This window comes from Pseudomonas sp. F(2018), assembly GCF_005508865.1.
In the GTDB taxonomy this organism is placed as follows: domain Bacteria; phylum Pseudomonadota; class Gammaproteobacteria; order Pseudomonadales; family Pseudomonadaceae; genus Aquipseudomonas.
The window spans coordinates 950,639-1,008,309 of sequence record NZ_SCOM01000001.1 but is presented as its reverse complement, the minus strand read 5'-3'; the positions used below and the strand labels follow the sequence as shown (position 1 = coordinate 1,008,309).

General features: G+C 61.1%; 53 protein-coding genes (2 of these 53 running past the window's edge). 3 read left to right on the top strand and 50 right to left on the bottom strand.

The annotated features are described in order from the left end of the window. Together FFS62_RS04920 and FFS62_RS04915 are read left to right on the top strand one after the other, a co-directional pair. On the top strand, positions 1-2,607 hold the 3' portion of the coding sequence (locus FFS62_RS04920; protein ID WP_137971680.1) for a hybrid sensor histidine kinase/response regulator. 147 nt of this gene lie to the left of the window's left edge; only the last 2,607 of its 2,754 coding nucleotides appear in the window; its start codon lies off the left edge, out of view; the stop codon is at positions 2,605-2,607. A 62-nt stretch (positions 2,608-2,669) separates the two neighbouring features. Next, positions 2,670-2,900 carry a YheU family protein gene (locus FFS62_RS04915; protein ID WP_137971679.1) on the top strand — a complete coding sequence of 77 codons (231 nt, stop codon included), beginning with the start codon at positions 2,670-2,672 and terminating at the stop codon, positions 2,898-2,900. Positions 2,901-2,915: 15 nt separating this feature from the next. Here the strand turns inward: FFS62_RS04915 and FFS62_RS04910 are convergent, their stop codons facing one another. The 5 genes from FFS62_RS04910 to FFS62_RS04890 form a co-directional block, all read right to left on the bottom strand. After that, positions 2,916-3,248 carry a YnfA family protein gene (locus tag FFS62_RS04910; RefSeq protein WP_137971678.1) on the bottom strand — a complete coding sequence of 111 codons (333 nt, stop codon included), beginning with the start codon at positions 3,246-3,248 and terminating at the stop codon, positions 2,916-2,918. 11 nt (positions 3,249-3,259) lie between these two features. Beyond that, positions 3,260-3,688 (bottom strand): hypothetical protein, encoded by a 429-nt coding sequence (locus FFS62_RS04905; protein WP_137971677.1) that lies wholly within the window; start codon positions 3,686-3,688, stop codon positions 3,260-3,262. A gap of 92 nt (positions 3,689-3,780) precedes the next feature. Beyond that, complete coding sequence (locus FFS62_RS04900; protein ID WP_137971676.1) at positions 3,781-4,941, bottom strand: CynX/NimT family MFS transporter; 1,161 nt, start codon at positions 4,939-4,941, stop codon at positions 3,781-3,783. 108 nt (positions 4,942-5,049) lie between these two features. Then, positions 5,050-6,009, bottom strand: coding sequence for an HlyD family secretion protein (locus FFS62_RS04895; RefSeq protein WP_137971675.1), 960 nt, complete (start codon positions 6,007-6,009; stop codon positions 5,050-5,052). Between the two features lie 3 nt (positions 6,010-6,012). Continuing rightward, positions 6,013-6,381 carry a DUF3302 domain-containing protein gene (locus tag FFS62_RS04890; protein ID WP_137971674.1) on the bottom strand — a complete coding sequence of 123 codons (369 nt, stop codon included), beginning with the start codon at positions 6,379-6,381 and terminating at the stop codon, positions 6,013-6,015. 380 nt (positions 6,382-6,761) lie between these two features. On the opposite strand from FFS62_RS04890, the gene FFS62_RS04885 reads away from it, so the two are divergent. Further along, positions 6,762-8,816: a hypothetical protein gene (locus tag FFS62_RS04885; protein ID WP_371920106.1), complete on the top strand. Its 2,055-nt coding sequence runs from the start codon at positions 6,762-6,764 to the stop codon at positions 8,814-8,816. A gap of 51 nt (positions 8,817-8,867) precedes the next feature. Here FFS62_RS04885 and rfbD read toward each other — a convergent pair whose 3' ends face one another. The 45 genes from rfbD to mtnA form a co-directional block, all read right to left on the bottom strand. Continuing rightward, entirely contained in the window at positions 8,868-9,752 is an 885-nt protein-coding gene (gene rfbD / locus FFS62_RS04880) for a dTDP-4-dehydrorhamnose reductase (protein WP_137971672.1), read from the bottom strand. 1 nt (position 9,753) lies between these two features. After that, positions 9,754-10,296 (bottom strand): dTDP-4-dehydrorhamnose 3,5-epimerase, encoded by a 543-nt coding sequence (rfbC, locus tag FFS62_RS04875; RefSeq protein WP_137971671.1) that lies wholly within the window; start codon positions 10,294-10,296, stop codon positions 9,754-9,756. Next, the gene (gene rfbA / locus FFS62_RS04870) at positions 10,293-11,177 is read right to left on the bottom strand and encodes a glucose-1-phosphate thymidylyltransferase RfbA (protein ID WP_137971670.1); all 885 of its coding nucleotides are present in this window, start codon (positions 11,175-11,177) and stop codon (positions 10,293-10,295) included. Before rfbA ends, rfbC begins: the two co-directional genes overlap by 4 nt. A gap of 52 nt (positions 11,178-11,229) precedes the next feature. Further along, positions 11,230-12,294 carry a dTDP-glucose 4,6-dehydratase gene (gene rfbB, locus FFS62_RS04865; RefSeq protein ID WP_137971669.1) on the bottom strand — a complete coding sequence of 355 codons (1,065 nt, stop codon included), beginning with the start codon at positions 12,292-12,294 and terminating at the stop codon, positions 11,230-11,232. A 79-nt stretch (positions 12,295-12,373) separates the two neighbouring features. After that, positions 12,374-13,147: a hydroxypyruvate isomerase family protein gene (locus tag FFS62_RS04860; protein WP_137971668.1), complete on the bottom strand. Its 774-nt coding sequence runs from the start codon at positions 13,145-13,147 to the stop codon at positions 12,374-12,376. Further along, positions 13,144-14,034, bottom strand: coding sequence for an NAD(P)-dependent oxidoreductase (locus FFS62_RS04855; protein WP_137971667.1), 891 nt, complete (start codon positions 14,032-14,034; stop codon positions 13,144-13,146). The genes FFS62_RS04860 and FFS62_RS04855 overlap by 4 nt, the downstream gene beginning before the upstream one ends. 92 nt (positions 14,035-14,126) lie before the next feature. Further along, positions 14,127-14,447 carry a ComEA family DNA-binding protein gene (locus tag FFS62_RS04850; RefSeq protein WP_137971666.1) on the bottom strand — a complete coding sequence of 107 codons (321 nt, stop codon included), beginning with the start codon at positions 14,445-14,447 and terminating at the stop codon, positions 14,127-14,129. 91 nt (positions 14,448-14,538) lie between these two features. Next, positions 14,539-16,512, bottom strand: coding sequence for a nucleoside-diphosphate sugar epimerase/dehydratase (locus tag FFS62_RS04845; RefSeq protein WP_137972232.1), 1,974 nt, complete (start codon positions 16,510-16,512; stop codon positions 14,539-14,541). Positions 16,513-16,522: 10 nt separating this feature from the next. Continuing rightward, a complete protein-coding gene (locus FFS62_RS04840) occupies positions 16,523-17,566 on the bottom strand; it encodes a glycosyltransferase family 4 protein (RefSeq protein ID WP_137971665.1) in 1,044 nt (347 codons plus the stop codon). Further along, positions 17,563-18,525 carry an NAD-dependent epimerase/dehydratase family protein gene (locus tag FFS62_RS04835; protein ID WP_137971664.1) on the bottom strand — a complete coding sequence of 321 codons (963 nt, stop codon included), beginning with the start codon at positions 18,523-18,525 and terminating at the stop codon, positions 17,563-17,565. Before FFS62_RS04835 ends, FFS62_RS04840 begins: the two co-directional genes overlap by 4 nt. A gap of 2 nt (positions 18,526-18,527) precedes the next feature. After that, positions 18,528-19,655 carry a non-hydrolyzing UDP-N-acetylglucosamine 2-epimerase gene (gene wecB, locus FFS62_RS04830; RefSeq protein WP_137971663.1) on the bottom strand — a complete coding sequence of 376 codons (1,128 nt, stop codon included), beginning with the start codon at positions 19,653-19,655 and terminating at the stop codon, positions 18,528-18,530. Continuing rightward, positions 19,648-20,658 carry a nucleoside-diphosphate sugar epimerase/dehydratase gene (locus tag FFS62_RS04825; RefSeq protein ID WP_137971662.1) on the bottom strand — a complete coding sequence of 337 codons (1,011 nt, stop codon included), beginning with the start codon at positions 20,656-20,658 and terminating at the stop codon, positions 19,648-19,650. Before FFS62_RS04825 ends, wecB begins: the two co-directional genes overlap by 8 nt. A 112-nt stretch (positions 20,659-20,770) precedes the next feature. Then, positions 20,771-21,634, bottom strand: coding sequence for an SDR family oxidoreductase (locus tag FFS62_RS04820; protein WP_137971661.1), 864 nt, complete (start codon positions 21,632-21,634; stop codon positions 20,771-20,773). 23 nt (positions 21,635-21,657) lie between these two features. After that, positions 21,658-23,070, bottom strand: coding sequence for a hypothetical protein (locus tag FFS62_RS04815; protein WP_137971660.1), 1,413 nt, complete (start codon positions 23,068-23,070; stop codon positions 21,658-21,660). Next, positions 23,067-25,484, bottom strand: coding sequence for a hypothetical protein (locus FFS62_RS04810; RefSeq protein ID WP_137971659.1), 2,418 nt, complete (start codon positions 25,482-25,484; stop codon positions 23,067-23,069). The genes FFS62_RS04815 and FFS62_RS04810 overlap by 4 nt, the downstream gene beginning before the upstream one ends. A 49-nt stretch (positions 25,485-25,533) precedes the next feature. Further along, entirely contained in the window at positions 25,534-26,742 is a 1,209-nt protein-coding gene (locus FFS62_RS04805) for a glycosyltransferase family 4 protein (protein ID WP_137971658.1), read from the bottom strand. Between the two features lie 3 nt (positions 26,743-26,745). Further along, positions 26,746-27,942, bottom strand: a complete 1,197-nt coding sequence (locus FFS62_RS04800) for a glycosyltransferase family 4 protein (protein WP_137971657.1) — start codon at positions 27,940-27,942, stop codon at positions 26,746-26,748. 48 nt (positions 27,943-27,990) lie between these two features. Further along, positions 27,991-29,112, bottom strand: coding sequence for an N-acetyl sugar amidotransferase (locus FFS62_RS04795; RefSeq protein ID WP_137971656.1), 1,122 nt, complete (start codon positions 29,110-29,112; stop codon positions 27,991-27,993). Then, the gene (locus FFS62_RS04790) at positions 29,102-29,875 is read right to left on the bottom strand and encodes an AglZ/HisF2 family acetamidino modification protein (RefSeq protein ID WP_137971655.1); all 774 of its coding nucleotides are present in this window, start codon (positions 29,873-29,875) and stop codon (positions 29,102-29,104) included. Before FFS62_RS04790 ends, FFS62_RS04795 begins: the two co-directional genes overlap by 11 nt. A 1-nt stretch (position 29,876) precedes the next feature. Next, positions 29,877-30,476 (bottom strand): imidazole glycerol phosphate synthase subunit HisH, encoded by a 600-nt coding sequence (gene hisH, locus FFS62_RS04785; RefSeq protein WP_256662113.1) that lies wholly within the window; start codon positions 30,474-30,476, stop codon positions 29,877-29,879. Positions 30,477-30,608: 132 nt separating this feature from the next. Beyond that, positions 30,609-32,018, bottom strand: coding sequence for a hypothetical protein (locus FFS62_RS04780; protein ID WP_137971654.1), 1,410 nt, complete (start codon positions 32,016-32,018; stop codon positions 30,609-30,611). Between the two features lie 23 nt (positions 32,019-32,041). Beyond that, positions 32,042-33,094, bottom strand: coding sequence for a pseudaminic acid synthase (gene pseI, locus FFS62_RS04775; RefSeq protein WP_137971653.1), 1,053 nt, complete (start codon positions 33,092-33,094; stop codon positions 32,042-32,044). After that, positions 33,091-34,605, bottom strand: a complete 1,515-nt coding sequence (pseG, locus tag FFS62_RS04770) for a UDP-2,4-diacetamido-2,4,6-trideoxy-beta-L-altropyranose hydrolase (protein ID WP_137971652.1) — start codon at positions 34,603-34,605, stop codon at positions 33,091-33,093. Before pseG ends, pseI begins: the two co-directional genes overlap by 4 nt. Then, on the bottom strand, positions 34,602-35,384 hold the full coding sequence (gene hisF / locus FFS62_RS04765; protein WP_137971651.1) for an imidazole glycerol phosphate synthase subunit HisF: 783 nt from the start codon (positions 35,382-35,384) through the stop codon (positions 34,602-34,604). Before hisF ends, pseG begins: the two co-directional genes overlap by 4 nt. Then, the gene (gene hisH / locus FFS62_RS04760) at positions 35,378-36,001 is read right to left on the bottom strand and encodes an imidazole glycerol phosphate synthase subunit HisH (protein WP_137971650.1); all 624 of its coding nucleotides are present in this window, start codon (positions 35,999-36,001) and stop codon (positions 35,378-35,380) included. Before hisH (FFS62_RS04760) ends, hisF begins: the two co-directional genes overlap by 7 nt. After that, a complete protein-coding gene (locus FFS62_RS04755) occupies positions 35,998-37,146 on the bottom strand; it encodes an N-acetyl sugar amidotransferase (protein WP_137971649.1) in 1,149 nt (382 codons plus the stop codon). Before FFS62_RS04755 ends, hisH (FFS62_RS04760) begins: the two co-directional genes overlap by 4 nt. A 1-nt stretch (position 37,147) precedes the next feature. Beyond that, the gene (locus FFS62_RS04750) at positions 37,148-37,780 is read right to left on the bottom strand and encodes a pseudaminic acid biosynthesis-associated methylase (protein WP_137971648.1); all 633 of its coding nucleotides are present in this window, start codon (positions 37,778-37,780) and stop codon (positions 37,148-37,150) included. Then, on the bottom strand, positions 37,777-38,475 hold the full coding sequence (gene pseF, locus FFS62_RS04745) for a pseudaminic acid cytidylyltransferase (RefSeq protein ID WP_137971647.1): 699 nt from the start codon (positions 38,473-38,475) through the stop codon (positions 37,777-37,779). The genes FFS62_RS04750 and pseF overlap by 4 nt, the downstream gene beginning before the upstream one ends. Then, complete coding sequence (gene pseC / locus FFS62_RS04740; RefSeq protein WP_137971646.1) at positions 38,472-39,611, bottom strand: UDP-4-amino-4,6-dideoxy-N-acetyl-beta-L-altrosamine transaminase; 1,140 nt, start codon at positions 39,609-39,611, stop codon at positions 38,472-38,474. The genes pseF and pseC overlap by 4 nt, the downstream gene beginning before the upstream one ends. A gap of 40 nt (positions 39,612-39,651) precedes the next feature. Beyond that, positions 39,652-40,164 carry a DapH/DapD/GlmU-related protein gene (locus FFS62_RS23525; RefSeq protein ID WP_171016266.1) on the bottom strand — a complete coding sequence of 171 codons (513 nt, stop codon included), beginning with the start codon at positions 40,162-40,164 and terminating at the stop codon, positions 39,652-39,654. Then, positions 40,154-41,434, bottom strand: a complete 1,281-nt coding sequence (locus FFS62_RS04730; RefSeq protein WP_137971645.1) for a lipopolysaccharide biosynthesis protein — start codon at positions 41,432-41,434, stop codon at positions 40,154-40,156. Before FFS62_RS04730 ends, FFS62_RS23525 begins: the two co-directional genes overlap by 11 nt. Further along, positions 41,431-42,519, bottom strand: a complete 1,089-nt coding sequence (locus tag FFS62_RS04725) for a DegT/DnrJ/EryC1/StrS aminotransferase family protein (RefSeq protein ID WP_137971644.1) — start codon at positions 42,517-42,519, stop codon at positions 41,431-41,433. Before FFS62_RS04725 ends, FFS62_RS04730 begins: the two co-directional genes overlap by 4 nt. Next, positions 42,516-43,100 (bottom strand): UDP-2-acetamido-3-amino-2,3-dideoxy-D-glucuronate N-acetyltransferase, encoded by a 585-nt coding sequence (gene wbpD, locus FFS62_RS04720; protein WP_137971643.1) that lies wholly within the window; start codon positions 43,098-43,100, stop codon positions 42,516-42,518. Before wbpD ends, FFS62_RS04725 begins: the two co-directional genes overlap by 4 nt. 3 nt (positions 43,101-43,103) lie before the next feature. Beyond that, complete coding sequence (locus tag FFS62_RS04715; protein ID WP_137971642.1) at positions 43,104-44,054, bottom strand: Gfo/Idh/MocA family protein; 951 nt, start codon at positions 44,052-44,054, stop codon at positions 43,104-43,106. A gap of 77 nt (positions 44,055-44,131) precedes the next feature. After that, on the bottom strand, positions 44,132-45,445 hold the full coding sequence (wbpA, locus tag FFS62_RS04710) for a UDP-N-acetyl-D-glucosamine 6-dehydrogenase (RefSeq protein WP_137971641.1): 1,314 nt from the start codon (positions 45,443-45,445) through the stop codon (positions 44,132-44,134). Positions 45,446-45,627: 182 nt separating this feature from the next. Continuing rightward, positions 45,628-45,933: a LapA family protein gene (locus tag FFS62_RS23605; protein ID WP_371920105.1), complete on the bottom strand. Its 306-nt coding sequence runs from the start codon at positions 45,931-45,933 to the stop codon at positions 45,628-45,630. After that, complete coding sequence (ihfB, locus tag FFS62_RS04700; RefSeq protein WP_137971639.1) at positions 45,926-46,210, bottom strand: integration host factor subunit beta; 285 nt, start codon at positions 46,208-46,210, stop codon at positions 45,926-45,928. The genes FFS62_RS23605 and ihfB overlap by 8 nt, the downstream gene beginning before the upstream one ends. 158 nt (positions 46,211-46,368) lie before the next feature. Further along, the gene (rpsA, locus tag FFS62_RS04695; protein ID WP_137971638.1) at positions 46,369-48,048 is read right to left on the bottom strand and encodes a 30S ribosomal protein S1; all 1,680 of its coding nucleotides are present in this window, start codon (positions 48,046-48,048) and stop codon (positions 46,369-46,371) included. Positions 48,049-48,191: 143 nt separating this feature from the next. After that, positions 48,192-48,857 (bottom strand): (d)CMP kinase, encoded by a 666-nt coding sequence (gene cmk / locus FFS62_RS04690; RefSeq protein ID WP_137971637.1) that lies wholly within the window; start codon positions 48,855-48,857, stop codon positions 48,192-48,194. Beyond that, the gene (locus FFS62_RS04685; RefSeq protein ID WP_137972229.1) at positions 48,854-51,085 is read right to left on the bottom strand and encodes a bifunctional prephenate dehydrogenase/3-phosphoshikimate 1-carboxyvinyltransferase; all 2,232 of its coding nucleotides are present in this window, start codon (positions 51,083-51,085) and stop codon (positions 48,854-48,856) included. The genes cmk and FFS62_RS04685 overlap by 4 nt, the downstream gene beginning before the upstream one ends. A gap of 4 nt (positions 51,086-51,089) precedes the next feature. After that, positions 51,090-52,199 carry a histidinol-phosphate transaminase gene (gene hisC / locus FFS62_RS04680; RefSeq protein WP_137971636.1) on the bottom strand — a complete coding sequence of 370 codons (1,110 nt, stop codon included), beginning with the start codon at positions 52,197-52,199 and terminating at the stop codon, positions 51,090-51,092. Between the two features lie 26 nt (positions 52,200-52,225). Beyond that, the gene (gene pheA, locus FFS62_RS04675; protein ID WP_137971635.1) at positions 52,226-53,323 is read right to left on the bottom strand and encodes a prephenate dehydratase; all 1,098 of its coding nucleotides are present in this window, start codon (positions 53,321-53,323) and stop codon (positions 52,226-52,228) included. Then, complete coding sequence (gene serC / locus FFS62_RS04670) at positions 53,323-54,408, bottom strand: 3-phosphoserine/phosphohydroxythreonine transaminase (RefSeq protein WP_137971634.1); 1,086 nt, start codon at positions 54,406-54,408, stop codon at positions 53,323-53,325. Before serC ends, pheA begins: the two co-directional genes overlap by 1 nt. 7 nt (positions 54,409-54,415) lie before the next feature. After that, positions 54,416-57,190 carry a DNA gyrase subunit A gene (gyrA, locus tag FFS62_RS04665; protein WP_137971633.1) on the bottom strand — a complete coding sequence of 925 codons (2,775 nt, stop codon included), beginning with the start codon at positions 57,188-57,190 and terminating at the stop codon, positions 54,416-54,418. A gap of 225 nt (positions 57,191-57,415) precedes the next feature. Then, on the bottom strand, positions 57,416-57,671 hold the final stretch of the coding sequence (gene mtnA, locus FFS62_RS04660; protein ID WP_137971632.1) for an S-methyl-5-thioribose-1-phosphate isomerase. 821 nt of this gene lie beyond the right edge of the window; the window shows 256 of its 1,077 coding nt (coding positions 822-1,077); its start codon lies off the right edge, out of view; its stop codon occupies positions 57,416-57,418.

The window sequence follows — 57,671 nt, the reverse complement described above, 5'->3', positions numbered from 1 at the left end:
GCCGAAACGGTGCAACGCCTGCCGGACGATGCCTTCATCCCGGTACAGGGCGACCACGCCAACCTGGGCAAGAACGCCTCGGTCTGGTGGTTCAAGGTACGCCTGGTCAACGGCCGCCCGCAGCCGTTATCTGGCTACCTGGAAGTCAACTACGCCCTGCTCGACCACATCGACGTCTACCTGCAGGACGGCGACGGTCGCCTGCAGCGCCAGCACAGCGGCGACAGCTTCGCCTTCGCCCAGCGCCCGGTACAGGTGCGTCACTTCTGGTTTCCCCTGACCCTGCCCGAGGGCAGCAACACCCTGCTGCTGCGGGTGGAGAGCACCAGCACTATCTTCGTGCCGCTGTTCTTCAGCACCTACGGAGCTAGCGCGGCGGCCCAGGAAAACCTGATGGGCATCAACGGCGCCTTCTACGGCGTGCTGTTCGCCATGTTCATCTACAACCTGTTCCTGTTCATCTCGCTGCGCGAGCGGGCCTACTTCTGGTACCTGGTGTACAACGTCAATGTCGGCCTGTTCGCCGCCTGCTTCGACGGCATGCTGTTCAAGCTGCTGCCCAACAGCGTGGGCCTGCAGTCGGTGAGCATCTACGTGCTGATGTTCCTGCACTGCCTCACCGCCGCCCAGTTCAGCCGCCACTTCCTGCACATCCCGCAGCACTTCCCGCGTCTGGACAAGGGCCTGCGCCTGCTGATGCTGGTGATCGTCGGCTGCCTGCTGTCGGTGCCACTGATCGGCCTGGCCGCCTGGAACATCCTGGCCAGCGTGGCGGTGCTCGGGACGTCGCTGATCCTGCTGCTCACCGGCATCTACGCCTGGCGCCGCGGCGTGCGCCACGGCTCCTACTACGTGCTGGCCTGGAGCGTGCTGCTGGTGGCCTTCATGCTGGTCACCAGCGGCTCGCTGGGCCTGGAGATCTTCGGCATCTACGGCTCGGCGGTGGTCAAGGTGGGCGTGACCATCGAGCTGCTCAGCCTGTCCATCGGCCTGGCCGACCGCATCAACCTGCTCAAGGAGGAAGGCTTCCGCTCGCGCCAGGCCGCCGAGCAGGCCGAGTACGAGAACCAGGCCAAAGGCCGCTTCCTGGCCAAGATGAGCCACGAGATCCGCACGCCGCTCAACGGCGTGCTGGGCATGCTGCAGCTGCTGCGCGAGACGCCGCTGGAGCGCAACCAGCGCTTCTACGTGGACACCATCAGCAGCTCCGGCAGCTCGCTGATGGCAGTGATCAACGACATCCTCGACTACGCCCGCATCGAGTCCGGCAAGCTCAGCCTGGAGGAAATCGAGTTCGACCTGGAGCAGATGGTCTCCGAGGCCCTGGCGCTGTTCACCGCCCAGGCCCTGGAGAAGCGCCTGCGCCTCTATGTCAGCCTGGAGGGCGGTGTGCCGCGCCGGGTGCGGGGCGATCCGACTCGCCTCAAGCAGGTGCTGATGAACCTGCTGGGCAACGCCCTGAAGTTCACCCAGGAAGGCCATGTGGCGCTGACCCTCAGCCGCCGCAGCGACAGCCAGGGTCAGCAGCACCTGGTGTTCGCCGTCAGCGACAGCGGCATCGGCATTCACGACGACTCCCTCGCCCAGCTGTTCAAATCCTTCGCCCAGGGCGACTCCAGCACCACCCGCCGCTACGGCGGCAGCGGCCTGGGCCTGGCCATCAGCAAGGAACTGGTGGAGATGATGGGCGGCCGCATCGAGGTGCAGAGCACGCCGGGCCAGGGCTCGCGCTTTGCCTTCGACATCCCGCTGTGCGCCGCGACCGCCGGCGAGGACGACCTGGCCACCCTGCTGGAGAACCGCATCGCCCTGCTCTGCTCGCTGGACGGCCAGGGCCTCGACTGCCTGGGCCACCTGCTCGGACGCTGGGGCATGCGCACCCAGCGCTGCCAGGACCCGGAGCGCCTGCAGGACTACCTGGAAGACTTCGCCACGCCGCCGCTGCTGGTGCTGATGTCGCCCTGGCCGGGCAGCAGCGGGCACTGGCTGGACAGCCTGCGCCCGCACCTGCAGCAGGGCCAGCGCGTGCTGCTGCTGAGCCCGCCCGAGCAGCACCAGCAGCTGCCGGAAAGCCAGGGGCTGCGCCTGCTGCACCTGGCCCTGCCGCTGTCGGTCACCGGCCTGCGCGACACCCTGCTCGAGCTGTACAGCGAGCGCCGCCAGGAATCGCCGGCGCAGCCCCCCGCGCTGGACCAGCGCAGCGGCAACACGCCGTGCATCCTGGTGGCCGAGGACAACCGGGTGAACCAGATGGTGGTGCAGGGCTTCCTGCGTAAGCGCGGCTACTCGGTGCGCATGGTCGCCGATGGGCAGAGCGCGGTGGACGAATACCGCCGCGATCCAAACGCCATCCAGCTGATCCTGATGGACTGCGAGATGCCCGAGCTGGACGGTTTCGAGGCCACCCGGCAGATCCGCCGCCTGGAGGCCAGCCGGCACCTGTCGGCCGTGCCGATAGTCGCCCTCACCGCGCACATCCTCGACGAGCACCGCGACCGCGGCATGGCCGCCGGCATGAACGAGTTCCTCGGCAAGCCGCTGGACTGCCAGCAGCTATACGCCCTGCTCGACCGCTATCTGCTCGCCCAGGCGCGCGCGACCGATTAGCATGGCCGCCCGCCGTGGAGCCTGTTGAAGGGCCCACGCAGAAACTGGCCCCAGGAGCCGCCATGCTGATCCCCCACCAGATGCTCGAAGCCGAGACCCTGACCCGCCTGCTGGAAGACTTCGTCACCCGCGAAGGCACCGACAACGGCGACGAGACGCCGCTGCAGACCCGTGTGGAGCGGGCCCGACACGCGCTGGAAAAAGGCCAGGCGGTGATCGCCTTCGACCCGGACAGCCAACAGTGCCAGCTGATGCTGCGCGAGGAAGTGCCGAAGGAGTGGCTGGAGGACTAGCGGCCCGCGTGAGCGCTACTGACTGGTGAAGCGCGGGCCGAGCAGGATGACGCCGGCCCCGATCAGGCACAGCAGCGCGCCCAGCCAGTCCGACAGCAGCGGCCGGGTTCGCTCGATCGCCCCGAGCCAGAGCAGCGAAGCCACCACGTAGACCCCGCCATACGCCGCATAGGCGCGCCCGGCATAGGCCGCCTCGACGCGGGTCAGCAGCAGGGCGAACAGGGTCAGGCTGAGTAGCCCGGGGGCGATCCACCAGGCGCTCTTGCCCAGGCGCAGCCACATCCAGAAGGCGTAGCAACCGCCGATCTCGAACAGCGCGGCGAGGAAGAACCACAAGTAATTGAGCATGGCGTTATCCGTCAGCCGCGCAGGCTGCCCTCGCGCTCCCACACGCAGCGCATGCGCAGGTCTTCTTCCTGGGGGCTGTGGAAGCCGCTCTCGGACTCCCAGCGGAAGGTGTGCAGGCCGTTCAGTTCGGTTTCCAGGTGCACCACGGCGCTGGCCCAGTACAGGCGCTTGAGCAGCGCCTCGAACTCCTTGACCCACAGCGCCCACTCGTACTCGATGGCCTGGTAGCTGGCGCCGAAGTGGATCACCTGGGTCTGGTACAGGCCCTCGCCCTCGGTGCCGCAAAAGGAGAACATCTCGCGGCCGAGGAACGGCCAGGCGTCGCCGTCGGGCAGCTGCTGCAGCACCCGGCGATTGGTGCCGCGGCGCAACTGGCGTTGCTCGCGGTCACCGGATGGCCAGTCGCGGATGCAGCCGTAGACGATGGATTCGGACTCCACGCGGGTACTCCAGAAAGTGCAGGCTGCCTTCTAACACAGGGCATCGGCCCTGCAAAGGAACCATGCGCCGCTTTTGCAAAAAGCCGCAGGCGCTAGGCCGGGCGTTTCGGTGTGCGCAGGGCCCAGGCGATGAGAGTCATGAGCACGCCCAGGCCGATCAGCACCATGAACGGCGCCTGGTAGTTTCCGGCCAGGTCGCGACCGAGGCCGGCCAGGATCGGCGCCAGGCAGGCCATGCAGTAGCCGGCGCAGAGCATCATCGCGGTCCAGCGGCTGACCGCCAGCGGCGTGTGCACCTCGTACAGCGGCAGCACCAGCGACAGGGCGAAGGAGCCGCTGAGGGCGAAGCCCATCAGCACCGCCCAGACCTCGGGCAGCAGGGTCGGCTGGAAGGTGATCATGGTCAGGCACAGCGTCAGACTCAGGCCACAGGCCACCAGCAGCGGCTGGCGGATATCGAAGCGCTGGGCCAGCCAGGGCATCAGCCAGGAACTGGGCAGGCCGACCAGCATGAACAGGCTGAACAGGCCGTTGCTGTACAGCAGGCTCAGCCCCGCCTCGTGGTAGCGCGCCACCAGCCAGGTGGCCATGGTGTAGAAGAAGCCGGCCTGGATGGCGAAGAAACCGGTCACCAGCCAGGCCCGCGGTTCGCGCCAGGGCAGGCCCTGGCCATCGCTGGCCACGGCCTCCTCGGTACGGTTCGGCAGGCGCAGCCAGAGCAGGCCGGCGAGCAGGGCCGGCACGAACCAGGCGGCTAGGCCCAGGCTCCAGTCATCGCCCAGGCTCTGGGTCAGCGGCACGGTGAGCACCGCACCGCCGGCACCGCCGATGGCCATGCTGAAGGAATACCAGCCGACCACCTGGCCGACATGGTCACGGAAATGCCGCTTGATGAAGCCGGACAACAGCGGCCCGGCCACGGCGATACCGGCGCCGAGCAGCACGGCGCTGCCGATCAGCAGCACACTGGTGTGGCCGCCGAAACGCAGCAGCAGGGCCAGCATGATCAGCCCCAGGCAGCAGGTGATGGTGCGTTCCAGGCCGAAGCGCACCGCCAGGCGCGGCGCCAGTGGCGCCAGCAGGCCCATGCACAGGACCGGCAAGGCGGTGGTCAGGCTGATCAGGCCGCGGCTCAGCGAAAGCTCGGCGGCAATGCGTTCGATCAGTGGGGCGAAGGAGGTGATGCCGGGGCGCAGGTTGATCGCCGCCAGCATCAGCGCCAGCATCAGCAGAGCCCGGGATACAGGTTTCACGGTACATCCAACAGCATGGCGGCCGGTCCGGCCGGGGCAGCAACCCTACTCCCCGGCGGACGCCTCAGGCAAGACTTGGGGCGGAAAAATCTGACCGCCCGGACAGCCTCAGTGGAACGGGAAGATGTAGTTCATCCACGCCGCCATGCGCAGCAGGATCTTGCGCATCACCGCCACATGGTGGAAGTGCTGGCTGTAGAGCGCCGCCTGGCCATAGGCGCCGCCCGGCACCTGTGCACGGTATTTCTCGAAGTCGGGATCGTCGATCTCGATCTGCACCGGTACCCGCCCAGGGGGTGGCGAGCCAGTGAAGCCGACCAGGTTGCCGGAGGGCTGTACCTGGCCTTCGGCGATCACCCCGACCACGGTCTTGACCTTGCCGCTGAAGACTTCGCCGGGAATGCCGTCGAAGGCCACTTCCGCCTCGTCACCGACGGTCAGACGCAGCTGGCTGTTCTGCCGCATCCAGGCGACGAAGTAATGGCTCTCGGCCGGCACGAACACCATCGAGGGCCGCAGCGGCAACCTGGCCGCATACATGCCCGGACGCAGCGAGACGTGGGTAACGAAACCGTCCGACGGGGCGCGGACCGTGGTGTTGTCCAGCTCGTACTGGGCGATGTTGATCTGCCCCTGCAGGTCATCCACCCGTGCGGTGGTGATATCCAGGTCGCGGCGATTGCCGACGTTGCGCTTGACCAGCTCGCTGGCACGGAACTGGTCGGCCTTGGCCGAGACCATCTGTGCCTTCAGCGACTTCAGTTTGTTCTCGAACGGAATCGGGTCCAGGCGGAACAGCACGTCACCCTTCTTCAGCGCCTGGTTGCCTTGCACCGGCACCTCGGTCACGCGACCGCTGACAACCGGGATCACCGGCGTCGAGACGAAGTACATCCGGCTCACTTCCGAGTACGGATGGTTGTAGTTCATGAGGAAGATCAGCGCGCCGATCAACACAATCCCACCCAGGGCGGCGGTGGGTACCGACCACTTGTTCAGCGGGATGCGGAAGATCTTGAAGATGGCAACGCAGATGGCGGTGTAGGTCAGTATCAGTAAAAGATCCATGGCTTACACCTCCTGTGCCGGTACGGATTCGACCGGCGGCTCGCCAGCGCCCTGGCGCTGTTCCAGTACTTGCAGACGCTCACGCAATTCGGCGACCTGCTGCTCCAGTCCTGCCACATGGCTCTCGGTGGACTTGCCATCGCTGAAGCCCCAACCGCGATCGGGGCGATAGAGGGTGGCCCAGATCCATAGGAACGGCCACAGCGCATGCAGGGTGAACAGGCTGACCCAGCCAGTGGCGTGGATCGCATCCTGGTGCGGATGCTTGCGGTGCACCGCGATCTCGTAAGGGATGTCGTGAATCACGATGACGCCGTAGAACAGCACTAGCCCCACGAACACCAACAGGCCAAGCGCAAAATAATCGAGCATGTAGATCTCCCCCAGAAACAACCAAATCGGTTGAAAGGCTAGCCAGAATCGGCCGAGCGGCCAGCAGCATAGCGTTTCGCCAGCTTTTTCCTGCTAACACAGAGCATACGCGGCGTGAAGCGGTGAAAAAGAGCCTGAACCCGCCTCGAACAATGCCGGTTCGCTGTATATAGTGCTAGCTCATGTAACCAAGCATTTCCCTGCTCCAGTTCCATTAATAAGAAAGCTGCCGCCAACAGCCCGGAATGTCGACGATGAAAACAACTAAAGACAAAGACGCAGATTCCACCGTTTCCGAACCCCGCACCGTTGCACATACCGAGATCGAGCCCCTGCCCCTGCCAGTCAGCAACGCCCTGCAGGTCGGCGGCGAGCAGTACATGTACTTCACCGAGCGCGACATCGACCGCATCCTAGAGAATCTGGACGGCCTGCGCGAGCGGGTATTTCCCAAGCTGCACGGCGAAGATGCCCTCGATGCTCGGCACGCCCAGCACTTCCCTTCGGTATGCCTGATCGGCCTCGGCCGCTGCGGCTCCAACATCGCCCTGGACGTTGCCTCGCTGGTGTACAACGCGCGGCGCTTCTACCTCAACGAGTTCAGCAACCAGGAAAAGAACGGCGGCGAGCAGCGCCCGGCCGGCTGGCTGCGCAGCAACCTGCGCCTGTCCGGCAGCCGCGCCGCCAAGCCGGTGTTCCTGATCGAGCCGCTGGTGATGCTGGGCGACCTGGACAAGGACATCGAGGGGCGTATCCGCTTCTCGCGCAAGGCCGAGACCAGCGGCTTCCTCGACGACTACAGCAAGATGAAGATCATGGACCTGTCCGAGGTCCACGCCGGTGGCGCCGGTAACGCGCCGATCCTCGGTCAGTACCTGGCCAAGATCATCCTCAACAAGGACACCCAGCGCTTCTCCAATGCCGACTGGAAGTTCATCCACAGCTACCTGATCGATTCCTGCGGCATCAAGGCCAACCAGTCGCGCCTGTACTTCTACATCTTTAGCGCCGGCGGCGGCACCGGCTCGGGCATGGCCTCGGAATTCGGCCTGGCCCAGCAGTTCGCCTACATGAGCAAGACCTTCGAGACCAAGCAGGAGAGCAGCAGCGAGGACAACCGCGGCCACTCCTTCGTCTTCGAGCCGATCTTCACCAGCGGCATCTGCATCCTGCCGAACATCTCCGATCAGCGCATCGAGATGTCCGAGGCCCTGCACATCAACGCCGGCCGCCTGCTGTGCAAGTACCTCGCCGAGGAGTGGGACTTCTCCTACAACTTCGACAGCGAGGAAACCGGCGAAGAGAGCGTGATGCGCCGCATCCGCCCGTGGAACGCCATGATGCTGATCTCCAACGACATCATGCGCTACGCCGAAGAGAGCGACGGCGGCAACGTGCAGAACATCGACGTGAACGCCATGGAGCGCCACGCCAACCAGTACATCTCGCAGCAGATCTTCAACATCCTCACCGCCCAGGCGGTGACCACCGACTACGACCAGAACTACTTCCGTCGCGCCGGCATCGACATCGGCGAGACCATTCGCCTCGACGCCAACGACCTGTTCATGAGCCTGGCCGGCCCGGTGGCCGTGGCCTATGCCGAATCCGTGGTGGCCGAGCAGACGCCGCCAACCACCACCGAGAAGTTCAAGGTGTTCGAAAAGGAGCAGCCCAAGCTCAATATCGACGACCTGTTCTTCCGCTCCATCGACCTGCCGCACTTCAACAAGGTGACCCAGGCCATCGAGGGTATCAGCCTGCTGCCGATCGAGGCCAAGCGCTACCGCACGGCCCTGGAGCAGTACAAGAAGTCCAACTTCGACGCCAGCGCCCTGAGCGACCTGCACTTCTTTAAGAACTGCTCCTCGGTGGTGTCCATCGTCTCCCTGCCGAAGGACTACAAGCTGTCCTACATGGACCTGAACCGGCTCAAGACCCACCTCAACAGCCTGTTCCCCAACACCACCCTGAAACGCTATGCCCTGGTGATCGGCGCCTCGGCCAACCTGTCGCTGACCACCCTGATCGTCAAGAGCCCGTGCCTGTCGGACGATTTCCTGACCCTGATCGTCGCCTTCATCAAACGCTGCTTCGCCCGCGACCAGTACCGCTACGACGAGAGCCTGGACAATGCCATGCTCGACTTCATCGTCTCCGATGAGTTCGACGAAGAGCGCATCGAGGCCATGCTCAACGAGTACGAAAACCCAGCGAAGATCCTCGATACCAACTGGTACGCGATCAAGCCGATGTACGAGAAGAAGTATCGCGAGCTGATCCACGACCAGGACAAGTTCGTCTCGATCAACGACATCCGCCTATCGCGCGACAGCGTGAAGAAAGCCATCAAGTACCTGCGCGAGATCTACCGCCACCGCGTCGGCAAGACCCGGGTCATTTCGCTCAATGACTATGATGGTGGCAAGGACTGACCTCGGCATCGGAGCCAACAAAAAGGCCTGCTATTGCAGGCCTTTTTGTTTTCAAGTGCTGTGCCGCCGTTGCTGCAGCATTTGGTGTAAGCCCGCGCGCCAGTCTGGTTGCGCAATCCCGAATTGTCGCTCCAACTTGGAACAGTCGAGCACCGACCACAACGGGCGACGAGCCGGGGTTGGATACTCGGCGCTGGTAATAGCACGCACCCTGGGCACCCGCTCGATCAGCTCCAGCTCTATAGCTTGACGAAAGACCTCTTCGGCAAATTCATGCCAATTACAGGTCGGCGCGCCACTGAAGTGATAGGCGCCCCAGCGCAGCGAATCCTGCTCTCGGTAGCGCTCCACCAGCAGCCAGAGCGCACCGGCGATGCTCGCTGCCGGAGTAGGCCCGCCATGCTGATCCGCGACCACTGCCAATTCGTCGCGCTCCCCCGCGAGACGGAGCATGGTTTTCACGAAGTTGTTGCCATGCGCACCGAACACCCAGCTGGTGCGCAGAATTAACCCACGCGAACAGCGCTCGGCCAGTGCCTGCTCCCCGGCCAACTTGCTCGCGCCATAGACACCAGCCGGCGCGGTGGCGTCTTCCTCGCGGTAAGGCCTGTCGCCATCGCCGGCAAAGACGTAATCCGTCGAGATGTGCAACAGGGGAATCGCCAGGTGCTCGGCCGCCTCGGCCAGCAAGGCTACGCCATCGCGATTAACCGCGTAGGCCCGCTGCACGTCACTTTCCGCTCGATCCACCGCCGTGTAGGCGGCAGCGTTAATGATCGCCCCTGGCGCCAGCTCGGCAACCCTGCGCGCCACCTGTGCCGGCTCGGTGATATCCAACGCCTGCGAGTCAAGACCAAAGACCTCTATGCCCTGAGGGGCCAAGCGCATCAGTTCATGACCGACTTGCCCCCGCGCACCAGTGATCAGTACGCGCACCTCAGGCCTCCCGCCCCAGCAATCGGCGCAGACTGGGATTGAGTTGATCCTTGGCGGACAGTTGTGGCGCCTCGATGGGCCAGGGGATGTTCACATCCGGGTCGTTCCACATCAGACCGCCCTCGTCCTCGGGGAAATACAGGTCAGTGCACTTGTATTCGAAGTCGGCGATGTCGCTGAGCACACAGAAGCCGTGGGCATAGCCGGGCGGAACCCACATCTGCCGGTGATTTTCATCGCTGAGCTCGACGCCGACGAACCTTCCACAGGTCGGCGAGGTAGGATCGATGTCCACCGCCACGTCGTAGACTGCGCCACGGCTGACCCGCACCAGCTTGCCTTGGGGCCGGCTGCGCTGGAAATGCAGGCCGCGCAGTACCCCGCGTCGAGAGCGTGAATGGTTGTCCTGAACGAACGGCAGATCGATACCAGCCTCACGGTAGCGCTCGACCTGGAAGCTCTCCAGGAAGAAACCACGAGCATCACCGAACATCTTCGGCTCGATGATCAACACTCCCGGCAGAACCGTCTCGATGACTTTCATGGCGCCGCTCCCGCCCCTTGCTGCCACAGGCGCTGCAAATACTGCCCGTAACCGGTCTTGCCCAAGGCACATGCTTGGAGTGCCAGCTGCTCGGCTGACAGCCAGCCCTGCCGATAGGCAATCTCCTCGAGGCAGGCCACTTTCAACCCCTGGCGCGCCTCGATGGTCTGCACGAAGTGACTGGCCTCCATCAGCGAATCGTGGGTGCCGGTATCCAGCCAGGCGAACCCGCGCCCCAACAGGCTGACATGCAGGTCACCACGTTGCAGGTAGGCATTGTTCACGTCGGTAATTTCCAGCTCGCCACGTGCCGAGGGCTTGACCTGCCTAGCGATCTCGACCACAGAGTTGTCGTAGAAATACAGGCCGGTCACCGCGTAATTGGACTTGGGCGCAGCTGGCTTCTCCTCGATGGAGAGCGCCTTGCCGGCACCATCGAACTCCACCACGCCGAAGCGTCCGGGATCGTTGACGTGGTAACCAAACACGGTGGCGCCCTGCCCGCGCGCCACCGCTTCGCCCAGCATGGCGCTGAAGCCATAGCCATAAAAGATATTGTCGCCGAGGATCAGGCACACACTGTCATCGCCGATGAATTGCTCCCCGATCAGGAAAGCTTGCGCCAAGCCATCCGGCGAGGGCTGTTCGGCGTAGCTCAGGTGGATACCGAAATCGCCACCATCACCGAGCAGCTTGCGGAAGCTCGGAAGATCGTCCGGGGTGGAAATGATCAGCACCTCGCGGATGCCAGCCAGCATCAGTACCGACAGCGGGTAGTAGATCATAGGCTTGTCGTAGATGGGCAGCAGCTGCTTGGAAACGCCGCGGGTAATGGGATGCAAACGTGTGCCGGAGCCACCGGCAAGTATGATGCCTTTCATGGAATGCCCTGAATGTGCCGAAACTCTGCAAGCCGTTTGGCCTGCGATCCGATCAACCCTTTGCGCCCAGTCGCCCCAAGCGATAATCCCCACTCAACACACGCTGCCACCATTGCGGGTTAGCCAGGTACCACAGCACCGTCTTGCGTAGGCCGCTGGCAAAGGTTTCCTGCGGCGTCCAGCCCAGTTCGCGCTCAATCTTCCCTGCATCGATGGCATAGCGCCGATCATGTCCTGGACGATCCTTCACGAAGGTGATCTGCTCACGGTAGGAACGCCCCGCAGCCTGGGGCTGCAGCTCGTCCAACAGGTCGCAAAGGGTCTCGACCACCTCGAGGTTGCGCTTCTCGTTGTGCCCGCCGATGTTGTAAGTCTCCCCAACCACACCGCGTGCTACCACCTCGACCAGAGCACGAGCGTGGTCCTCAACGAACAACCAGTCGCGAATCTGCGAGCCGTCCCCATATACCGGCAAAGGCTTGCCATGCAGGGCATTGAGAATCATGTGCGGGATCAGCTTTTCCGGAAAGTGGAACGGCCCGTAGTTATTCGAGCAGTTGGTCACTAACACCGGCAGACCGTAGGTACGCTGCCAGGCGCGCACCAAGTGATCGGAGCTGGCCTTAGATGCAGAATAGGGAGAGCTGGGCGCGTAGGGCGTAGTCTCGGTGAAGAGGTCTTCGGTACCTTCCAGATCGCCGAACACCTCATCGGTGGAGATGTGATGGAAGCGAAATGCCTGCTTGTCTGCTTCCTTCAGTCCCTGCCAGTAACGCCGAGTTGCCTCCAGCAAACTGTAGGTGCCGACGATGTTGGTCTGGATAAAGTCGGCCGGCCCGTCAATCGAGCGATCCACATGGGACTCTGCCGCCAAGTGCATCACCGCCGAGGGCTGGAATCGGCGGAACACGTCGTCCAGTGCAGCGCCGTCGCAGATATCCACTTGATAGAAGCTGTAGCGGGATGAATGCGCGACCGACGCCAGCGACTCCAGATTGCCTGCGTAGGTCAGCTTGTCCAGATTGGCGACGGTATGTTCGGTATTGTCGATCAGATGGCGAACAACGGCGGAACCGATAAAGCCTGCACCACCTGTCAACAGAATACGCAAAACCATAATTTTCTCTTGTTAGCAAAATGCCACCTATAGATGGCGCCATCTTCGACGAGCACCTGTGGCCGAGTAAAGCGCTAGCTCAGCGCCACCGCGCCAACCACCCCAGCGAAGCTATCGTCGACCGCCCAGGATTGTATTCAGCTCCCAACCACTCCCGATAACCGCTGTAACGCAGCTCGCTCAAAAGCGCGTCGAAGTTCAGCTCGCCACTGCCCGGCTCGCCACGCCCCGGACAATCAGCAAACTGAAAGTGACCAATGCTTCCAGCTAACAGGCGAATACCAGCCTGGATATCCAAACCCTGCCGAGCCATATGGTAGGCATCGAGCTGAGCGAAGCAGTTGGGGTGATCCACCTCACGCAGTAATGACTCGAGCTGTTCGGGCGTGTTGATCAAGAAGCCCGGCATGTCTAGCGAGTTGATCGCTTCGCATAACACGCGGATACCCAACACCTCGAAAGCTTCGGCCGTGGCGCGTAGATTGGCGACCAGTGTTGCCATCGCCTGGTCGCGTGAAAGCCCCTCGCCCAGCCTCCCAGCCAGCACATTGACGCAAGCGGGGCGAACCGTCGCAGCATAAGCCAGCGCTTGCTCCAGCGCTGCTGTGAATTCGGCCTGACGAGACGGCACGGCAGCCAGACCGGCGCCACCGCGCATCAAGTCACCAGCCGGTAGATTGATCAGCACTAGCGGAAGTCCCGCTTGGACCAATGCATCGCTCAATTGCTGAGCCGGAAGCTCATACGGAAACTGGATTTCCACACCGTCGAAGCCGGCCGCAGCTGCAGCCTGTACCCGCTCAAGCAGAGGCAGCTCGGTAAATAACATCGACAGGTTGGCGGAGATCTTCATGCGTCGCCCTCGCGATACAGCTGGACCAAGGTCGCTGGATCGGCATCCAGATAGCCATGATCTCCATGCAGTCGCATCAACTGGGCGGCCAATCCAGTCATAGGCGCAGTAGCGCCTTGCTCGCGTGACAGCTTCACCGCGGTATCCAGATCTTTGAGTAAGGTTCGCACATGCCACTTGATAGGCTCGAAACGATTTTCGGCCATCTGCGGCGCTAGTATTTGCAATGGTTTCGAGTCGGCGAATCCTCCCATCAGGGCTGGCGCCAGCAGTTGGGCATCGACTCCCGCACGCTCAGCCAGCGCGATCACTTCGGCGATTACCAGCGCATTGCAAGCTACCAGCATCTGATTGCATACCTTGGTTACCTGACCTGCCCCCACCTCGCCCATATGGCTCAGACGCTGCCCCAGATGCATCAGCACCGGACGCACTCTGTCGATGTCCACTGCCCGCCCACCGGCCATGATCGTGAGGGTCCCGGCCTCGGCGCCTTGGGTCCCCCCCGACACCGGCGCATCCACCCAGCGCATGCCGGTCCGCGACTCCAGCTCAGCCGCCATCTCTCGAGTGGCCGCAGGATCCAAGCTGGAAAAATCCACCAGCAATTGGCCAGGACGAGCACGTTCGACAACTCCATCTGGCCCGAACACCACATGGCGCACCGCTGCCGTATCTGCCAGGCAAAGCAACAAAAGATCGGCCTGTTCACAGAGCACGGCTGGGGTTTCCTCAGCAACACCACCGTACTCCTGCAACGCAATACACTTGTCCGCTGATCGATTCCAGACATGCAATGGATATCCAGCAGTCAGCAGGCGCAAGCACATCGGCAGCCCCATTAGGCCGATACCGGCAAAGCCAAGTGTAGGTAACGATGAGGACATGCTAGCTCCGGCAAGTTTCGAAGCCGCATTGTAGCGCCGTCCAGAAAGCAAAAAAGCCGGTCAAGGACCGGCTTTCCCAACAGAGCTCATAATCAGTTGACGCTCAGACGAGCCCGATTCTTTTCAAGTGTGGCCGGTCCGATGCCCTTGACCTCCAACAGCTCATCGACTGAAGCGAAAGGGCCATTGCTATTGCGATGATCAACTATGGCCTGAGCCTTGGCCTGACCTATGCCAAGCAGCTCGGACTCCAGCGTAGCTACATCAGCAGTATTGAGATTGATCAAGGCTGAAGTAGCTTGCTGAGGCTCACCGACGGACGTTGGCTGTGCTTCGGTTTCAGCGGCCGAGATGTGGAAAGGCAGTATCGCGAGGCAGGAAAGCAGAAGGGCAGCAAGATGCATCTTAGGCATGGCGAAAGCTCCGTTTCGTGGTTTGAGCGTGAAATTCCCATCACGCACGAACAAAGCTAGCCATCAACCGACAACTGTCAAATCGACGTTATCAGTGTTCTGTGCGACGCTGCACATGAATCCAGTCAACTATTTCACCTTCAGGGGCATATCCGCTGACGGTTTCCCGTAATAGCTGCGTGACCTTGTCGTAGTCATCCCGCTGTAATGCGCCAAGCATCTCAGTCAAGACAGTCTTCAAGCTCTCCCAAGGAAGATCTTCCTCATTAGCACGCATGATCATTGGATGATCGGTAGAGCTGACGTTGTCGCCGATCAGCAATTCCTCATAGAGCTTCTCTCCGGGACGTAAACCGGTGAACTCGATCTCGATATCACCCTGTGGATTCGCTTCGCTGCGAACAGTCAGGCCGGAGAGATGAATCATCTTCTCGGCCAGATCAATGATCTTCACTGGCGGCCCCATATCCAGCACGAACACATCGCCGCCCTGCCCCATCGACCCCGCCTGAATAACCAGCTGCGCGGCTTCAGGGATGGTCATGAAGTAGCGGGTAATATTCGGATGGGTCACGGTGACCGGGCCACCGCGATTGATCTGTTCACGAAATAACGGGATAACCGAGCCAGATGAGCCAAGCACATTACCGAAGCGCACCATGGTGAAACGAGTCCGGTTAGTTACGGAGCCCTGCTCCTCTGCGCCAAATAGACTTGGCGAAGCCTCCCGACTAAGCGCCTGTAGGACCATTTCAGCTTGGCGCTTGCTGCTACCCATAACATTGGTCGGGCGCACCGCCTTGTCCGTGGATATCAGCACGAAGTTCTTTACACCCGCAGTCACTGCAGCCTGAGCAGTGTGTAGAGTGCCGAAAAGATTATTCAGCAAACCTTCGCGAATGTTGTGCTCCACGATGGGGACGTGTTTGTAGGCTGCAGCATGGTAGAGCGTGTCCACCTTCCAGTCGCGCAAAATGGCGCCCACTCGCAGACCATCGCGAACGCTACCGAGAATGCTGATAAGCCGGGTTGAGCTGCCATTGCGAGCAATCCAGGACTCCAGCTCGCCATAGATGCTGTAAAGGTTGAACTCGCTATGCTCGTATAGCAGGAGAGTGGCAGGCTGGATCGCCAGGATCTGCCGGCACAGCTCAGACCCAATAGAACCACCAGCCCCCGTCACCATAACCACTTGGCCACGAATGCAGTGATCAAGCAAAGCCTGGTCTGGCGTCACCGCATCGCGCCCCAAGAGATCGACTATGTCGACTTCCTGCAAATCGCTCACGCTGACTTTGCCATGTGCCAGATCCATGAAGCCTGGAATCGTCCGCACATGTACGGGATAAGGCTCAAGTGCCTCGAGGATTTCCCTACGGCGGCTACGGGATGCAGAGGGCAGAGCCAACAGCACCTCCTCTACAGCTAGCTCTTCAAGCATGTGGCTCAAGGAATCTGAGCGGTACACTTTGATACCGGCAATCACCCGCTCAGCAATACCTGCATCATCATCGATGAAGGCCACTGGCTGCATGCTTCTGCCCATACGCAGAGCAAACAGCAACTGATTACCTGCCGCACCTGCGCCATAAATTGCTACTCGTTTAAGCGGACGTCCGGACTCTCGCTCAAATTTGAAGGAAAACAGCGCGCCGCTAAAGTACTGCCGCATGAAGAGCCGTAGCCCCCCCACTAACAGTAACGCCAAGCACCAGTAGATAAACACGACCGAGCGCGGCATCAATTCATCCGGGCGCACCAAATAGATCACCAGCGCTAGCAGCAGTGCCGACAAGCTAATTGCATTGAATATGGTGACCAGAGCATTTGAGCCGAAGTAACGTAGTACTGCGCGATACAGACCAAAACGGATGAATAACGGAATTGCGGTAGCTGGCGCAGCGAGGAACAACCAGAGATATTCATCGAATGGGTTAATCACATTGTTCCAGCCCAGGCGGGCAAAAAATGCCAGCCAAAGAGCCAACCAGAGCAGAACGACATCGACAGCAACCTGCAATGTACGTTTGGACTGCCGTGACAGCGCCAGTAAACGCTGACGCATCATTTCTGCCTTACTCACTCGAGGTCCTTACAACATGCTCAATCGGTTCTGCCAAACCGGCTCGGTACTTGATGGCCAGCGCGATCAAGGGCGCATAAGCCAATGCCAGCGCAAGAGGCCCAGACAATTGATCCAGGGCCACACTGGCAGCAATAGGCAATAACCAGAAGAGATTGATCAGCAGCACCCCAAGCGTTACCGGAAGGTGTCGATTGAAAAGCCGCGCCGCGAACTGATAGGCATGACTACGATGCGCCTCATAGACCTTCTCGCCGCGCAACAGGCGACGCAGCAAGGTCAGGGTCGCATCGACAATGAACACTCCCAGGAGAATCAACCAGCACCACAGCAAATCCCCGTCGACCCAGGTTGCCTGCAGCGAAAGCACACCGAGGGTGATGCCAAGAAAACCGCTACCTGCATCGCCCATGAAGATCTTCGCAGGCGGGAAATTCCAGAATAGGAACCCCGAGCACGCCGCAGCAAGCACCAATACCGCAGGAACCAATTCTGTGGCCCCGCTCAACTGAGACAGTAAGGCTGCACCTAGGCAGACGCTAATCGCCTCCACTCCAGCAATTCCATCAATACCGTCCATGAAGTTGTACAGATTGAGCAGCCAGACCAGATACAGCAAAGCGCCCCCCTGCCCCACTAGCCCCATATCCCAGCTAGTACCAAACGCCAGTATTGGCGGTAGGCCGCCCAGCCAGTAGAGGGACCAGGCAGCAGCTAGAAAATGGCCGAGCAAGCGCCAGCGGGCAGCAACGTGGCCGTGATCGTCGAGAAACCCTAGTAATGCGACACCACCACCACCGCCTGCCAGAGCCAGGAAAAGTGGCAATGGCAGCCCCTGCCATCGGTACAGAGCGACGAGCCCAAGCAGGAAAGTAACGACAATGGCTACACCACCGCCGCGCGGCGTCGGCAAAGTGTGCGAACTGCGCGCGTTGGGAATGTCCAGCAAACTCTTAGCCAATGCGTAACGACGCAGTAATGCAGTAAGCGAGCACGCAAGCAGCACCGCCACAGCAATAGTTATCAAGGAAATCATGATACGTGGTGTTCCAAATAGTGCCGAGCTGTCGCCTCTAGAGCCTGATCCACCGAAACAGGAGGCGTCCAGCCCAGTCGATCGCGAGTTTTGTCGATGTTTACCTGCAATGACCCACAAAGGCGCTGGCTCAGATCCTGCCTCCCAACTAATCGTGCGGCGCTTTCTATCCACCTTTGTGGCACGGGCAGCAAACGAGCGGGACGCCCCAACGCTTGCCCCAAGCGGAGCAAAAGATCGCTAGTCGACAGATCCTCGCCATCGCTGACCAGAAAACGCTCACCCGCTGCGGAGGGGTGCTCCAGGCAGAGCACGAGCAAATCAACCAGATTGTCCAGAGCCACCAGGCTGCGGCGATTACGTATAGCCCCCAGCGGCAGAGGAATACCGTTGCTCAACCAACGCAGCATGTTCAAGAAGTTGGCTTTGACACCTGGCCCGTAAATCAGGGGAGGACGAATTATGACCACCTCTAAACCGCTGGCGGCCGCCAGAGCCAATAATCCTTCTTCGGCTTCCAGCTTCGAAATACCGTAGGGATCGCAAGCTTTAGGCACGGCATCAGCGTAAAACGGCTCACCATCATGGGTTTGCTCTCCGCAGACCTTGATCGAGCTCACGAAGACCATGCGGCGCACACCCGCTTCTACCGCCTGACGCGCCAGCCGCAGTGTGCCCTCAACATTGGCGCGGCGGAACTCAGCGAGCGGATCAGTTGCCTGCTCCTGCATCACATGCACCCGTGCAGCGCAGTGGATCAACGCATCAACACCATCCAAAGCCGCCATCCAGTCGCTATCTGGCCCCAAGGATGGGGCCAGGCAGACCTCGACGCCCGTCGCAGAAACAGGTGGCAACTGACGCTGGGCACAGCGCAGCTGATGCACTCCATCGGCCAGCAGGCGTGTCTGCACGGCTTGACCAACGAAGCCGCTGGCACCGGTGAGCAGCACGCGCATGCTCAGTCCTTGCGCCAGACGGTGCGATTCACATAGTCGGTGTAGCTGAGTACGACGCGCACAACCTGCAACGATACTGGCCCACCCTCGTAGTCAGGCACCAGCGGAATGCTGCGCAGACCCGCCTGGTACTGGCTGGTGATGACCTTGACGGCCGCCAGCACCGAGTCCTTCCTCAAGCCGCTCATGATTAACGTGCCCTGGTCCATGCCTTCGGGACGCTCATGCGCGTTGCGTAGAGTCACGGCCGGCAGGTTGAGCAGCGAGGCTTCTTCAGTAATGGTGCCGCTGTCGGAGAGCACGCAGAAGGCGTTCATCTGCAGCTTGACGTAGTCGAGCAGGCCGAACGGTTTGGAGAAACGGATCAGCGGATGCTCCAGCGACTCGCCCAGCGCCTCCAGGCGCTTGCGGGTGCGCGGATGGGTCGAGACGATCAGCGGGAAACCGTACTCATCGGCCAGCGCGCGCAGGGTGGCGAGCAGGTCGCGCAGATTGTCCGGAGTATCGACGTTCTCTTCGCGGTGTGCGCTGACAATGAAGAATTTGCCCGCCTCCAGCCCCTCGCGGGCCAGTACGTCGGAGGCCTCGATCTTTGGCCGGTAGTAGTCCAGCACCTCGTGCATGTGCGAGCCAGTCTTGATAATGGTCTCGGGGCGAATGCCCTCGGCGATCAGGTAACGACGGGCATGCTCGGTGAGTACCATGTTGATGTCCGAGAGGTGATCCAGCACCTTGCGATTAAGCTCCTCCGGCACGCGCTGGTCGAAGCAGCGGTTGCCCGCCTCCATATGGAACACCGGAATCTTGCGGCGCTTGGCCGCGATCACCGCCAGGCAGGTATTGGTATCGCCATAGAGCAGCAGCGCGTCGGGCTGCTCCAGCTCGAACACCGAGTCGGCCTTGGCGATCACCTCTGCGATGGTCTGTGCGGCGGTGTCGCCGGCGGCTCCGAGGAAATGGTCAGGCTTGCGGATCTCCAGGTCATCGAAGAAGACCTGGTTCAGCTCGTAGTCGTAGTTCTGCCCGGAGTGAACCAGCACGTGGTTGACCTGGCGATCAAGCTCAGCGATCACCCGACTCATCTTGATCAGCTCAGGCCGTGTGCCAACCAGCGTCATGACCTTAAGCATCGAGCTGCTCCTTGATGTAATCAAGCTTGAGCAGCAGCTCCTTGATGCCCGGCACGTCCAGACGCTGTGTATTGTGCGAGGTGTAGTCGTCCAGCTCGGAGATCTTCTCCTCGCCCTCGACGAAGTACTTCTTGTAGTTCAGGTCGCGGTTGTCGGCCGGGATGCGGTAGTAGCGCCCCATGTCCTCGGCCTTGGCCATCTCCTCGCGCGAAACCAGCGATTCGTAGAGCTTCTCGCCGTGGCGGGTACCGATCACCCGCACAGGATTGTCGCAACCGAACAACTCCTTGAGCGCCTGGGCCAGCTCCCCGACGGTGGAGGCCGGTGCCTTCTGCACGAACAGGTCACCCTGCTCGCCATGCTCGAAGGCGTGTAGCACCAGGTCAACGGAGTCCTCCAAGGACATCAGAAAACGCGTCATGTTAGGGTCGGTCACAGTCAGCGGCTCACCGCTGCGCAGTTGCTCGATGAATAACGGGATCACCGAGCCACGCGAGGCCATGACGTTGCCGTAGCGAGTCGCACAGACCACCGTTCCGCCTGAAGGAATCATCCGCGACTTGGCGACCATCAGCTTCTCGGCCATGGCCTTGGAAATACCCATGGCGTTGATCGGATAGACAGCCTTGTCGGTGGATAGAACCACCACCCGCTTCACGCCGCTGGCGATGGCCGCATTGAGCACGTTCTCAGTGCCGTTGACGTTGGTGCGCACCGCCTCCATCGGGTAGAACTCGCAGGACGGTACCTGCTTGAGCGCCGCCGCATGGAAGATATAGTCGACGCCGACCATGGCCTGCCTGAGGCTGTCATAGTCGCGCACGTCGCCGATGTAGAACTTGACCTTGTCATTGGCCAGGGCGATGCGCATGTCCTCCTGCTTCTTCTCGTCGCGGGAGAAGATACGGATCTCGCGCACGTCGGTATCGAGGAAACGCCTGAGCACCGTATGACCGAAGGAGCCGGTGCCTCCGGTGATCATCAATACCTTATTGTCGAACATAGAACCTTCCTGAACGTAAACGCGGCCCGAGGGCTGAATGAACCTGCCCTCTCCCTTTCGGGAAGGGACCGAAAAGAGCATGAAAGCGCCGGCAATCGGCCGGGCTACGAAACTAACCTTGCTGCTGGTGCATACGCCGCACCAGCTCGACCCAGTCCGGCGCCACATAGCCGGTGGCCGCGCGGAAGCGCGAACCATCCAGCGAGCGGTCGATCACGAGTGCATCATCCGGACGAATCTCGATCGACTTGCCGTACTGCGCAGCCACCAGGCTGAGCAGCCGGAACTTGTCGATCGGCTCGGCGGCGACATGATACAGACCATTGAGCTGCGGGTGCGCAAGCACGAAGTCCTTCATCACCCGCGCCAGCTCCACCGTCGGCAGGCCGGAGAAGATCGCCTTGGTGAAACCCCTGATGCTGCCCTGCTGCGCCAGGAACCAGTCCACCAGCGCGTGGCTCGAACCCAGCTCATGACCGATGATCGAAGTGCGCAGGGTGATGGCATGCGGCAGGTCGTGCAGCTCGCCGATGTACTTGGACTTGCCGTAGAGGTCTTCCGCGTCCGACAGATCGCTCTCCTGGTACAGGCCCTTGCGCCCGGAGAACACGCAGTCGGTGCTGACATGGATCAGCCGCGCGCCGCCCAGCTCGCACAGCCGTGCCAGCCGATGCGGCAGCATGGCGTTGATCGGCAGCGCGGTGAGCGGGTCCTTGGCATCTGCAAGATGTTTGATAAGCCCCACACAGTTGACAACCACATCCGGCCGGACTTTGGCCATCACCGTAGCCAGCGCATCCTGGTCGAGCACATCAACGTCGCACAGCAGGCGGGCATGGCTCTCAGCAGCAAAATAACGCAGTGCCGCGGCGCTGCGCAGCGTGCCCCAGGTTTCATGTGTGGCATCCGCTGAAAAGACGCGAAAGACAGCATTGCCAAGCATGCCGGTGACGCCAAGAACCAGAATTCGAGCCATGAATCAAAAACCTTCTCGCAATCTCAAGGCCTGTAGAAAAAACGCAGGAGCCTATCAGAAAAATACAGAATCAGAATATTCAGCAGAATCGACCCAAACAGTAGATAGCTCTGCATTGGCACATAGCCAAAGCTGGTGTAGCGGAACGCGACCACCTGAGCGATCAAAGCACAGAGAACGAGGTTTTTTCCGCCGAACCGATAAACGAAATACTCGATCAACGCCGCGCCAACGGAAAATACAAATACCGCGACAAATAAGAAAAGCGGGGAACCTGGGTAATACAGAAATGCGATATAGCCCGGCAAAGAAATGAAATGCGTGCCGCCATCGCGCGTATTGTCATAGGCCGACTCCACGAAATGCTGGTCATAGAAAGCATTGGCCGAGGTATCAAAACGTTCGGCCAACGCCTCGCCGAACACGCCCCAACCGGTACGCTCTGAGCCGACAACCGCCATCACCCCCTCGATGCCCACCCACCGATCCAGGAACAGCAACGTGGTCTGCTCGCTGACCGCCTCACCGGTTGCGATATCCGGATGGGCGTCATAAAACGCATTGGCACGCAGCCAGTTGACCGACAGCACGGACACCACGAAAAAGCCAACAAAAGCCAACAGCACGAAGCTCGCCAGACCCAGTCGAAGCCGCGGCTCGCTGCGCCTGAACTGGGCAACGGCGCCGTAGAGCAGAGACGAGCCATTGAGGATCATTCCACGGCTCCACAGCGAAATGTTCGACAACGCCGTTTCCAGCAAGGCGATGCTGATCGCGATCCAGTAACGCTCCCGATTGAGCTCGAACTCGAAACGCAGCACGATCGCCGACACCGAAGCCATCCCGAACATAAGCATCCAGGCATAGACGCCGTTAAGTCCAAACGGCAGGTTCACCCGCGCAACCTGACCACGCTGGTAGATGCCTAACCAGGCATTCGACACGCAGACGAGCAGCACCGCGAGAACAAAACCAGTCAACACCACGATTCGGTGCCTACGATAAAACGCAAACAAACCCGAATAGGTGAGTTCCGGCAGCGCATCGGGATACCTGAAGACCCAGCGCTGCCGTACGAAACGTGCAAGCAGGATAGCCCCCAAGGCGCAACACACCACCAGCAAGGCCTTGTCCAGCGACGCGGGAGCTCCGTCGAAATTGCCCACGGAAATATTGAATCGTCCGTCGGAAAACGCCGTTCGGACGCTGAACTTCAACCAGAAGCCGATCCACAACAGAACACCGATGAACGCATCAAAAAATATCGCGCCACGACCAAAGCCGAAGAACAGCACAGCTGTGGAAAGCACAGTGAACAACAGGTAAACCCACGTGCTTCCCGCGTATTCCGCTCCTGCCAGAACGGCCAATATCGCCGTTCCCGCAAAGAACAGCAGCCAGGCAACTCTTGTTATCAATCCCCAACCCATACTCATGTCGCCTCCGGCGAATCAACACATCCAGCAAAACGAATCTTTGCAAGCCTTGCCAGCAGCACACCCCAAATGAAGAACACAAATACACCCGAATACGGTTGGCGCAGCCCGACCTTGAGAAAGTTATCCACCAGCAGCAGAAAAGCCACCACGCCCAACAGCCCCAGCAACTCAACGTCAGACCAGACCCGTGGCAACCGGCGCAAAGCAGAGCATGCGGAATAGAGGATCAGCAGGATAAGCGGCAGCAGGCCCACAAACCCAAAGTTGTAAATGAAGTCCAGGTAGTAATTGTGTGCGCTGGGATATAGAAGTCGATCTGGGGGTTCTACATGACCCAACATGAAAACGCCCCAATTAGAAAGCACCTCACTCACATAAAAGCGCCAAAACATCACGCTTTCCGAAAGATTGGCCGGCACGCCAAGCGCTTCGCCCGTTGTAACAGCAGCGAACTTGTGATCGAAAAACTCGCCGCCATGAACATAGAGGCCCGCTGCTGCTGCACCTATTGCGGCACATGAAATCACTCCACAGGCCCAGTCGACTCGGCGCCAGCACAACATGCGAATAAAGAACCCCAGGCAGGCCAGCAGCATGAAACAGAGCGCGAGCATCGACATCGAAAGAACGGTATACCCACCCATCATCAGGCTGAGCATTAGCAAACCGCTTCGTGGCCAACTCCTGGCTGCGCCGACAAACAGCACGATGGCGAACAGCGCAACGAATACAACAGGCACGTATTGAAGGTGCTGATAGACACTGAAGATAAACAGCGAAGGCGAGAGATAGCCGAGGTCGTCAAGCAGCGTAGAGATCAGTTGCAACGGTATGACCAGGAAAAGCACGCCTGCCCCGGCCTGCGCCAGCATTGATAGCGACAGGTCGCGTTTCCCGTACTGCTGCCCCAGCACCAATGCAAACATCGGCAGGATGTACTGGACCAGCAGGACCAGTTTTTGCCGCCCCTCCCCTCCCTGATCCAGGCCTAGAAGCAGACTGGTCAGCAACATGCCGATAAAGACGAAGAACAGGCACACCAGGGACAGGCGCGCACGGGAGTACCCGCCCAGGAGCACGATGCCGAGATAACAGGCCAGCACCGACACGGGGATCGGCAGTAAGGCCAGCACACCGCCACTGGTGAAGCTACCGGAACGATCGTCGAAGAGACCACCACTGAGCTGGAAGAACAATGGCAGGAAGATCGCGAAGGCGATCAACCGCAGCAGATTTCTTTCCGTAAGGGCGCCGGTCGCCTTCAGTGGCAGCAGGCCACCCCGCTCACTGGCGTAGAACCCCCACGACAGCACTGCCCCCAGTAGGTAAAGTGCTGCCAGGGCATCGCCCCCCAATTCGTAAAAAACGAAGGGGATGCACGCCACCAGCAGAATATTCGCCAGCATGTCCGAGCCGAAGACATCGCCGCCGACCTCATCCTGCAGGATGCGCAGGCGAATGCGCTGCGCCAGTACCATCACCACGCCGCCAACAAGAGAGCATCCCACTGCCAGCCAGAACAGCTGACTCTTCTGCGTCCAGTCCAGAAGATGCGGAGCACTCCAAACCGCAGCCAGCAAGATGCAGCCAGTCAAAGCCACCAGCACAAGCATCAGGTTGAACAACTGGAGCATGCGACCGGGACCCGCCGCGCTGCGCTCCTGGCGCACCATGGTCGGCCCGAGCGCCTGGGAGAACACAGCGCCGAGGATGCCGCCAAGGGCAAAGGCAGAGAACAGATCACCCGCTGTCTCCTTGCCCGCAACCAGCAGGATGAACAGTCGGAATACATAGACGGAAACGCCGATCACCGCGGTGGAACCGAAGTGCGGCAGCATCTGGCGGATGCCGGCCATCACCGGTACGGCATGGCCGAGCGCCCGCCCCAGCGAGGCCAAACTCAGGCAACCGAGCAGCGGCGACAGCGCCCAGACAAGGGTCAGCGGCAGCGCCCACACGCCGTCATCGAGCAATACCAGCAACAATGCCAGGCTCAGCCCCCCCTGGATCAGCAGAAAGCGCAGCGCAGCCGCGCCCTTATGCTGTAGCTCCTGCTCACTGAGAAATACCTCTGCCAGCCACTCTGCCGCCCGCCGCATTACCAGCAGCAGCACGAATAGCCAACCCCCGTCCACCACTCCGATGCACAGCGCGAAAGCCAATACCGCCAGCGGCAGCAGCAGGAACAGACGCAAACGCAGGATGGCCGGGCCGTCCACCCTGCCCGACTCACCCAGAATCAGGCTGCGCGCGTTGCCGGAAAACGAATAGAACAGCGCAACCGTTGCCCCGTGGACCAAACCAAAGTCGGCCGCCAGCGCTGGCTTGCCGAACAGGCTCAGGCCGATCATCACCAGCATCATGGCGAAGGTGTTGGCCATGAAGGCCAGCGGGAAGACCAGCAAGCGCATCAGCAGATCTCCCTGAGGGCCGTCACGGCCCGAGCGGCGTGCACGCGCATCAGCACTGCAGCAGCTCGACCAGTCGGCGCACCTGGCTGGTCATCTCGAAGTGGGCATCGAAATAGGCACGCCCGGAGGTGCCCATTGCGGCGCGCTCGCTGGCACCGAGCGCCTGCATGCAGCGGATGTTGGCTACCAGCGGCAGCACCTGCTCGGCCGGCGAGGCCAGCCCGCCGCGCGCCTCGCAGACCACCCGGGCACCCTCGCCGTTTATGCAGGCCAGGATCGGCCGTCCGGCCGCCAGGTACGCCTGGATCTTGCTGGGAATGGTCTGGGCAAAGGCCGGCTCGTCGTTCAGCGACACCAGCAGGGCCGAAGCACGCTCGAAGATCTGCGGCATGGCCTCCATCGGGAAACGCCCCGGCAGCACCAGGTTGTCCAGCCCCAGCGCCTGCTGCTGGGTCTTGAGCCAGGCCAGGCGGCTGCCACTGCCCACCAGCACCAGCCGGATACGCGGCTCGTCGCGCAGGTGGACCGCCGCCTGCACCAGGGTGTCGAGCGCCTGGGCGGTGCCGAGGTTGCCGGCGAACACCACGCAGAAGTGCTGCTCGAGCAGTTCGAGCAGCTCGCCAGGCACCGGCACCACGGCCTTGCTGCTGACGTCCATGGAATTGGGGTAGTACTGGATCTTCGCCCGGTCGGCATACTGCGCCACCGGCTCGACGAACGCCCGCGACTGCACCAGCAGGGTGTCGCACGAGCGGTAGATGGCACGCACCATCCAGCCCACCGCACGCAACAGGTACGGATTGCGCACGAAACCGGTGGCCGAGAGGCTCTCCGGCCACAGGTCCTGGACCCACAGGGCCAGCCTGGCCTTCTTCAGCCACTTGAGCAGGATCGCCGGAATCGCCTGGGTGATCGGCGAGGGGGCGAACACCAGGATGGCATCGAACTCGCGCCCCCGCAGCATCCAGGGCAGGTACAGCAGACCGCTAAGTACAAAGGACAGGTAATTGAGGATCAGATTCTTCGCCCCACCCTGCCCGCGCGGCCACAGCGGCACCCGTAGTACCTCGATGCGCCCCAGATAGCGTTCGCGCTGGGTACCCGCAGCGCGGTAGCCATCAAAGACCTTGCCATCGGGATAGTTGGGCTTGCCAGCAGCGACGACCACCTCGTGGCCCTGCTCGTCGAGCGTACGCACGATGTCATTGATGATGAAGCTTTCCGGCCAAAAGTACTGGGAGAGCATCAGGATGCGCATGGCTCAGCTACTCGCATTTGATGAAAGTACGCGGTGATAGAGGTCAAGCATGCGCGCCGCATTGACGTCGATCGCGAAGGTTTCCTCGGCCCAACTCTTCGCCTGACATCCAAGCTGACGGCGAAGGTCGGGATCTTCCGCAAGCCGCTGCAACGCGTCGGCGATCAACAGCGGGTCTGGTGTCGGCACCGCCAGCCCTGTCACCCCGTGTAATAAAGCGTCTGGCAATGGATCGCTCACGGCCACGACGCTAGGCACCGAGTAGAACGCCGCCTCGAAGACCGGACGCCCCGCTGCATCCAGATGCGAGGGAAAGCAGAGAATATCCAGTTGTGGATAAAGTTCGCGGACATCGCTCACGAAGCCGAGCAGCTTGACCCGGTCTTCCAGGCCCTCGCGGCAGATCAGTCTCTCCAGCTCACTCCGGACATCTCGCGCAAAACCGAACTTGCGCAGAATCCAGGCCTTGAGTCCGGATATCTCCCGCGCGTTCTCACCCGCTACGAGGCACTGGATGGAAACGCCACGGGATTTCAGGATGCGCATCGCCTCGACCAGCTCGAAGATGCCCTTGAGCGGAATCAGCACGCCGAGGAAGCCGACCTTGACCGGTCCAACTCCGTCACCAGGGAGCCTCTCGACTGGTTGACTGGCTACCTCGAGGCCATTGTGGACGATGCTCAACGGAAGCTCCGGCTCCAGCGTGGCGGCGACAGTGTGATCTATCGCCACCACCGCATCGGCGTATCGACGCAGCAGCCCGTTAAGCCAACGGGTTCGCAAGCCGGAGCCCGGCTTACGCTGCAGCGAGCGAACATGCACCACCATCGGAACGCGTAGCAGCCGTTTGGCGACGACACCCAACGGCAACAGGGTGATTTCGTTGATATGGATCAGGTCGAAGGGTTCGCGCCGCAGCCGCCACAGCCCCGCCAGCGCAAACGGCAGCAGGAGTAACTCGCGTAACAGGATCAACCAGCGAACCTTGCGATAGTAGCCATAACGAGTGTTGTCGAACTGACTGAGTCCCTTTATCGGATGAACCCGCATGCCGGCTCTTTCGAAGGATTGGCAAACGGCTCCGGCAGGAGTGAGAACCGTCCCTCGGACCCCACCATCTTGTAGCAGCCTGTAGAGCTCGATCAGGCTTTTGGATGCGCCACCGAAAGCCGCAGCAGGATGCAGAAACAGAACATTCAAGTGAAAAACCCTTAACGGAAACGAGCTTGCACGCCTTGGCGAACGGACTCAGGAAGTACGCCGCATCTGATAGATCTTGCGAATGAAATCCCAGGCGAAGCGCTCGCTGGGATAAGCATCGTGCGGCTTGCCTGGTCGACGCAGATATTCATCCAGTTGGCCTTCAGACCAGCCCATCTTCTTGAGGAAATACTTGCGGTCCCTGTCGAGCTCCTCCGGCGAGGCGTAGGGAGAACCCTGGAGATGGGCAAGCGCCTGATCGCGAGTCATCTGGCCGCTCATAACCAGCGTCGAGAGATGCAGCTTGCGTTTATCCACATCGAATTTTTCTGGAAGGATGTAGCCCTGATAGAAGCGTGTGAAGACCGATTCGTAGTGCTTGTAGGGATAACGCTTGTAGGCGTACTTCTGCTCGAGCAGCTCCAGCGCTGCTTCCTTCTGGTAGTCGTAGAGGTCGAGAAATGACGCCCACTGAATTCCACGTACGACACGGTTATACACGTAGCCAAGCGTTCCCATGATCGGGAAGGTACGGATCCGCACTGAATTGCGCCGAGCGATCGCCTTGATGTTGCGCTTGTCCCACTTGCGCCAGTTCCAGCCCTCCGGCATGGGCATTCCTTCGGTCGCGGAGTTGCTTCCCGACAGGATGTACTTGATACCGTAGCGCCGCGCCTGCTCGTAGTTCACCGCCAGCATCGCGTTGTCGTAAAGCAGCTCCACATCGATGACATCGGCGTCGAAGAATGACTGCATCAGGCCCTTGTACTCAGGCCAGTCGATAACGTGGGTGTACAGATCAACGCCGAGACGGGTGACCAGATTCTTGATGTTGTTGACCGCCAACTCGGAATTCCAGTTGTTGTCCATGTGCACGGCCAGCGGCCGCAAGCCTTCGCTCAGGGCCAGATGCAACACATAGGAGCTGTCTACTCCACCGGAGAGACCGATGATGCAGTCATATTTCTTGCCCTTCCCAGCCTTCTTCACTTTCTCCACGAAAACCCTGCGCTGCTCCGCGCGCTCGTGCTCGGGGGCGAAGACCACACCGTTTACGCGCTGCTGGAAATAAGTGCAGTAGTTGCAAACGCCCGCGTCGTCGAAAGTGATTGCGGATGCGCTATCGTCCATCACACACCGCGAACAGATCCTGCGTTCTTTAGGAAACATCCTTACCTCTGAAAAGCGACTCGAGCTCTGAATAATTGGGGTAGCTGATCAACACCGCACGATGCGGCCCCTGCAGCACGAACAGGCTGCCAGCAGCGACCGCAGAAGCACCCGCATCGATCGCTTCCACGAAGTGTCCCAGCTCTGCAGCACCACCCAGGGCTATCAGCGGCACATTTACTGCATCAGCAGCGGCCTTGATCAGACGCAGATCATATCCCTGCTGCATTCCGTCACGATCCACGGAGTTGAGCAGGACCTCGCCAGCGCCGGCGGATACGATCGAACGGAGCGCTTGAAGCCAGTCTGCGGACAAGGCCCGACGGGAAGACGAAGACCACAGACGATAACGCCCCAGCCAGTCACGCTTGATATCAATGGAAACAACCACGCTCTGGCTGCCGAAGCGCTGGGCGATCTCTGTGACCAGCGCCGGATTCTGCAGCGCCGACGTCTGCAGCACGACTTTCTCCACGCCGGAAGAGAAGATTCGCCGCGCCTGCTCGATCGTGGATATCCCGCCACCGTAGCCAAGCGGCATGAAGCACTCGGCTGCAATGCTCTCGATCAGCGCATAGTCGGGCTCACGACCCCGAAGGCTGGCATCGATGTCGAGCAACACCAGTTCGTCCACTTCCTTCTCATTGAAGATGCGGATGGCGTTGATCGGATCGCCGATGTACTTGTGTTTGCCAAACTTCTGGGTTTTTACCAAGCCGCCGTCGCGCAACAGCAGGGCCGGTATTACACGATGCTTGAGCACCTCATACCTCCAGGAAGCGGCGGAAGAGTTCCATGCCGAATCGATGGCTCTTCTCCGGGTGAAACTGGAAGCCCCAGATGTTGGCATGGCGAAAGGCGGCCACGAAGGTTTCCCCGTACTCGCATTCCAGCAACACATCCGCAGGGTCAGCGCATTCGACCCGGTAGGCATGCACGAAGTAGAAACGCCGCGGACTGGCCGATGCCGGTAACAGCTCGTCCGCGCGCACCTGTCGCACCTCGTTCCAGCCCATGTGCGGTACCTTCAGCCGCGGGTCGCTGGGACGAAAGCGTCTTGCCTGCGCGTCAACCCAGCCGAGCCCAGGCTCTTGGCCTTCTTCGCTGCCGCGAGTCAGCAACTGCATGCCCAGACAGATACCCATGAGGGGTACCTTGCGCTGATACACGGCCTGCTCCAGCGGCGTGATCCAGCCACCCTGACGCAAGCTGCCGATGCCGTGGTCAAACGCGCCAACGCCCGGCAAAACGAGCTTGGCCGCACTGTCCAGCTCATCTGGAGTGCGGATGATGCGCGCCTCACCACCCACGTGCTGGATCATGTTGACGACCGAAGCCAGATTGCCGCAGCCATAGTCGATCACTGAAATTGTCTGTACGGCCAAGATTCGCTACCGCTCGAAGTGACTTCACGGATTGCCGGCCCACGGCAGACCCGCACAATTTAGGGGCGCAAGGATACGCTGTTTGCAGATCCTTGGCCGCCCGACGTTGGCTCAGCCCGACGCTCCCAGGGCATGGGCCAGATACTTTCGGTAATTGCCGGCCCAGCCAGGCGCCCAGATCTCCTCCGCGAGCGCCTCTGTTTGCCCAGCCCGGGGTGCCTGCAGCGCCTCCACCAGCGCCCGAGCGTCAGAGAAGCCACAGAATGGATGCTGCGGATAACTGAAGCGCGCCTTGGCGGTCTCCCAGAGCATTACGCGGCCCGCTATTCCCTGCGCCTCGAACAGGCCGGTGGAAACCTCACCGACGACCGCGTGAGCCGTGGCAAACGAGCTGTAAATATCCCGATTGTGATCAATCAGCACATCGCCTGCGCGCCCTTCGGGAAAACGCAACTGGACCTCGGCACGCTCCAGCGGATGCGGCCGCAGCACAATGCGGTAGCGGCCACGCAGCAACTGCGCCAGCTCCTGGGCCAGCGCCAGATAGAGTGAAAATTCGATACCATCGCCAAGCAGCAGGATATCGTTCTGTTCTCCCTGTAACGGCGAAATGAATCGACGCTGCTCGCTGTAATGCGGGTTGCCGATCACCCATTTGTGCACCGGCACGTTGATCTGGCTGCTCCACCAAGCGCCGTAACTCAGAAAGTCATGCGGCAGGCAGACACGGTACGCCTCACTCTCGCGCAAAACAGGTGCATAGCAATAGGCGTCGTGGCCGCCGGAGACCATGCCGTGCTGGGGCTCAGCCACGCGGATGCCCATCTCGCGCGCGACCTGATTGAGGGGCGCAAAGTCCCCGTAACAGGCCTGTTCCAGCAGTACCAGGCGCGGCTGTACCCGTTCCAGCAGACGGCGATAGGCAAATTGCATCACGGGCAGTCGCGCCAGCTTGCGCGCCAGCATACCGACCAGCATGTCCATATTCGAGTCGGCGATGGTCAGCCCCAGCAATTGCGAGGCCCGACGCTTGGCATATTCGAGCAGTTCACGCGCGGTTGCCACGTGGTGGTCGCGCGTCAGCAAGCGACCCGCCACAGTGATCGCCCCCTGCCAGGGCAGCCAGTAGGCGACTTGCTGGTTCCAGCGCGGATGCGGTACGTGCCAATCCACCACGCCTTCGACTATCACGGTGTCTGCTGGAGACTCCTGCACGAGGTAATCGGTGATGCGGTTGAACCAGCGGCCTTCGCGCTGAAAATGCCCCGCACCAGTGCCGATCACCAACACCTCACCGCGCATCCGGCCCTGCTGCAGATTGTGGCCCAGTACTTGCGCAAGCGCCCCCAGCGCCTGTCGACGCGGCACCGCAGGCACAGCAGAAACCAGAGGTGCTTGCTGATAGTAGAGATCGGAAATCAGCTGGCGCAGGAACTGATTACGCACCAGAGGCCAGAGCAACACGCCGCTGCGCGGACAACGAAACTCGAGAAACGTCGGATCGTTTTCGATCTCGATCAACTGGGCAAGACTGGGCCGCGTCACTAGATGAGATCCCAACTGATGGGGGTGCCTCGCTTGATCGCCTGCTTGGCCCGTTTGCCGATGACCTGCTCGAAGTACTTCGGCGGCAACCCGAGCCCCGGGCGAATGATGCGGACATTGCAGGGCGACAGCAGATCACCGGCTGCGATGTCTTCGCTGGCGTAGATCGAACGGCGGAACACCCGGCTCTTTTCCTCGGCAGCGGTAGCGCCATAGCTGACGCGTCCCAGCGACTGCCAGGCGCGCTCGGTTTCGACGACCAGCTGCGCCATCTCCTGCGGCTCCATGGAGAAAGCGCTGTCAACCCCCCCCTCGGCGCGGCTCAGAGTGAAGTGCTTCTCCACCACGCTTGCGCCCAGCGCCACCGCCGCTACGGACACGCCGACGCCCATAGTGTGATCGGAAAGACCGGTTTCGCAGCCGAACAGCTCGCGCAGATGCGGAATCGTCAGGATGTTGGTGTTCTCTGGCGATGCCGGATAGGTACTGGTGCACTTGAGCAGGATCAGGTCCTTGCAACCGGCCTGCCGCGCGGCACGAACGGTCTCGTCCAGTTCGGCGACCGTGGCCATGCCGGTGGAAATGATCATCGGCTTGCCGGTCGCAGCCACACGGCAGATCAACGGCAGGTCGGTGTTCTCAAAGGACGCGATCTTGTAGCACGGCACGTCCAGCGACTCGAGAAAATCCACGGCCTTGTCATCGAAGGGTGTGCTGAAGGCGATCATGCCCAGCTCGCGCGCCCGGTCGAAGATCGGCTTGTGCCATTCCCAGGGGGTGAATGCCTCGCCATAGAGCTTGTACAGGGAGGTGCCAGCCCAGAGGCTATTGGGATCACTGATATGGAACTCACCCTCATCCAGATCCAGCGTCATCGAGTCCGCCGTATAGGTCTGGATCTTCAGCGCATGAGCACCCGTGCGGGCCGCCTCTTCGACGATCTGAAGTGCACGCTCCAGCGACTGATTGTGGTTGCCGGACATCTCGGCAATGACGAAGGGCGCGTGACCACGGCCGATGCGACGGTTTGCGATCTTGATTGATTCAGTCATAGCTCATGCAGCTTCTTTGAAAACAGCGTGTTGTCGACGTCATAGCCTGCGGCCATGAACAACCCTTTGGAGACAGTGTTGCCCCCCATGACCTGCGCATGCAGCTGCCGCACTTCGCGGCAATGCTCCATGAGCCAATCCTCCGCACTTTGCAACAGATCGCCCCCGCGACAGCGCACCTGCGCTTCGGGAACGAGATAAATGGATACTTCGGCCTTTTCAGCGTCGATGTCGAAGCGTACGACACCCACGGGCACCCCGCTCTGCAGGCCAACCAGCAGCTTGCGCCGAGTATCGCCAAGCACACCGGCGAACCAACGACAGTGGTCTTCCCAGGCAATCTCGTCATGGTTGCGCGAGACAGCGCGGATCGAGGGGTGATTGCGCCAGCGGAACAGATGCTCGGAGTCTTCTGCACACGCCTCGCGCAGGCTAAGCCCACTACAGCCCATGCGTGTCGCCAGGCGCTGAGCGCCCAGGCCATCCACTGCAGCCGTGCCTGAGCGGGAGATCAAGTGCCGCAAGGCAGCGTTGTGCAGCAACGCCGGCAAGTGCAGGGCAAGGGTCGCCTGCACGTCCGCACCTACCTCGGGCGCATAGACCAGACCCTGCGCAGCCGCATCGGCCAACTGGCGCGTCTGGTTATCTGCACTGCTCAGCGCCAGGGTTGGCAATCCCAGGCTGCAACGCTCCCAGGTCGCGGTACCGCCCGCCCCGATGGCGAGATCGGCACCCGCCATCAGCTCAGCCATTCGCGCGGTCTGCACATGGCAACGATAACCCTGGGTCTGACACAACGATTCGATGGCAACAAGCTGCGGATGCTGTGCGCCAAGCACCACGTCCACCTCGAAGCTGGCCTGACCAACGCCTGCCAGCACCGCCAGTGCCTGACCGGTGAAATTGCGAGCATCGACGCCGCCAAAGAACACCAGCACGCGCCTAACCTGGGTTCGCTGACCGGCCAGGGTTTCACGCAATTGCCGGAACTCCTCGCGCAGCAGGGCGAACCTGGGGCCCAACAACAGACGGCAGGTGTGCGGGACCTTGTCGGCGTAGCGAGTCTGCATGTCCTGATACAGGTTCTGATCGAGCAGCAGGTCGCAATCATGCCGACGATCGGCCAAGTCATCGATGACCAGTATGCGTCTGGCGGCCTGGCGCAGCTGAGCTTCCCAACGGCAGTCCAATGCGTAGTGATCAACGATCAGCCAATCATGCAGCTGACCCTCCAGCGCCGTCAGGCAGTCGACGGCATCGCTGTTTTGATCGCAACCCAACCAGCTCGAGTGCGCCAGATCACCCACGCAGGTGCCAGCCTCGTGCACAGGCAGATGCCGCAAGGCGTGGCCCTGACGCTGCACCAATTGCTGCAGGTGCACAGGCAAATCACGACTGAGAAACACACATTGCGCGCCGCGCTTGAGTAGAGTGTCGGCCAGCGTCAGGCAACGCATGAAGTGCCCGGTTCCGATCTTCTCGCTGGCATCGACGCGCAGAACCACTTTCACGGATTCGCCTCACCGACGAAATTGCGCCGCACTGGAATGCCGGCAGCCTGCATCGCCGTCTTGGCCCCGGCCGGCGTCAGCTCGGTGAAATGGAAGATGCTGGCGGCAGCAACCGCCGAGGCGCCTGCCTGCTGTACCACATCGATCATGTGCTGGTAGTTCCCCGCGCCACCGGAGGCGATCACCGGAATATCCACGGCACGAGCGACGCGCTCCACCAGCGCCAGGTCATAGCCGGTCATGCTGCCGTCACGCTCGATGGAGGTCAGCAGTATCTCGCCGGCGCCACGGTCAGCCAGCTCGCACGCCCAGGCCAGCACCTCACGGCCGGTATCCTGGGTGCCGGCGTGACTAAAGCAGCGGTAGGCACCATCGTCCAGGCGGCGCACATCAATGCTTGCGACCACGCATTGCGCGCCAAAACGCGACGCGGCTGCATTGATCAATCCCGGATCGGCATAGGCCGCACTGTTGATGGCGATCTTGTCGGCCCCGCTATGCAGCAACGCCAGAACCTGCTCGAGACTGCTGATGCCACCACCCACGGTCAGCGGCACCGCACACTCCTCAGAAAAATCGTTGACCGAGTCGTGGTCCGGCCACTCGCTCTCCAGGGTGGCGTTGATATCCACCAGGATGAGCTCGTCGACGTCACGCGCGTTGTAGACCTTGACCGCCGGCAGTACCGGCCCGACCCGACGCCAGCTATCGAAGCCAACGCCTTTCACCAACCCCAGCCCCTTCCAGAGCAGGGTCGGTATGACACGAACCTTCAGCATGGCAAATAACTCAGGAAGTTGCGCAACAGGCGGCGCCCGGCCTTGGAGCTTTTTTCCGGGTGGAACTGACAGCCGAATACATGATCACGGCGCACCGCCGCTGTCAGGTCGACGCCGTAAGGCACGCTCGCGAGCAAGTGCTCGCGTTGCTCGGGAACGAAGGCGTAGCTGTGTACGAAATAAAAATCTGCGGCGGACGGAATGCCCTCGAAGAGAACGTCTTGCTCGGCGTGACGCACCTCGTTCCAACCCACATGAGGAATACGCAGCGTGCAGCCCAGAGCGTCAAGGCGACGTACCTGCCCGGGAATCAAGCCGAGACCGGGCGTGACGCCACCTTCGTGACCCTCCCCGGCGAGCATCTGCATACCCAGACAGATTCCCAGCAGAGGTTTGCCCTGCTCGCCAACCAGCTCGCGCAGCGCATCGCTCCAGCCACCCTGGTCCAGGTGCGCCATGCCCTCAGCAAAGGCACCCACGCCAGGCAGGACGATGCGATTGACGTCATAAAGCGCCGACGGGTGATTGGCGATCAACGGCTCGGCACCGAGCTCCTCGAAGGCCCGGCGCACCGAGCCCAGATTGCCCATCCCGTAGTTGACAATGGCGATCTTCATGGATTGTCGTGGTTCAGCTTCTCGAGGTTGCCATGCCGATCCTTCACCAACGCACCCGAGGCATCACGCTTGAAGATCTTCTTGTTGGTGAACCGGTCGCAGATCTTGATGAACTCATCGGTAGTCATTTCCAGCGGTTCGAGAATCTCGGCCAACGGCTTGCCCAGGTAGCTCCAGGGGAACTTGCCGTCACGCGCCTTGACGATCTCGATGGCGTCCTGCCGCGTGATACGACCACGCCGCACATGCAGGCAGGCAATGTCGGTCGCGCGGGAAAAGCCGAACTTCAGATATTTGAAGTAGTCGTGGATGCCGGTCTGGTGGTTGTCGAGGTTCTCGTAATTCACCATCGAGCCTTCGACCGGCTCGTCGTAAGTGACGAAGCCGTTGGCCTGGGCGATCAGCGCGTTGGACAGGCCGTCCCATGGCAGGTAATGGCCGAGGAATAGGCCGGTCACACCGACTCGCTGCAACTCCTCGTCGGACGGGTACTGATACGGCAACAGATGGCGCTGCTCGATGCCGTAAGTTTCGGACAGGTCCGACACCCGCAAGCCGAGCAGGCCGCCAAACTCTTCCAGCCAGCGCCGGGTCAAGGTGTTGTTCTCGGTCGCGGCTGCCGGGCCGCCATACTCGTTCTGCGAGTTCTCGCCCCAGACGATCAAGGGCACGTTGTACTGCACCGCTGCACGCACCGGAATGGTGAAAATGCCGACGTGCTCCGGCCAAGAAATATCACCGACCTCGGTCAGGCCGATGCGATTGAGCTTAGCGCGCACCAGAGGGTTGGGCGTGAACGCTACATGGTCGACACCCAGGCGCTGCAGGTTCTCGATATTGCGCCGGCCGATTTCGCTCAGGTCACAGGTGGTCGAGGTCACGCACAGCGGATTGAGGCCCAGCTGCAACATGCGGATCACCTGATAGGTGCTGTCCTTGCCGCCGCTCACCGGAACGATGCAGTCCCAGTTGCTGCCATGCTGTCGATATTTCTCCAGCAGCGTCAGCAGCTCGCTCTTGCGCTGGTCCCAATCGACTTCCTTGCGCTTCTCGTAGGAGCGACAGGCGTTGCAGACGCCCTCTTCGTCGATGTGCAGATCCGGCTTGGTATGCGGCATCACGCAACGAACACAGTACTTGAGCATCTCAGGCCCCTTTTTCCATTAGGAACCAAGTGATGTCGTCCTGCGGGAACGCAGGATCGCGGCGATAGGCGAAGCCGTAATCGACCAGCTTCAGATCCGGATACTTATCCATCATCTCGCCGGCAAAATCGCGCTTGAACAAGCGGTCGGCATGCCCGCGGTAGGAAATCGCCACGGGAGAGGGATTGTAGTACTCACATACCAGCACGAATCGGCGAGACGCCGTGTAAAGCTTCTCGTAGACCACCGGCAACATGTCCGGATTGATGTGGATGAGCACACCCTTGATCAGGGAAAGGTCCACCTGCTGCTCGACTGGGTAATTGAAGATCGAACCTTCGTAGACGTTGTCCTGACCGATGTGCAAGCGCAGCTGGGCCGCCGCGTCGGGATTGATCTCCACGCCGTGCAGGGCCACGTCCGGATAAAGCAGCTGCAGGGCACGCAGGTTCATCCCGATGTTGGCGCCAAACTCGATGGCAGAGCCGACCCGACCCGCCTGCTTGAGCGCCTTGGTGAAGAAATTCAGGTTGGAAGCCAGCAACTGCTGGCTGTCGTTGCGGCCGATGTACTCGGAGCCGAATTCGCCCGCCCAGAAGCCTTCCTGCGGCGTCACATAATCCGATGCACTCATTGTGTCTGGTCACTCATCATTTGTTTGAAGATCATTTCAGCGCGAATCCAATCGTCCATGTCATCGATGTCCTGCACCCTCCAGCGCGGAATGGTGACAGGCATCGAGTGGCGATCGAAAATCCTCAGCCCCTGCGTCCAGGCGCCTGGGCGCCCCCAGTAAAACTGCGCGGCATCATGCAGAGCCACGGGCAAATCCTGGGAGCGTGTGGAAAAGTACTCTGGAAACAGCATAGCGAGTCCACCTTCGGGCAACGCCTGGAAGGCGCGATAAACCGACGGCGAAAACTCCGCGACCGAGAAAGCATATGCCCAATCGCCCGATTGCAAAACCTCGAGGCCGCGCCTGAGGTCGTCCGTGAGGATCAACGGCGCGGTGGCATAGATGCAGCAGACCGCAGCCAAAGCCTGGCTCTGGGCCTCGAGCCATCGGGAGGCATGGGCGACCACCTCGGTGGTACCGGCATAGTCGTCAGACAGCTCTGGCGGACGTATGAATGGCGTTTCGGCACCCCACGCACGCGCCACCTCAGCGATCTCCTCATCGTCGGTAGACACGATGATCCGCTCGAAAAGACCGCTCTGCTGCGCCGCCTGGATCGACCAGGCGATCATGGGACGACCGCAGAAGGTCTTGATGTTCTTGCGCGGAATGCGCTTGCTGCCGCCTCGCGCCGGAATGACCGCGACGTTCAAGACAAGGCCTCACGCAGCAGATCGACGACGCACCGCTGCTCTTCATCGGTCAGGTCGTAGAACAACGGCAGGCTGAAGGCTTCAGCGAAATAACGCTCCGCCTGCGGGAAGTCACCCGTCTTGAAACCCAGATTGCGGTAATAGGGCTGGGTATGCACGGGGATGTAGTGCACCTGCACCCACACATCCGCGGCACGCAAACGGGAAAACACCTCAAGACGCCGCTCCGCCGCCACACGAATCGGATACAGATGCCAGGCCGACTCTGCGCTCGGCTGCGGCAAGACGATGGGCAAGTCAACCAGCAGTTCATGGTACTGCCTCACCAGCTCCCGCCGTCTGGCAATGAACTGCGGCAGACGCCCCAGCTGGCTCTGCCCCAGCGCAGCCTGCAGATTGGTCATGCGGTAGTTGAAGCCCAACTCTATCTGCTGGTATTCCCAAGGGCCCTGCGGCGTACTCACCAGCTCGTCGCTGCCCTGGGCGATGCCATGGGTACGCAAGCGCACCAGGCGCTTCGCCAGCGCGGTGTCGTTGCACAGCAACATGCCGCCCTCGCCCGTGGTGATGATCTTTACCGGATGAAAGCTGAACACGGTGATGTCGCTGTACTGACAGGCACCCACCTGTACACCGTCATGGCTCGCCCCCACGGCATGCGAAGCATCTTCGATCACGCGAAAGCCATACTCCCGGGCCAACTGCCCGATCGCGCGCATATCGCAACTGCGCCCAGCAAAATGCACCGGGATCACCACCTTCGGCAGGCGCCCGGCCAGGCGGGCTACCGCCAGCTTCTCGGCCAGGCGCTCCACGCTGATGTTGAGCGTTTGCGGATCGATGTCGACGAAGTCCACATCAGCGCCGCAGTAGCGCGCGCAATTGGCACTGGCGACAAAGGTATTAGGGCTGGTCCAGACCAAGTCCCCCGGACCGACATCCAGCGCCAGACAGGCAATGTGCAGAGCCGCAGTAGCGTTGCTTACCGCCACCGCGTGCTGCGCCTGACAGGCCGCGGCAACGGCCTGCTCGAAGCTGGCGATACCCGGCCCCTGGGTCAGCCATTCCGAACGCAGGACATCGACCACTGCGGCGATGTCGTCATCACTTATATTTTGTCGACCGTATGGAATCATAAGTCCTACATCACATGATTAACCGAGACTAATAACCAAATCAAATTGCTGAAGGAAGCTTCTTTCTAATGAGCTTCGCCGGAACACCGCCCCAAATTTCATTTGGCGGAATGTCTCGAACCACTACACTATTCGCTCCTACGACACTATTTTCTCCAATGGAAACACCGGGATTTATCAGCACATTAGCTCCAATCCAGCAAGCATCACCAATTACAACGTCACCAGTTTTTGAGGGCACTGGCTTCACCCGGAGATCGCTATCCGCCTTCATTGACTCGGTAAATATCCGAACATTTGAAGAAATATGACAGCCACTACCAATTTCAACATTGCAATCCACAGAAGACTGCACAGTAGAGCTATCACCAATATAGCTATTACCCGCCAACACTATCCGCCCATTGCCATAGAGCAAAATATTTTTTCCATTAAAACGAAACTCAGGTGATATTTCATACCGCCTGCGGAACTCCAGATAAATTACTCGCCAGTAGGCCGCATTGATCACCAGCAGGAGCCTTACCAAAAACCTATTTAAACTAACCCACATTGAAGCTTTCTCTTTTGCAAAATAGCGAGCGCCACGGAAGAGGAAAAACACCCTGAGCCAGACGCCAAGCACCTAGGAAGAACAGTATTTGAACCAACACATAAGCCCAGGCTGCTCCGTTCACACCTATTTTCTCAACCGACACATAGGTAAGAACGATGCTCATCAACCCCACAACCAATGTCAGTTTCGCTAGCAGAATGGTCCGTTCAAAAAAGAATAAAAAGCCAGCTACCACGTAGTACATCCCCATGAATGCATTACCGAAACCCACTAACTGGGCTATTGGCAGCGATGCACTATATTGCTCTCCAACGATTAACGGATAAAAGTATGGCAGTAGCGCCACATAACCGAGCGCGAATACCAGAAACCCTACGAAAACAACTGCGCATTGCCGCACGATACGAACGCCCGAAGAGGAGTCTTGGCTTTTCAACTCAGAAAAAAGATGAGGGCCGAAAGCCTTGACAAATGCATCAGCCAAAAGCCCAACCACCATTCCCATTTGCACCCCCACCGCATACGCACCTGTCGCTCCAACTCCCAGCAAGTGAGTAATGATAAAGCGATCACTCATGGCGATCATCATGGCGCCCACGGCATGAGGGATCAACGGGACACCAAAGCGCAAAGCGGCTCGTATGTAATCTATATCAATGGTCCAGCGCACCAACACCCGGCGCTGCAGGCCATAGATCGCAATGCCGGCAAAAAGAAACACCGCAACGCAGATACCTAGAACCCTGCCTTCCCAGCCCATACCAAGCAAAAGAATAAGCCCCAGCGAAAGCCCAAGATTCAAGGAAGTCTGCAGAATCTGAAACAAGCCATAGCGCCACACCTCACTCCTGACCTGCCAGATCGCCAAGCGCACCTGCACGATAGCTTGCGCGGCCGATGCCAATACTGCGATCAGCAGCCAGCCCTCTGGGATTTCTACCCAGCGAGAAAGCGGCCCTGCCATCAACCAGACGATAAGCAGAACCAAGCTAGTGCTGATGGCCAGAAGACCCAGACAAGCACCAACGAAGCGAGGGTGATCAGTGTCTGCATCGAAATGGCGCACGCTCACAGCACCGTGGATACTAAGCCCGGTAAACGCCGTAAGCACACTCACGACCGTAGCGAACATGGTGACCGCACCATACTCCGCCGGCGCTAAGACCCTTGTCAGCACCGGCAGTAACAAAAATGGAATGGCACTATTTAGGACGTTCGCCAGGGCGTAGGTAGCGGTAGAGTTCACTAGCCGTTTAAAGGCACTCATGAGTGCGAATTTCGCAGAGCATCAATCACCATCGCCTGCTGCATATCTTCCAGATATGGATGCATTGGCAGACTCATAACCTTCTGCGCGACCGCATCGCCCACCGGCAGCCTTGCCGCATCGTCCTTAACCGCGGGTTGGCGATTGAGCGGAATAGGGTAATGCACGGCCGTGGGTACGCCGGCAGCCTTGAGTTGCTCCTGCACCCGGTCCCGCGCCTCAACCTGCACCGTGTACTGGGCCCAGGCACTGAGGTTGTGCGCCTCGACGAAGGGCGCGGCGATGCCGGACTTGCCGAGCAGATGCGTATAACGCAGGGCAGCCTGCTCACGCAATTCCAGCTCGCGCGGGAAGATTTCCAGCTTGGGCAGCAGGATGGCCGCCTGCACGGTATCCAGGCGGCTGTTAACGCCGACACGAATGTGGTGATAACGACGATCCTGCCCATGGCGGGCGATCTGGCGCAGAACCTTGGCCAGTTCTTCATCGTTAGTGAAGACTGCACCGCCATCGCCATAACAACCCAGAGGCTTGCTTGGGAAGAAGCTGGTGCAGGCGATAGTCGTCAAGTTGCAGGAACGCTTGCCTTTGTAAATGGCGCCGAAACTCTGCGCAGCATCCTCGATTACGGGGATGCCGTGTTTTGCCGCGATGATGTTAATGGCGTCGAAATCGGCGCACTGCCCGTAAAGAGAAACCGGGATGATCGCCTTGGTCCGTGGAGTGATAGCAGCTTCCAGCAACTGCGGATTGAGATTGTAGGTACGCGGACAGACGTCCACATAGACCGGCTGGGCGCCCAGCAGTGCAACGGTCTCGGCGGTAGCGATATAGGTGAAGCCAGGAGTGATAACCTCGTCGCCCGGGCCGATGCCCAGTGCCATCTGGGCGATCTGCAAGGCATCGGTACCATTGGCTACGCTGATGCAGTACTTCGCACCGACGAAGGCCGCTAGCTTCTCTTCCAGCTCGCTGACTTCCGGGCCGAGGATGTATTGGCCATGCGCGAGCACGCGCTGGATGCCGGCGTCGATTTTTTCCTTGATCAGCGCCTGCTGGGCCTTGAGGTCGATGAACTCAATCACGCCACGCTCTCCTTGCTCAATACACGGCCACGCAGAACATACTGCGCACCAGTGTGGATGCATGGCGCGCTGCCCTCACCTTCCAGTGGCAGTTCCAGCTGTTCGCCAAACTCGCTCATCCAGCCGATCTGCCGTGCTGGCACGCCGACCATCAGGGCATAGGCAGGCACATTCTTGTTGATCACAGCGCCGGCGCCAACGAAGGCAAACTCGCCGATGGTCACGCCGCAAACAATGGTGCAGTTGGCACCAAGTGTGGCGCCCTTTCTCACCAGAGTGTCGCGGTACTCGCTCTTGCGCTCGATCAGCGAGCGTGGGTTGTAGACGTTGGTGAAAACCATGCTCGGGCCGCAGAACACGCCCTCTTCCAGGGTCACACCATCGTAGACCGAGACGTTATTCTGGATCTTGCAGTTGTCGCCGATGACCACCTTGTTGCCAACGAAGACGTTCTGCCCGAGCGAGACGCCCTGACCAATGCGCGCCCCGCCACAGACATGGACGAAGTGCCAGACGCGCGAGCCTTCACCGATCTGCGCGCCGTCGTCGACGATGGCGCTGGGGTGCTGATAGTGGCTCATGGCTTAGCCCAGCAGACGTGCAAGAAAGGGGTGGCCTTCGCCATCCTGCTCACGACTGGGCACCAGGGTGCGAATGGTTTCGACGGTTTCCACACAGTGGCGGGCGTCCTCGATACCGTAGCCCTTGCCGTCGAGGATCGCTTGGTAACTGACCGTGTGCAGGTCGGTGAACCCTTCGGAAAACTCGATCTCAGCACCGTCACAGGTGATCGAACGGTAGGTCGGCTTCTTGCCTTTTACAGAATCCGGCAGATCGCCGGTGTCGATGGACAGGAACCAGCGCACCCGCGCGTTCTCGTACTCCAGGTAGCCGGCGGCCTTGGATTCGTTGGCGAAGTGCACCACGTTGCGCTGCAGCTTGCCGAAGATGAAGTGCAGCATGTCGTAGAAGTGCACGCCGATGTTGGTAGCCACGCCGAAGGATTTGCGTGGATCACCCTTCCAGCTCTCCATGTACCACTTGCCGCGGCTAGTGATGTAGGTCAGCTCAACTTCGTGCTTGTGGTCTTGGCTGCCGGCCTCGACCTGCTGCTTGAGGTCGATGATCGCTTGGTGATGACGCAGCTGCAGGATGTTGTACAACCGTTTTCCGGTTTCACGCTCGACCAGCGCCAGATCGTCCAGCATCGAAGCGCTAGGTACTAGCGGTTTCTCGCAGATCACGTTGCAGCCCAGCCGCAGGCCGGCAGTGATGTGTGGATGGTGCAGGTAGTTGGGCGAGCAGACCGAGACAATATCCAGGGCGGTTGCCGGATCGCGTTTCAGGCGCCAGGCATGGTCGTAGAAGCGCTCGAACTCGGTGAAGAACTCGCTCTGCGGCGACAGGCTGTCGATGATGCCGACCGAGTCGTTGATGTCGTAGGCGCAGGCCAGTTCATTGCCGGTGTCCTTGATGGCACGCATATGGCGCGGGGCAATGTAGCCGGCGGCGCCGATGAGGGCGAATCGTTTCATGCTGTCTCTCGTGATCGGATTGAGTGCGCCCTCATGGCGCCGAACATCTGCTGTTCGGAGAAGGCGCGCAAAAACACTCAGGCCTTGATGACGTTTGCCTGCGGCGCTCGATACTTGCCACGACTATCGATCAAGAGCCGCGCTTTTGCCTGGATCAATGAGTAATCGAACTTGTCATGGTCGGTGGCAAGCACTACCGCGTCGAAACTGGCTAGGTTCTCCGCGGTGAGCGCCTCGCTGGAGAGATTGAAATGGTGCTCGCGCATCTTCGGGAACACCGGCACGTGCGGGTCGCTGTAGGCAACGATGCCGCCCTTAGCCTCGATCAGCTCCATGATTTCTACGGAGGGCGATTCACGCATGTCGTCGACATTCTTTTTGTAGGCGATACCGAGCACCAGCACACGGCTGCCCTTGAGCGCTTGACTGCGCTCATTCAGGCCGTCCATCAACTTGCCCACCACATACTCGGGCATCGCCTTATTGACCTCGCCCGACAACTCGATGAAGCGGGTGTGTAGGCCATACTCGCGCGCTTTCCAAGTCAGGTAGAACGGGTCGATCGGTATACAGTGCCCCCCTAGACCGGGGCCGGGATAATAGGCGGTAAAACCAAAAGGTTTGGTTGCAGCGGCATCCACTACTTCAAAAATGTCGATACCCATGCGATCGGCGACGATTTTCATCTCATTGACGAGGCCGATATTCACTGCTCGATGGATATTCTCCAGCAGCTTGGTCATCTCTGCAGCTTTGGTCGAGCTGACTGGCACGACCTGATCGATCGCCTGCTCGTAAAGGGATATCCCAACCTGCAGGCAATTAGCGGTATACCCACCAATAACCTTGGGAATGGTGCGCGTCTCAAAGCTTGGGTTACCCGGATCTTCGCGCTCCGGCGAGTAGACCAGGAAAAGGTCCTCACCCACCGTCAGGCCACCCTCCTGCACGCGAGGCAAAAGTTCTTCTTCTGTGGTGCCTGGATAAGTCGTGCTTTCCAATGACACGACTTGGCCAGCCCGCAGGTAGGGCTTGATTGCGTTCGTGGTGTCTATCACGAAACTCATGTCCGGCTCGCGATACTTATTCAGAGGCGTAGGTACACAAAGAATCAGAGCATCGCATTCGCTGGCGCGACGGAATTCGCTTGTCGCTTCGAAACCAGAGCTGCGCGCCTTGCCAATATGTTCACTTGAAATATGTTCTATATAACTGATACCAGCGTTGAGCTTCTCGACCTTGGCGATATCGATGTCGATACCCAGCACGCGAAAGCCAATCGCGTTGTAACGCAGCATCAGCGGCAAACCAACATAACCGAGCCCGACGATGCCGATTACAGCTTCCTTACTTTTGAATTTAGCGGCTGCTGCCTGTGTAATATTCGACATGCGCGTGCTCCGATAAAACGACTTCTCTCACAGGAGTAGACGATGATTAGATGCCTTTGCTAAGCATCTAAGATGCACCAGCAACCAGCGAAAATTGAGAAAGGGGACAATAATTCGAAGGGCGAGATGATAAGCAATAGAAGCCGACTCGGATAGAGCCGCCCGCCGCTCGGAGAGGCCGACTAACCCTGCCCCCCTGCAGTACGCCGCGCAGCACGCTCCAACCTGCGGATGCGAAAACGCATGCGACCTAGTAGCCAGAGCACAGAGAGCAGACAGACAGCCAATCCGACAGAAAAGGCAAGGACCAGCAAAACGGAAAGCGGAAGATCTGGCGTCGACCACCTCAAAAACACCAGATGAGCAGGCTGAGGATTCTGCAAAACCAACAAGAAGATAGCAGCAGCCAGAACCAACAAGGCAATCGCCAGAAAAACACGCTTAATATCTGGCCTAGTCGCGCGCCTCAAGGCAGGAAGCTCACTCATCCTCATTAACGCGGTCACGCAATTCCTTACCAGGCTTGAAATGCGGCACGAACTTGCCGTCCAGACGCACGGACTCGCCGGTCTTGGGGTTACGCCCCACGCGAGGTGCACGGTAGTGCAGGGAAAAACTGCCGAAGCCACGGATCTCGATGCGATCGCCGGTCGCCAGAGCCTGGGACATCTGCTCCAGCATGGTCTTGATCGCCAGTTCCACATCTTTGGAGGACAGCAGTCCCTGGTGGGTGACTATGCGCTCGATCAACTCCGACTTGGTCATGGTTTTCCCTTCTTTTTCAAGCGGCTAGATCATCTAGTAGGGTGTTTTTAGCACGCCTGCCAGTGTTTGGGTAGCCCGAATGTCAAGAGGGGAAATACGAACCTTTAGGAAATGAAAAAGGGCGACCGAAGTCGCCCTTTTTCCAGAAGCGCCGGAACTTAGTTCTGGTTCATCTGGGCACGGATCAGATCACCAATGGTGGTCGGACCGGTGCTTTCGCTTTCCTGCTTGGTGCGCAGCTCTTTCATCGCGTCCTTTTCGTCTTCGACGTCTTTGGACTTGACGGACAGGCTGATCACGCGGGACTTGCGGTCGATGCTGATGATCTTGGCTTCGACTTCGTCGCCTTCCTTCAGCACGTTGCGGGCGTCTTCAACGCGGTCACGGCTGATTTCGGAGGCTTTCAGGATGCCTTCGATGTCGCCGCCCAGGCTGATCACAGCGCCCTTGGCGTCCACTTCCTTGACGGTACCGCGCACGATGGTGCCTTTCTCGTTCAGGGAGGCGTAGTTGGAGAACGGATCGTCTTCCAGCTGCTTGATGCCCAGGGAGATGCGCTCGCGCTCCGGATCAACGGAGAGGATGACGGTTTCCAGCTCGTCGCCCTTCTTGAAGCGACGTACGGCTTCTTCGCCCACTTCGTTCCAGGAGATGTCGGACAGGTGAACCAGACCGTCGATGCCGCCGTCCAGACCAATGAAGATACCGAAATCGGTGATCGACTTGATGGTGCCGGAGATCTTGTCGCCCTTGTTGAACTGGCCGGAGAAGTCTTCCCACGGGTTCGACTTGCACTGCTTGATGCCCAGGGAGATACGACGACGCTCTTCGTCGATGTCGAGAACCTGAACTTCCACTTCGTCGCCGACCTGAACGACTTTGGACGGGTGGATGTTCTTGTTGGTCCAATCCATCTCGGATACGTGCACCAGGCCTTCCACGCCTTCTTCCAGCTCGGCGAAGCAGCCGTAGTCGGTCAGGTTGGTGACTTTGGCGGTAACACGAGTACCTTCCGGGTAGCGCGCTTTGATGGCGACCCATGGATCTTCGCCCAGCTGCTTCAGACCCAGGGAGACGCGGTTGCGCTCGCGGTCGTACTTCAGAACCTTGACGTCGATCTCGTCGCCAACGTTGACGATCTCGGACGGGTGTTTGATGCGCTTCCAGGCCATGTCGGTGATGTGCAGCAGACCATCTACGCCGCCCAGGTCAACGAACGCACCGTAGTCGGTGAGGTTCTTGACGATACCTTTGACCTGCTGGCCTTCCTGCAGGGATTCCAGCAGAGCTTCGCGCTCGGCGCTGTTCTCGGCTTCCAGCACGCTGCGACGGGAAACGACAACGTTGTTGCGCTTCTGGTCCAGCTTGATGACCTTGAACTCCAGCTCTTTGCCTTCCAGGTGAGTGGTATCACGCACCGGACGGACATCGACCAGGGAGCCCGGCAGGAATGCGCGGATGCCGTTGACGTCAACGGTGAAGCCGCCTTTGACCTTGCCGTTGATAACGCCCTTGACCACTTCCTCAGCATTGAAAGCGGCTTCCAGAACCAGCCAGGACTCGGCACGCTTGGCTTTCTCGCGGGACAGCTTGGTTTCACCGAAGCCGTCTTCCACTGCGTCCAGCGCAACGTGGACTTCGTCACCGACCTTGATGGTCAGCTCGCCTTGTTCGTTGAAGAACTGGTCGAGCGGGATGACGCCCTCGGACTTCAGGCCGGCATGCACGGTGACCCAGTCACCGTCGATGTCGACCACGATGCCGGTGATGATGGCACCCGGCTGCATGTCGAGGGATTTCAGGCTTTCTTCAAAAAGTTCTGCAAAGCTTTCGCTCATGTTGATTCCTGTCGATCAAGGGCAGGGAATCTGCCCAAACCACACTCCAGACAATGTGGGTTCGTTCATGTAAAAAGAGGCCTGCGGGACTATGACTGGTCTCCCGCCTGCCTCCTTGTCGGCCGCGATGGTGCGGCCTGGGCTTACCCGGCGAGATCGCGGCTGGCGACCTCACTGAGAATTCTTTCCATTACCTGCTCGATGCTCAGCTCGGTGGAATCCAGTTGAATGGCATCGACTGCCGGCTTCAACGGAGCCACCGCACGCTGCATGTCGCGCTCGTCGCGCGCACGAATCTCGTCTAGCAGACTCGGCAGGCTAACACCTTCTACCTTGTCTTTCAACTGCAGGTAGCGGCGACGGGCCCGCTCCTCGGCGCTGGCGGTCAGGTAGATCTTCAGCGGCGCGTCCGGGAACACCACGGTTCCCATGTCGCGACCATCGGCCACCAGGCCCGGCGCCTCGCGGAAGGCTCGCTGGCGTTGCAGCAGCGCCTCGCGCACCGCAGGCAGGGAAGCGACCATGGAAGCACCGGCGCCGACCTGTTCGTTGCGGATGTCGTCGGTGACCTCGTCACCTTCGAGGATGATGCGCTTGCCGATGAACTGTACGTCCAGGTGGGCGGCCAGGGTCTTCAGCGCTTCCTCGTTGGTCAGATCGATGCCGTGATTGCCGGCGGCGAAGGCCAGCAGACGGTAGAGGGCGCCGGAATCCAGCAGGTTCCAGCCCAGCTTGGCGGCCAGCAGGCCGGCAACGGTGCCCTTGCCCGAGCCGCTCGGCCCGTCGATGGTGATGACTACGGCGCTCATGCCTTGCCCTCCTCCGCCACGCGGATGCCGACCTGGGCCGCCAGCCCGAGGAAATTGGGGAAGGACGTGGCGACGTTGGCGCAATCATGGATACGGATGGCGCCGCCGGCACGCAGCGAGGCCACGCTGAAGGACATGGCGATACGGTGGTCGCCATGGCTCCATACCTCGCCACCACCGAAGGCGCCGCCCTCGATGATGATGCCGTCCGGGGTCGGCTCGGCTTTCACACCGAGAGCAATCAGGCCGTCGGCCATGACCTGGATGCGATCGGACTCTTTGACCCGCAGCTCCTCGGCGCCGCGCAGCACGGTGCGCCCTTCGGCGCAGGCGGCGGCGACGAACAGCACCGGAAACTCGTCGATGGCCAGCGGCACCAGGTCTTCCGGGATATCGATACCCTTGAGCTTGGCGGCGCGCACGCGGATATCCGCAACCGGCTCACCGCCGACTTCGCGCTGGTTTTCCAGGGTCAGGTCGGCACCCATCAGCTTGAGGATGTCGATCACGCCGGTACGGGTCGGGTTAATACCAACGTGCTCCAGCACCAGTTCGGAACCTTCGGCGATGCTGGCGGCGACCAGGAAGAAGGCAGCCGAGGAGATATCCGCCGGCACTTCGATATGAGTGGCGCCGAGCTTGTGGCCGGACGCGACGGTGGCGACGTTGCCGTCCACGGTCACTGGATAGCCGAAGCCGCGCAGCATGCGCTCGGTGTGGTCGCGGGTCGGCGCCGGCTCGGTCACCGAGGTCTCGCCGGCAGCGTACAGACCGGCCAGCAGCAGGCAGGACTTGACCTGGGCGCTGGCCATCGGCATCTCGTAGCTCATGCCGGTCAGGCGCTGGCCGCCCTTGATATGCATCGGTGGACGACCTTCCGGACCGGTCTCGATCACCGCACCCATCTCGCGCAGCGGCTTGGCCACGCGGTTCATCGGGCGCTTGGACAGCGAGGCGTCGCCGGTCAGCACGGTATCGAACGGCTGCGCGGCCAGCAGGCCGGAGAGCAGGCGCATGGAGGTGCCGGAGTTACCCAGGTACAGCGGACCGGGCGGCGGCTTGAGGCCGTTGAGACCCACGCCGTGAATGGTCACCTTGCCGTGATGCGGACCTTCGATCACCACGCCCATGTCGCGGAAGGCCTGCAGGGTGGCCAGGGCGTCTTCGCCCTCAAGGAAGCCTTCCACCTGAGTGGTGCCCTCGGCCAGCGAGCCGAGCATGATCGAGCGGTGCGAGATGGACTTGTCGCCCGGCACACGGATGCGACCGGAGAGAGAACCACCGGGATTGGCGAGGTAGATCAGATCATTCGAATGCATGGCGTCCACATAGGCCCTGCGGGCCAGGATTTTGCTGAAATGCTCGCGGGCGAAGCGGGCGCGGGTGAACACGCCCAGCAACTGATGCCCGTCCCCTGCGTCGACCGCGCCGCGCAGGGCGTCGAGGTCGTCGCGAAATGCGTCTAGCGTGCGCAACACCGCCTCGCGGTTGGCGAGGAAGATGTCGTGCCACATCACCGGATCGCTGCCGGCAATTCGCGTGAAGTCGCGGAAGCCGCCGGCGGCGTAACGGAAGATCTCCAGGTTCTCGCTGCGCTTGGCCAGCGAGTCGACCAGGGTAAAGGCCAGCAGGTGCGGCAGGTGGCTGGTGGCGGACAGCACCTGGTCGTGATGCTCCACCTCCATGTGCTCCACGTCGGCACCCAGGGCGCGCCACAGACCGTCGACCAGCGCCAGCGCCTCGGCATCGGTGCCGGCCTGCGGGGTGAGGATCACCTTGTGGCGACGGAACAGCTCGACGTTGGAGGCCTCCACCCCGCTCTGCTCGGAACCGGCGATGGGATGGCCCGGAACGAAACGCGGCACCTCGCCACCGAAGGCCGAACGCGCGGCGCGCACCACATTGCCCTTGGCGCTGCCCACATCGGTGAGCACGGCATGGCCCAGATCGAGGCGCGCCAGTTGGGCCAGGACTTTTTCCATGGCCAGAATAGGCACCGCCAGCTGGATCACCGCGGCGCCCTGACAGGCGGCGGCCAGCTCGGTCTCGCAGCGGTCGACCACGCCCAGCTGCACGGCCAGACGACGCGACTCGGCGTCCAGATCCACTCCCACCACTTCGTCGAACAACCCCTTCTCGCGAATCCCCTTGGCGAAGGAGCCGCCGATCAGGCCTAGCCCCACCACCACCAGGCGACCGAGCTTGCTCGATACTTGTTGCAGCGGCATTGCATCAGCCACGGAGAATCTGCTCCAGCGCCTCGAGGAAGCGGGCATTCTCCTGCTCGGTGCCGATGGACACGCGCAGGAAGGTCGGCATGCCGTAGCCGGCAACCGGACGCACGATCACTCCGGCACGCAGCAGCGCCTGGTTGATCGGCGCGGCGTCGCGGCAGAAGTCGACGGCGATGAAGTTGCCCTTGGAGGCAATCCAGCTCAGCCCCAGGCGGCGGAAACCGTCCTCCAGCTGCGCCATGCCGGCGTCGTTGGTGCGGCGACTGGCAGCCAGGTACTCGGCATCGTCCAGCGCCGCACAGGCGGCAGCCAGGGCCAGGCTGTTGACGTTGAACGGCGCGCGCACGCGATTCAGCGTATCGGCCACCTGCGGCGAGCTCAGCGCATAGCCGACGCGCAGCGAGGCCAGGCCATAGGCCTTGGAGAAGGTGCGCGAGACCAGCAGGTTCGGGTAGCGCGCCAGGTAGTCGAGGCCATCCGGCAGCTCGTCGCCCTCGGCGTACTCGATATAGGCCTCGTCTAGCACCACCAGCACGTTCTCCGGCACGCGGGCGAGGAAAGACTCCAGCGCAGCCGGGCCGAACCAGGTGCCGGTCGGGTTGTTCGGGTTGGCGATGAACACCACGCGGGTATTGGCATCGATGGCCGCCAGCATGGCTTCCAGGTCGTGACCGTGCTCCTTGGCCGGTACCGCCTTGCCCTGGGCACCGACCGCCTGAGTGGCGATCGGATAGACGGCGAAGGCGTACTGGCTGAACACGGCGTTCAGCCCCGGCGCCAGCCAGGCGCGGGCAACCAGGTCGAGGATATCGTTGGAGCCGTTGCCCAGGGTCACCTGGGCCGCAGTCACGCCACAGCGCGCCGCCAGCTTGGACTTCAGCTCGAAGCCGTTGCCGTCCGGATAGCGGGTCAGCTCGGCCAGTTCGGCGCGGATCGCTTCCAGCGCCTTGGGCGACGGACCCAGCGGGTTCTCGTTGCTGGCCAGCTTGACGATGCCGGCCGGATCGAGATTCAGCTCACGGGCCAGCTCATCGACCGGCTTGCCGGGCACATAGGGCGAAAGTTTCTGCACGCCCGGCACGGCCAGGGCGAGGAAATCGCAACTCATGAGCTCTCCTCAGACACTCACGCGGTTCAGAGAACCGCTTTCGGGTAGGAACCCAGCACTTTCAGGGCGACGGCTTCGCCGTTGATCTTTTCCAGCACGTCCTTGATCAGCGGGTCCTGGTGGTGACCGACGAAGTCGATGAAGAACACGTAGGTCCACTTGCCGCTGCGCGACGGGCGGGTCTCGATGCGGGTCAGGTCGATGCCGTTGGTGTGGAACGGCACCAGCAGTTCGTGCAGCGCGCCCGGCTTGTTGCGCATGGAGACGATGACCGAGGTCTTGTCGTCGCCGGTCGGCGGCACTTCCTGGCTGCCGATGATGAGGAAGCGCGTGGAGTTGTCCGGGCGATCCTCGATCTTCTCCTGCAGCTTGGTCAGGCCGTAGAGGTTGGCCGCCATGTCGCCGGCGATGGCCGCCGAATTCCACTCGCTCTTCACCCGCTTGGCCGCATCGGCGTTGCTTGGCACCGCCACGCGCTCGACGTTCGGGTAGTGCGCGTCCAGCCACTTGCGGCACTGGGCCAGGGACTGGGCGTGGGAATAGATGCGGGTGATCTTGTCGGTCTTGGTGGTGTCGCCGACCAGCAGGTGGTGGTGGATGCGCAGCTCCACCTCGCCGCAGATGACCATGTCATGCTCGAGGAAGCTGTCCAGGGTGTGGTTGACCGCACCCTCGGTGGAGTTCTCCACCGGCACCACGCCGAAGTTGACCGCGCCGGCGGCCACTTCGCGGAACACCTCGTCGATCGCCGCCATCGGCTGGCTGATCACCGCGTGACCGAAATGCTTGAGCGCCGCGGCCTGGGAGAAAGTGCCTTCCGGCCCCAGGTAGGCGATCTTCAGCGGCTGCTCCAGGGCCAGGCAGGAGGACATGATTTCGCGGAACAGCCGCGCCATTTCCTCGTTGTCCAGCGGACCCTTGTTCAGCTCCATGATGTGCTTGAGCACCCAGGCTTCGCGCTCGGGACGGTAGAAGACCGGCTTCTCGCCTGCCGGCAGGGAGGCCATCTTCACCCGGGCCACGTCCTGGGCACAGCGCGCGCGCTCGCTGATCAGATCGAGAATCTTCTCGTCGAGGCTGTCGATGCGTACCCGCAGCGCCTTGAGCTGATCGGCGTCACTCATCAGGCGTGCTCCTTCTCGAACTCCGCCATATAGGCAACCAGGGCCTCGACCGCGTCCAGACCGGTGGCGTTGTAGATGGAGGCGCGCATGCCGCCCACCGAACGATGGCCCTTGAGGTTGAGCAGGCCGCGGGCATCGGCACCGGCCAGGAAGGCCTTGTCCAGCTTCTCGTCGGCCAGGCGGAACGGCACGTTCATCCACGAGCGGGCACTCGGCTGGATCGGGTTGCTGTAGAAGTCGCTGGCGTCGATGGCCTTGTACAGCAGGTCCTTCTTGGCCTTGTTGCGCTGCTCCATCGCGGCGACGCCGCCCTGCTCCTTCAACCACTCGAAGACCAGGCCGGAGAGGTACCAGGAATAGGTCGCCGGGGTGTTGTACATGGAGCCATTGTCGGCGGCGATCTTGTAGTTGAGCATGGTCGGGCAGACGCTGCGGGCGCGGCCCAGCAGGTCCTCGCGGATGATGGCGACGACCAGGCCGCTCGGGCCGATGTTCTTCTGCGCGCCGGCGTAGATCAGACCGAACTTGGACACGTCGACTTCGCGAGAGAGGATGTCCGAGGACATATCCACCACCAGCGGGGTGTCGCCGACCTCGGGAATCCAGTCGAACTGCAAGCCCCCGATGGTCTCGTTGCTGGCGTAGTGCACGTAGGCAGCGTCCTTCGACAGCTGCCATTCGTTCTGCCCGGGGATGGCGAAGTAGTCGTAGCCCTTGGCGCTGGCGGCGACGTTGACGTTGCCGTAGCGACGCGCTTCCTCGATGGCCTTCTTCGACCAGATGCCGGTCTCGATGTAGTCGGCGGTGCCGTCTTCCGGCAACAGGTTCAGCGGAATCTCGGCGAACTGCTGGCTGGCGCCGCCCTGCAGGAACAGCACCTTGTAGTCGGTCGGGATGCTCAGCAGGTCGCGCAGGTCCTGCTCGGCCTTCTCGGCGATGGCCACGTACTCGTCGCTGCGATGGCTCATCTCCATCACGGACAGGCCCTTGCCCTGCCAGTCGAGCATCTCGGCCTGGGCGCGTTGCAGTACGGCGGTCGGCAGCGCGGCCGGGCCGGCGCAGAAGTTATGGGCGCGTTTGCTCACGTCAATCTCACTCTTCGTCGCTGGGGGCGTCTACCGAGGTCTCGCCCTCGTCCGCCACTTCCACTTGTTCGGTCTCGGCACCTTCGGCAAGCACTTCGCCTTCGATGTCGTCGTCATCCGAGCCGGACAGCTCCTGGACCCGCTCCAAGCCAACCAGGGTCTCGTCGTCGGCCAGCTTGATCAGGATCACGCCCTGGGTGTTACGGCCGGCGCCGCGGACTTCATCGACGCGGGTACGCACCAGGGTGCCTTGGTCGGAAATCAGCATGATTTCTTCGCCATCCAGCACCTGCACGGCGCCGACCAGCTTGCCATTGCGCTCGTTGATCACCATGGCGATCACGCCCTGGCCGCCACGACCGCGGCGCGGGTAGTCGGCCAGCGGGGTGCGCTTGCCGTAGCCGCGCGCGGAGGCGGAGAGGATCTGCGCACCGGCTTCCGGAATCAGCATGGAGATGATGCGCTGCCCGTCGGCCAGGCGCATGCCGCGCACACCGCGAGCGATACGGCTCATGGTGCGCACCTTGCTTTCCTTGAAGCGGATCACCTTGCCGGCGTCGGAGAACATCATCACGTCCTTCGAACCATCGGTGATGGCGGCGGCGATCAGCGAGTCGCCCTCTTCCAGCTTCAAAGCGATCAGGCCGTTGGAGCGCGGCTTGGTGAACTGGATCAGCGGAGTCTTCTTCACCGTGCCGTAGGCGGTCGCCATAAAGATGTAGGCGCCGGTCGGCTCGTCCTGGCTGAAGTCGGATTCGTCGCCTTCCTCGGCTTCCTCCACCTCGACCACCTCGCCGACCTGCTCGGCGACCACGTCGTCGTCATCGCTCTCTTCGTCGGCGAAGCGCGCACGCACGGCCTCCAGGTCGATCTGCAGCATGGCGGTGATGCGCTCACCCTCGTCCAGCGGCAGCAGATTGACCAGCGGGCGACCACGCGCGGTACGCGAGGCTTCCGGAATCTCGAAGGTACGCAGCCAGTAGACCTTGCCCTTGCTGGAGAACAGCAGCAGGGTGGCGTGGCTGTTGGCGACCAGCAGGTGCTCGATGTAGTCCTCGTCCTTCACCCCGGTGGCCGACTTGCCCTTGCCGCCGCGACGCTGGGCCTGGTAGGCGGCCAGCGGCTGGCTCTTGGCGTAGCCGCCGTGGGAGATGGTGACGACGCGCTCTTCCTCGGTGATCAGGTCGGCGATGGTCAGGTCCATCTGCGAGGCCATGATCTCGGTGCGACGGGCGTCGCCGAACTCGGCCTTAACCTTCTCCAGCTCCTCGCGGATGACTTCCATCAGGCGCTCGGGGCTGGTCAGGATGCGGATCAGCTCGCCGATCTGAGTCAGGATCTCCTGGTACTCGGACAGCAGTTTCTCGTGTTCCAGACCGGTCAGGCGATGCAGGCGCAGCTCGAGGATGGCCTGGGCCTGCTCGGGCGACAGATAGTACTTGCCGTCGCGCAGGCCGTACTGCGGGTCCAAGTCTTCCGGACGGCAGGAATCGGCACCGGCGCGCTCGACCATCGCTTCCACGGCGCTGGAGGCCCAGGCGGTGGCGATCAGGCGCTCCTTGGCGTCGGCCGGGGTCGGCGAGGTCTTGATCAGCTCGATCACCGGGTCGATGTTCGACAGGGCGACGGCCTGGCCTTCGAGGATGTGTCCACGCTCGCGGGCCTTGCGCAGTTCGTAGACGGTACGGCGGGTCACCACTTCGCGGCGGTGACGGACGAACACTTCGAGCATGTCCTTGAGGTTCAGCGTGCGCGGCTGGCCATCGACCAGGGCCACCACGTTGATACCGAACACACTCTGCATCTGGGTCTGGGCGTAGAGGTTGTTCAGCACCACCTCGCCGACTTCGCCGCGGCGCAGCTCGATGACCACGCGCATGCCATCCTTGTCGGACTCGTCGCGCAGCTCGGTGATGCCCTCGATCTTCTTCTCTTTGACCAGCTCGGCGATCTTCTCGATCAGACGCGCCTTGTTCAGCTGGTACGGCAGCTCGGTGACGATGATCTGCTGGCGGTTGCCGCCCTTCTCCATGTCCTCGATCGTGGCACGGGCACGCATGTAGATGCGGCCACGGCCGGTGCGATAGGCCTCGATGATGCCCGCGCGACCGTTGATGATGCCGGCGGTGGGGAAGTCCGGACCGGGGATGTACTGCATCAGCTCGTCGACGGTCAGCTCGGGGTTGTCGATCAGCGCCAAGCAGCCGTCGATCACCTCGGTGAGGTTGTGCGGCGGAATGTTGGTGGCCATGCCCACGGCGATACCGCTGGAGCCGTTGACCAGCAGGTTGGGGATCTTGGTCGGCATGACCGCCGGGATCTGCTCGGTGCCGTCGTAGTTGGGCACCCAGTCGACGGTTTCCTTGTCCAGGTCGGCCAGCAGCTCGTGTGCCAGCTTGGCCATGCGCACTTCGGTGTATCGCATGGCCGCGGCGTTGTCACCGTCCACCGAACCGAAGTTGCCCTGGCCGTCGACCAGCATGTAGCGCAGGGAGAAGGGCTGGGCCATACGCACGATGGTGTCGTAAACAGCCGTGTCGCCGTGCGGGTGGTACTTACCGATCACGTCACCGACCACACGGGCGGACTTCTTGTACGCCTTGTTCCAGTCGTTGCCCAGCTCGCTCATGGCATAGAGCACGCGGCGGTGCACGGGCTTCAAGCCGTCACGCGCATCCGGCAGCGCACGCCCGACGATCACGCTCATCGCGTAGTCGAGGTAGGACTGTTTCAGCTCGTCTTCGATATTGACCGGGAGGATTTCTTTGGCCAGTTCGCCCATGAGAAGCCTGGTTCCTTATTCTGGTGAAACCCCGTCACACCCATCCTGGGCAAGACCGGAGTCCGTCGTAGTCGCCCCTGCTGGGGCGGCGACTCACAACAAATCAACGAGTTAGGTCGGTTATTGGCGCTATTGGGATGACCTCCACGAGGCCATCCGAGAACTGCCGGAGCTTATCACAGTCACCCGTGCAGACCTACCCCGCCAGACGCCGACCCACTGGCCTCAATGCAGGCGCTTGCGACACATCAGCTGCGCCATTTTCGCCGCATCCGGCCGCTCGACCACGCCCTTTTCGGTGACGATCGCGTCGATCAGGTCGGCCGGGGTCACGTCGAACACCGGATTGACCGCATGCACGTCGGCGGCGATGCGCTGGCCGCCGACATCCAGCAGCTCGCGGCCGTCGCGCTCCTCGATCGGGATGTCTTCGCCGTCTTCCAGGTTCATGTCGATGGTCGAGCTGGGCGCCACCACCATG

Coding starts and splice junctions, on each gene's coding strand:
- FFS62_RS04915 (WP_137971679.1), top strand. CDS start 2,670: ATGCTGATCCCCCACCAGATGCTCGAAGCCGAGACCCTGACCCGCCTG.
- FFS62_RS04910 (WP_137971678.1), bottom strand. CDS start 3,248: ATGCTCAATTACTTGTGGTTCTTCCTCGCCGCGCTGTTCGAGATCGGC.
- FFS62_RS04895 (WP_137971675.1), bottom strand. CDS start 6,009: ATGGATCTTTTACTGATACTGACCTACACCGCCATCTGCGTTGCCATC.
- FFS62_RS04890 (WP_137971674.1), bottom strand. CDS start 6,381: ATGCTCGATTATTTTGCGCTTGGCCTGTTGGTGTTCGTGGGGCTAGTG.
- FFS62_RS04885 (WP_371920106.1), top strand. CDS start 6,762: ATGTACTTCACCGAGCGCGACATCGACCGCATCCTAGAGAATCTGGAC.
- rfbC (WP_137971671.1), bottom strand. CDS start 10,296: ATGAAAGTCATCGAGACGGTTCTGCCGGGAGTGTTGATCATCGAGCCG.
- rfbA (WP_137971670.1), bottom strand. CDS start 11,177: ATGAAAGGCATCATACTTGCCGGTGGCTCCGGCACACGTTTGCATCCC.
- rfbB (WP_137971669.1), bottom strand. CDS start 12,294: ATGGTTTTGCGTATTCTGTTGACAGGTGGTGCAGGCTTTATCGGTTCC.
- FFS62_RS04860 (WP_137971668.1), bottom strand. CDS start 13,147: ATGAAGATCTCCGCCAACCTGTCGATGTTATTTACCGAGCTGCCTCTG.
- FFS62_RS04855 (WP_137971667.1), bottom strand. CDS start 14,034: ATGTCCTCATCGTTACCTACACTTGGCTTTGCCGGTATCGGCCTAATG.
- FFS62_RS04850 (WP_137971666.1), bottom strand. CDS start 14,447: ATGCCTAAGATGCATCTTGCTGCCCTTCTGCTTTCCTGCCTCGCGATA.
- FFS62_RS04845 (WP_137972232.1), bottom strand. CDS start 16,512: ATGCGTCAGCGTTTACTGGCGCTGTCACGGCAGTCCAAACGTACATTG.
- FFS62_RS04840 (WP_137971665.1), bottom strand. CDS start 17,566: ATGATTTCCTTGATAACTATTGCTGTGGCGGTGCTGCTTGCGTGCTCG.
- FFS62_RS04835 (WP_137971664.1), bottom strand. CDS start 18,525: ATGCGCGTGCTGCTCACCGGTGCCAGCGGCTTCGTTGGTCAAGCCGTG.
- wecB (WP_137971663.1), bottom strand. CDS start 19,655: ATGCTTAAGGTCATGACGCTGGTTGGCACACGGCCTGAGCTGATCAAG.
- FFS62_RS04825 (WP_137971662.1), bottom strand. CDS start 20,658: ATGTTCGACAATAAGGTATTGATGATCACCGGAGGCACCGGCTCCTTC.
- FFS62_RS04820 (WP_137971661.1), bottom strand. CDS start 21,634: ATGGCTCGAATTCTGGTTCTTGGCGTCACCGGCATGCTTGGCAATGCT.
- FFS62_RS04815 (WP_137971660.1), bottom strand. CDS start 23,070: ATGAGTATGGGTTGGGGATTGATAACAAGAGTTGCCTGGCTGCTGTTC.
- FFS62_RS04810 (WP_137971659.1), bottom strand. CDS start 25,484: ATGCGCTTGCTGGTCTTCCCGCTGGCCTTCATGGCCAACACCTTCGCC.
- FFS62_RS04805 (WP_137971658.1), bottom strand. CDS start 26,742: ATGCGCATCCTGATGCTCTCCCAGTACTTTTGGCCGGAAAGCTTCATC.
- FFS62_RS04795 (WP_137971656.1), bottom strand. CDS start 29,112: ATGTTTCCTAAAGAACGCAGGATCTGTTCGCGGTGTGTGATGGACGAT.
- pseI (WP_137971653.1), bottom strand. CDS start 33,094: ATGACTGAATCAATCAAGATCGCAAACCGTCGCATCGGCCGTGGTCAC.
- hisF (WP_137971651.1), bottom strand. CDS start 35,384: ATGCTGAAGGTTCGTGTCATACCGACCCTGCTCTGGAAGGGGCTGGGG.
- hisH (WP_137971650.1), bottom strand. CDS start 36,001: ATGAAGATCGCCATTGTCAACTACGGGATGGGCAATCTGGGCTCGGTG.
- FFS62_RS04755 (WP_137971649.1), bottom strand. CDS start 37,146: ATGCTCAAGTACTGTGTTCGTTGCGTGATGCCGCATACCAAGCCGGAT.
- FFS62_RS04750 (WP_137971648.1), bottom strand. CDS start 37,780: ATGAGTGCATCGGATTATGTGACGCCGCAGGAAGGCTTCTGGGCGGGC.
- pseC (WP_137971646.1), bottom strand. CDS start 39,611: ATGATTCCATACGGTCGACAAAATATAAGTGATGACGACATCGCCGCA.
- FFS62_RS23525 (WP_171016266.1), bottom strand. CDS start 40,164: ATGTGGGTTAGTTTAAATAGGTTTTTGGTAAGGCTCCTGCTGGTGATC.
- FFS62_RS04730 (WP_137971645.1), bottom strand. CDS start 41,434: ATGAGTGCCTTTAAACGGCTAGTGAACTCTACCGCTACCTACGCCCTG.
- wbpD (WP_137971643.1), bottom strand. CDS start 43,100: ATGAGCCACTATCAGCACCCCAGCGCCATCGTCGACGACGGCGCGCAG.
- FFS62_RS04715 (WP_137971642.1), bottom strand. CDS start 44,054: ATGAAACGATTCGCCCTCATCGGCGCCGCCGGCTACATTGCCCCGCGC.
- wbpA (WP_137971641.1), bottom strand. CDS start 45,445: ATGTCGAATATTACACAGGCAGCAGCCGCTAAATTCAAAAGTAAGGAA.
- FFS62_RS23605 (WP_371920105.1), bottom strand. CDS start 45,933: ATGAGTGAGCTTCCTGCCTTGAGGCGCGCGACTAGGCCAGATATTAAG.
- ihfB (WP_137971639.1), bottom strand. CDS start 46,210: ATGACCAAGTCGGAGTTGATCGAGCGCATAGTCACCCACCAGGGACTG.
- rpsA (WP_137971638.1), bottom strand. CDS start 48,048: ATGAGCGAAAGCTTTGCAGAACTTTTTGAAGAAAGCCTGAAATCCCTC.
- cmk (WP_137971637.1), bottom strand. CDS start 48,857: ATGAGCGCCGTAGTCATCACCATCGACGGGCCGAGCGGCTCGGGCAAG.
- FFS62_RS04685 (WP_137972229.1), bottom strand. CDS start 51,085: ATGCCGCTGCAACAAGTATCGAGCAAGCTCGGTCGCCTGGTGGTGGTG.
- hisC (WP_137971636.1), bottom strand. CDS start 52,199: ATGAGTTGCGATTTCCTCGCCCTGGCCGTGCCGGGCGTGCAGAAACTT.
- pheA (WP_137971635.1), bottom strand. CDS start 53,323: ATGAGTGACGCCGATCAGCTCAAGGCGCTGCGGGTACGCATCGACAGC.
- gyrA (WP_137971633.1), bottom strand. CDS start 57,190: ATGGGCGAACTGGCCAAAGAAATCCTCCCGGTCAATATCGAAGACGAG.